The 57,429-nt window shown below is 67.5% G+C and carries 47 protein-coding genes and 2 pseudogenes (2 of these 49 only partly in view); 19 read left to right on the top strand and 30 right to left on the bottom strand.

The window, feature by feature from the left end; genetic code table 11:
- From I1E95_RS07445 to I1E95_RS07425, 5 genes and pseudogenes are all read left to right on the top strand, one after another.
- A protein-coding gene (locus tag I1E95_RS07445; protein WP_197166644.1) for a GspE/PulE family protein crosses the window boundary here: on the top strand, positions 1–302 show its 3' end. Its footprint begins 1,507 nt before the window's first position; 302 of the gene's 1,809 nt are visible here — the last part of the coding sequence; its start codon lies beyond the left edge, outside the window; its stop codon occupies positions 300–302.
- 56 nt (positions 303–358) lie between these two features.
- On the top strand, positions 359–1,438 hold the full coding sequence (locus I1E95_RS07440) for a type IV pilus twitching motility protein PilT (protein WP_197166643.1): 1,080 nt from the start codon (positions 359–361) through the stop codon (positions 1,436–1,438).
- A gap of 10 nt (positions 1,439–1,448) precedes the next feature.
- Positions 1,449–2,246: pseudogene (locus I1E95_RS07435) on the top strand (type II secretion system F family protein); the annotation flags it as partial.
- 83 nt (positions 2,247–2,329) lie between these two features.
- Entirely contained in the window at positions 2,330–3,823 is a 1,494-nt protein-coding gene (locus I1E95_RS07430) for an IS66 family transposase (protein WP_231594537.1), read from the top strand.
- A 103-nt stretch (positions 3,824–3,926) separates the two neighbouring features.
- Positions 3,927–4,553, top strand: a pseudogene (locus tag I1E95_RS07425) (type II secretion system F family protein); the annotation flags it as partial.
- Here I1E95_RS07425 and I1E95_RS07420 read toward each other — a convergent pair.
- Positions 4,518–5,843 (bottom strand): NAD(P)/FAD-dependent oxidoreductase, encoded by a 1,326-nt coding sequence (locus tag I1E95_RS07420; RefSeq protein WP_197166642.1) that lies wholly within the window; start codon positions 5,841–5,843, stop codon positions 4,518–4,520. The pseudogene I1E95_RS07425 and the gene I1E95_RS07420 sit on opposite strands and share 36 nt — an antisense overlap.
- 6 nt (positions 5,844–5,849) lie before the next feature.
- Between I1E95_RS07420 and dusA the strand changes: the two genes are divergently transcribed.
- A complete protein-coding gene (dusA, locus tag I1E95_RS07415) occupies positions 5,850–6,860 on the top strand; it encodes a tRNA dihydrouridine(20/20a) synthase DusA (protein WP_197166641.1) in 1,011 nt (336 codons plus the stop codon).
- Here the strand turns inward: dusA and argH are convergent.
- From argH to I1E95_RS07385, 6 genes are all read right to left on the bottom strand, one after another.
- Positions 6,857–8,269, bottom strand: coding sequence for an argininosuccinate lyase (gene argH, locus I1E95_RS07410; RefSeq protein WP_197166640.1), 1,413 nt, complete (start codon positions 8,267–8,269; stop codon positions 6,857–6,859). The genes dusA and argH overlap by 4 nt on opposite strands.
- A 55-nt stretch (positions 8,270–8,324) precedes the next feature.
- Positions 8,325–9,689: a PP2C family protein-serine/threonine phosphatase gene (locus I1E95_RS07405; RefSeq protein WP_197166639.1), complete on the bottom strand. Its 1,365-nt coding sequence runs from the start codon at positions 9,687–9,689 to the stop codon at positions 8,325–8,327.
- Positions 9,690–9,764: 75 nt separating this feature from the next.
- Entirely contained in the window at positions 9,765–11,381 is a 1,617-nt protein-coding gene (gene ftsY, locus I1E95_RS07400) for a signal recognition particle-docking protein FtsY (protein ID WP_197166638.1), read from the bottom strand.
- A gap of 6 nt (positions 11,382–11,387) precedes the next feature.
- Positions 11,388–12,002, bottom strand: coding sequence for a transcription antitermination factor NusB (nusB, locus tag I1E95_RS07395; protein ID WP_197166636.1), 615 nt, complete (start codon positions 12,000–12,002; stop codon positions 11,388–11,390).
- Between the two features lie 29 nt (positions 12,003–12,031).
- Positions 12,032–12,784, bottom strand: a complete 753-nt coding sequence (locus I1E95_RS07390) for a DUF502 domain-containing protein (RefSeq protein WP_197166634.1) — start codon at positions 12,782–12,784, stop codon at positions 12,032–12,034.
- Between the two features lie 93 nt (positions 12,785–12,877).
- Positions 12,878–13,525 (bottom strand): HpsJ family protein, encoded by a 648-nt coding sequence (locus tag I1E95_RS07385; RefSeq protein ID WP_197166633.1) that lies wholly within the window; start codon positions 13,523–13,525, stop codon positions 12,878–12,880.
- A gap of 31 nt (positions 13,526–13,556) precedes the next feature.
- On the opposite strand from I1E95_RS07385, the gene queG reads away from it, so the two are divergent.
- From queG to I1E95_RS07370, 3 genes are all read left to right on the top strand, one after another.
- Positions 13,557–14,555 (top strand): tRNA epoxyqueuosine(34) reductase QueG, encoded by a 999-nt coding sequence (gene queG / locus I1E95_RS07380; protein WP_231594928.1) that lies wholly within the window; start codon positions 13,557–13,559, stop codon positions 14,553–14,555.
- Between the two features lie 26 nt (positions 14,556–14,581).
- Positions 14,582–15,484 (top strand): tetratricopeptide repeat protein, encoded by a 903-nt coding sequence (locus I1E95_RS07375; RefSeq protein WP_197166631.1) that lies wholly within the window; start codon positions 14,582–14,584, stop codon positions 15,482–15,484.
- Between the two features lie 76 nt (positions 15,485–15,560).
- The gene (locus tag I1E95_RS07370) at positions 15,561–18,023 is read left to right on the top strand and encodes a DNA topoisomerase (ATP-hydrolyzing) subunit A (protein ID WP_197166622.1); all 2,463 of its coding nucleotides are present in this window, start codon (positions 15,561–15,563) and stop codon (positions 18,021–18,023) included.
- Between the two features lie 10 nt (positions 18,024–18,033).
- Here I1E95_RS07370 and purF read toward each other — a convergent pair whose 3' ends face one another.
- From purF to I1E95_RS07335, 7 genes are all read right to left on the bottom strand, one after another.
- Positions 18,034–19,464 (bottom strand): amidophosphoribosyltransferase, encoded by a 1,431-nt coding sequence (gene purF, locus I1E95_RS07365; protein WP_231594927.1) that lies wholly within the window; start codon positions 19,462–19,464, stop codon positions 18,034–18,036.
- A gap of 76 nt (positions 19,465–19,540) precedes the next feature.
- Positions 19,541–21,916, bottom strand: a complete 2,376-nt coding sequence (gene purL, locus I1E95_RS07360; protein WP_197166619.1) for a phosphoribosylformylglycinamidine synthase subunit PurL — start codon at positions 21,914–21,916, stop codon at positions 19,541–19,543.
- A 64-nt stretch (positions 21,917–21,980) separates the two neighbouring features.
- On the bottom strand, positions 21,981–22,793 hold the full coding sequence (locus I1E95_RS07355; protein WP_197166611.1) for an RNA methyltransferase: 813 nt from the start codon (positions 22,791–22,793) through the stop codon (positions 21,981–21,983).
- Between the two features lie 4 nt (positions 22,794–22,797).
- Entirely contained in the window at positions 22,798–23,940 is a 1,143-nt protein-coding gene (gene dnaN, locus I1E95_RS07350) for a DNA polymerase III subunit beta (protein WP_197166610.1), read from the bottom strand.
- 461 nt (positions 23,941–24,401) lie between these two features.
- Complete coding sequence (thrC, locus tag I1E95_RS07345; protein ID WP_197166608.1) at positions 24,402–25,460, bottom strand: threonine synthase; 1,059 nt, start codon at positions 25,458–25,460, stop codon at positions 24,402–24,404.
- 120 nt (positions 25,461–25,580) lie between these two features.
- On the bottom strand, positions 25,581–26,237 hold the full coding sequence (locus tag I1E95_RS07340; RefSeq protein WP_197166607.1) for an alpha/beta hydrolase: 657 nt from the start codon (positions 26,235–26,237) through the stop codon (positions 25,581–25,583).
- A gap of 28 nt (positions 26,238–26,265) precedes the next feature.
- A complete protein-coding gene (locus I1E95_RS07335) occupies positions 26,266–28,224 on the bottom strand; it encodes an AarF/ABC1/UbiB kinase family protein (protein WP_231594926.1) in 1,959 nt (652 codons plus the stop codon).
- A 76-nt stretch (positions 28,225–28,300) separates the two neighbouring features.
- Here I1E95_RS07335 and recN point away from each other — a divergent pair, with 76 nt between their 5' ends.
- The 3 genes from recN (at position 28,301) to I1E95_RS07320 (ending at position 34,664) form a co-directional block, all read left to right on the top strand.
- Positions 28,301–29,989: a DNA repair protein RecN gene (gene recN, locus I1E95_RS07330; RefSeq protein WP_197166606.1), complete on the top strand. Its 1,689-nt coding sequence runs from the start codon at positions 28,301–28,303 to the stop codon at positions 29,987–29,989.
- Between the two features lie 110 nt (positions 29,990–30,099).
- The gene (uvrA, locus tag I1E95_RS07325) at positions 30,100–33,054 is read left to right on the top strand and encodes an excinuclease ABC subunit UvrA (RefSeq protein ID WP_197167241.1); all 2,955 of its coding nucleotides are present in this window, start codon (positions 30,100–30,102) and stop codon (positions 33,052–33,054) included.
- 35 nt (positions 33,055–33,089) lie between these two features.
- Positions 33,090–34,664: a dienelactone hydrolase gene (locus tag I1E95_RS07320; RefSeq protein WP_231594925.1), complete on the top strand. Its 1,575-nt coding sequence runs from the start codon at positions 33,090–33,092 to the stop codon at positions 34,662–34,664.
- A 16-nt stretch (positions 34,665–34,680) separates the two neighbouring features.
- On the opposite strand, the gene I1E95_RS07315 is transcribed toward I1E95_RS07320, so the two are convergent.
- Positions 34,681–35,709 (bottom strand): LCP family protein, encoded by a 1,029-nt coding sequence (locus I1E95_RS07315; protein ID WP_197166605.1) that lies wholly within the window; start codon positions 35,707–35,709, stop codon positions 34,681–34,683.
- A 61-nt stretch (positions 35,710–35,770) separates the two neighbouring features.
- A complete protein-coding gene (gene purT, locus I1E95_RS07310) occupies positions 35,771–36,958 on the bottom strand; it encodes a formate-dependent phosphoribosylglycinamide formyltransferase (RefSeq protein ID WP_197166604.1) in 1,188 nt (395 codons plus the stop codon).
- A gap of 94 nt (positions 36,959–37,052) precedes the next feature.
- Between purT and I1E95_RS07305 the strand changes: the two genes are divergently transcribed.
- Complete coding sequence (locus I1E95_RS07305) at positions 37,053–37,214, top strand: cytochrome B6 (protein WP_370594583.1); 162 nt, start codon at positions 37,053–37,055, stop codon at positions 37,212–37,214.
- 15 nt (positions 37,215–37,229) lie between these two features.
- Here I1E95_RS07305 and I1E95_RS07300 read toward each other — a convergent pair whose 3' ends face one another.
- The 3 genes from I1E95_RS07300 to I1E95_RS07290 all read right to left on the bottom strand — a co-directional run bounded on the left by I1E95_RS07300 (position 37,230) and on the right by I1E95_RS07290 (position 38,933).
- Entirely contained in the window at positions 37,230–37,472 is a 243-nt protein-coding gene (locus I1E95_RS07300; RefSeq protein ID WP_197166603.1) for a hypothetical protein, read from the bottom strand.
- A 49-nt stretch (positions 37,473–37,521) separates the two neighbouring features.
- Positions 37,522–38,607, bottom strand: a complete 1,086-nt coding sequence (gene mraY, locus I1E95_RS07295; protein ID WP_197166602.1) for a phospho-N-acetylmuramoyl-pentapeptide-transferase — start codon at positions 38,605–38,607, stop codon at positions 37,522–37,524.
- A gap of 74 nt (positions 38,608–38,681) precedes the next feature.
- Positions 38,682–38,933, bottom strand: a complete 252-nt coding sequence (locus tag I1E95_RS07290) for a DUF3134 domain-containing protein (protein ID WP_006172708.1) — start codon at positions 38,931–38,933, stop codon at positions 38,682–38,684.
- Positions 38,934–39,004: 71 nt separating this feature from the next.
- On the opposite strand from I1E95_RS07290, the gene I1E95_RS07285 reads away from it, so the two are divergent.
- Together I1E95_RS07285 and I1E95_RS07280 are read left to right on the top strand one after the other, a co-directional pair.
- Positions 39,005–39,268, top strand: a complete 264-nt coding sequence (locus I1E95_RS07285) for a hypothetical protein (RefSeq protein WP_197166601.1) — start codon at positions 39,005–39,007, stop codon at positions 39,266–39,268.
- 4 nt (positions 39,269–39,272) lie between these two features.
- Entirely contained in the window at positions 39,273–40,496 is a 1,224-nt protein-coding gene (locus I1E95_RS07280; RefSeq protein ID WP_197166600.1) for an argininosuccinate synthase, read from the top strand.
- Between the two features lie 61 nt (positions 40,497–40,557).
- Here the strand turns inward: I1E95_RS07280 and I1E95_RS07275 are convergent, their stop codons facing one another.
- The 4 genes from I1E95_RS07275 to I1E95_RS07260 all read right to left on the bottom strand — a co-directional run bounded on the left by I1E95_RS07275 (position 40,558) and on the right by I1E95_RS07260 (position 43,014).
- Positions 40,558–41,019 (bottom strand): hypothetical protein, encoded by a 462-nt coding sequence (locus I1E95_RS07275; RefSeq protein ID WP_197166598.1) that lies wholly within the window; start codon positions 41,017–41,019, stop codon positions 40,558–40,560.
- A 70-nt stretch (positions 41,020–41,089) separates the two neighbouring features.
- Entirely contained in the window at positions 41,090–41,443 is a 354-nt protein-coding gene (gene rpsF / locus I1E95_RS07270; protein ID WP_197166597.1) for a 30S ribosomal protein S6, read from the bottom strand.
- Between the two features lie 115 nt (positions 41,444–41,558).
- Positions 41,559–42,026, bottom strand: a complete 468-nt coding sequence (locus I1E95_RS07265) for a Tic20 family protein (protein WP_197166596.1) — start codon at positions 42,024–42,026, stop codon at positions 41,559–41,561.
- A gap of 61 nt (positions 42,027–42,087) precedes the next feature.
- Positions 42,088–43,014 (bottom strand): shikimate dehydrogenase, encoded by a 927-nt coding sequence (locus tag I1E95_RS07260; RefSeq protein WP_197166595.1) that lies wholly within the window; start codon positions 43,012–43,014, stop codon positions 42,088–42,090.
- Positions 43,015–43,168: 154 nt separating this feature from the next.
- Here I1E95_RS07260 and dnaK point away from each other — a divergent pair, with 154 nt between their 5' ends.
- A complete protein-coding gene (gene dnaK, locus I1E95_RS07255) occupies positions 43,169–45,088 on the top strand; it encodes a molecular chaperone DnaK (RefSeq protein WP_197166594.1) in 1,920 nt (639 codons plus the stop codon).
- Positions 45,089–45,247: 159 nt separating this feature from the next.
- Here the strand turns inward: dnaK and pstS are convergent, their stop codons facing one another.
- The 3 genes from pstS to psbQ form a co-directional block, all read right to left on the bottom strand.
- Positions 45,248–46,255, bottom strand: coding sequence for a phosphate ABC transporter substrate-binding protein PstS (gene pstS, locus I1E95_RS07250; RefSeq protein ID WP_197166592.1), 1,008 nt, complete (start codon positions 46,253–46,255; stop codon positions 45,248–45,250).
- A gap of 67 nt (positions 46,256–46,322) precedes the next feature.
- Positions 46,323–47,387, bottom strand: a complete 1,065-nt coding sequence (locus tag I1E95_RS07245; protein WP_231594924.1) for an FAD-binding oxidoreductase — start codon at positions 47,385–47,387, stop codon at positions 46,323–46,325.
- A 47-nt stretch (positions 47,388–47,434) separates the two neighbouring features.
- Complete coding sequence (gene psbQ / locus I1E95_RS07240; protein WP_197166590.1) at positions 47,435–47,932, bottom strand: photosystem II protein PsbQ; 498 nt, start codon at positions 47,930–47,932, stop codon at positions 47,435–47,437.
- A 118-nt stretch (positions 47,933–48,050) separates the two neighbouring features.
- On the opposite strand from psbQ, the gene purU reads away from it, so the two are divergent.
- Entirely contained in the window at positions 48,051–48,905 is an 855-nt protein-coding gene (gene purU / locus I1E95_RS07235; protein WP_197167235.1) for a formyltetrahydrofolate deformylase, read from the top strand.
- Positions 48,902–50,182 (top strand): O-antigen ligase, encoded by a 1,281-nt coding sequence (locus I1E95_RS07230; RefSeq protein WP_197166589.1) that lies wholly within the window; start codon positions 48,902–48,904, stop codon positions 50,180–50,182. Before purU ends, I1E95_RS07230 begins: the two co-directional genes overlap by 4 nt.
- On the opposite strand, the gene I1E95_RS07225 is transcribed toward I1E95_RS07230, so the two are convergent.
- From I1E95_RS07225 to acnB, 4 genes are all read right to left on the bottom strand, one after another.
- Positions 50,154–51,737 (bottom strand): radical SAM protein, encoded by a 1,584-nt coding sequence (locus I1E95_RS07225; protein WP_197166587.1) that lies wholly within the window; start codon positions 51,735–51,737, stop codon positions 50,154–50,156. The two genes, I1E95_RS07230 and I1E95_RS07225, sit on opposite strands and share 29 nt — an antisense overlap.
- Before the next feature lie 117 nt (positions 51,738–51,854).
- A complete protein-coding gene (locus I1E95_RS07220) occupies positions 51,855–52,304 on the bottom strand; it encodes a hypothetical protein (RefSeq protein WP_197166585.1) in 450 nt (149 codons plus the stop codon).
- A 108-nt stretch (positions 52,305–52,412) separates the two neighbouring features.
- A complete protein-coding gene (locus I1E95_RS07215) occupies positions 52,413–53,768 on the bottom strand; it encodes a ClC family H(+)/Cl(-) exchange transporter (RefSeq protein WP_197166584.1) in 1,356 nt (451 codons plus the stop codon).
- Positions 53,769–53,845: 77 nt separating this feature from the next.
- Complete coding sequence (gene acnB / locus I1E95_RS07210) at positions 53,846–56,473, bottom strand: bifunctional aconitate hydratase 2/2-methylisocitrate dehydratase (RefSeq protein WP_197166582.1); 2,628 nt, start codon at positions 56,471–56,473, stop codon at positions 53,846–53,848.
- A gap of 130 nt (positions 56,474–56,603) precedes the next feature.
- On the opposite strand from acnB, the gene I1E95_RS07205 reads away from it, so the two are divergent.
- On the top strand, positions 56,604–57,429 hold the 5' portion of the coding sequence (locus I1E95_RS07205; RefSeq protein WP_197166580.1) for a 3-deoxy-7-phosphoheptulonate synthase. It continues 248 nt past the right edge of the window; the window shows 826 of its 1,074 coding nt (coding positions 1–826); the start codon lies at positions 56,604–56,606; its stop codon lies off the right edge, out of view.

Raw genomic sequence — 57,429 nt, 5'->3', positions numbered from 1 at the left:
TCTACGAAGTGCTGAGAATCAACGACAACCTCGCCAGTGCCATCGCCAAGGGCGCCAGCACCGACGTGATCCGCAATCTTTCGATCGAGACCGGCATGAAATCCCTGCTGGTCTATGGCCTGGAACTGGTGCGCCACGGCCAGACCACCCTCGAGGAGGTGGAGCGGATGCTGCTCACCGACACCGAACTGGAATCCCAGCGGCGCGCCCAGGCCCTCACCACCCTGACCTGCCAGGGCTGCGGGGCAGGACTCAGGGATGAATGGCTGGAGTGCCCTTACTGTCTGACCCCGCGCCGCTGAGTGTTGCGGGCGGTCTCAGCGGCACTCAGAATCCGGATCAACCCGGCATGGTCCCGATGGAGCTCCAGATCGAGGAGTTGATGGAAGAGCTGGTCGAGCAGAAGGGCAGCGACCTTCATCTCTCGGCCGGCCAGCAACCCTACGGACGCTTCAACGGGGAACTCAGGCCGATGCGGGAGCAGGCACTCAGCGAGGAATCCTGCAACCGCATGATCTTCTCGATCCTCACCAACTCCCAGCGGAAGCAGCTGGAGCAGACCTGGGAACTCGATTGCTCCTACGGCCTGCGCGGCCTGGCCCGCTTCCGCATCAATGTCTTCAGTCAGCGCGGCACCTACGCCGCGTCCATGCGGGCCCTGAACAGCAAGGTCCCCACTCCCCAGGAGCTCGGCCTGCCTCCGGTGGTGGTGGACATCACCAAGAGGCCTTCGGGACTTGTTCTGGTGACGGGTCCGACAGGATCGGGCAAGAGCACCACTCTGGCCTCCCTGCTCGATCACATCAACCACAGCCGTGCCGAGCACATCATCACGATCGAAGATCCAATCGAGTTTGCTTACATCAATGACAAGAGCCTGATCCATCAGCGCCAGCTCAATGAAGACACCAAAAGCTTCAGCAATGCTCTGAGAGCAGCGCTGCGTGAGGATCCCGATGTGATTCTGGTGGGGGAAATGCGCGATCTGGAAACGATCCAGCTGGCCATCACCGCAGCCGAAACCGGCCACCTGGTGTTTGCCACCCTGCACACCAGTTCGGCCGCCCAGACCGTGGATCGCATGGTGGATGTGTTCCCGGCGGGCCAGCAGGCCCAGATCCGCACCCAGCTCAGCAGCAGCCTGGCGGCGATCTTCGCCCAGACACTCTGCCGGAGAAGTTCACCCTCCAACCACAACTATGGCCGGGTGATGGCTCAGGAGATCATGATCAACACACCGGCCCTGGCCAATCTGATCCGCGAAGCGAAAACAGCCCAGATCTATTCCCAGATTCAGACCGGCGGACAGCTGGGCATGCAGACCCTGGAGAAAGCCCTGGCGGACATGGTCAGGCAGGGAGACATCACCCTGGAGGAAGCCCGCACCCACTCCACCAAGCCGGATGAGCTGAACCGTCTGCTCGGCAACTCCCTCTGATTCGATCACCATGCCCGCCTTTCTGGCCACGTACACCAGCACCCAGGGGGACCAGCGGGAGCTGCGGGTCGAGGCCTCGGATCTGCCCACGGCCCGCCGCAACCTGCGCCGGCGGGGCATCCTTGCCCAGTCCCTGGTCCCGGCAACCGATGCCCCAGCTTCGGTCTTCACCGCCACCTACACCAACCAGCGGGGCCAGCAGAAGGTGATCCAGCTCAAAGCTCCCGACCTGGCCAGCGCCAAGCGGGACCTGCGCCGAAGGGGCATCGCCGCGACCTCGGTGGTGCCGATCTCCTCCACACGCTCGGTGCTGGCGAGTGGCGAGAAGGGCGGCTCCGGTCTGTTGAGCCGGGATCTGGGGACGATGTTCCAGGCCAGGCCCAATGTCCGGGAGAAGGCGCTGTTTGCCAGCAAGCTCTCGGCACTGGTGGATTCCGGTGTGCCGATCGTGCGAGGCCTCACCCTGGTGGCCAAGCAGCAGAAGAAACCGATGTTCCGGCAGGCCCTCGAAGCCGTCGCCAGCGATGTGAGTCAGGGGGTGAGCCTGGGCGTGGCCATGCGCCGCTGGCCCAAGGTCTTCGATCGGATCACCATCGCCATGGTCGAAGCCGGCGAACTCGGAGGTGTGCTCGATGAAACCCTGAAACGGCTGGCCCTGTTGCTGGAGCAGAATGCCAAGCTCCAGAATCAGATCAAAGGTGCTCTGGCCTATCCGGTCATCGTGCTGATGATCGCCATTGCCGTCTTCCTCGGCATGACGATTTTCCTGATTCCCACCTTTGCCGATATCGTATCCGTTCAGGGGGCGTGACAGCTCGCGGCGAACATCGGCCCTGCTGAACCCTTGACGACAGCTTGATTTCCGGTTGCATCTCAGGTAGAGACCCGCCTATGATGACCGCACATCCGGCTGGAATTCCAGAAGCCGACTGGCTGGAAACTCCCGCCAGCGTCAGAGCGCTGATCAACGCCCAGCAGCAGGAGATCGAGCTGTTGCGCGGCCAACTCACCTCCTTGGCCACCGAGTTGGCAAACCTGCGTGAGCGGATCGGACGCAGCTCTCGCAACTCATCCAAACCTCCCTCCAGTGATGGTCTGGGTTTTAAGCCGCCAGAACGGCGCAAGGGCAGTGGCCGCAAGCGGGGCGGCCAGCAGGGCCATCCCGGATCCGGACCAGAGCTGCTGTCGATCGAGCGGGTGGATCAGGTGGTGGATCACCACCCTGATGCCTGCCGCCGCTGTGGCACCTTGCTCCAGGGAGAGGATCTCGATCCCCTGCGCCATCAGGTGATCGAGATCCCGCCGATTACCCCGCTGGTGATCGAGCACCGGCTGCATCGCCTGGTCTGCCCCTGCTGTTCCACCAGCACCTGCGCCTCGTTGCCGGCGGATGTGGAGGCCAGTCACTACGGCCCAAGGCTCAGTGCACTGGTGGGCCTGCTGGGCAGTGCCTTTCCGTTGAGTTTCAGCAAGACCCAGGCCCTGCTCCAGCAGCTGGTAGGAGTGGAGATGAGCCGCGGCGCGATTGGACGGGTCCGCCAGCGCTTGAGTGCAGCACTGGAGCAGCCCATGCAGGAGGCCCTTGCTTTTGCCCGCGTGCAGCCGGTGGCCTACGTAGATGAAACTGGCGCCCCCACCGGCAATGCCGACGGCAACAATCCCACTGGAAAGCGGGGCTGGCAGTGGGTCATGGTCACCGCCGTGGTGACGGTATTTGTGCAAGGGCTGAGTCGATCGACGACCGCTGCCATCGAGCTGCTGGGGAACGCCTTTGGCGGGATTGTGGTGAGCGATCGCTTCTCGGCCTACAACCACCTGCCCACCAAGCAGCGCCAGCTGTGCTGGGCGCACCTGATCCGCGACCTGACGGCCATCGCCGAACGCCCGGGCGCCAGCGCTGAATTCGGAGCCCAGCTGCTGGGCCTGCAGCAGCAGCTGTTTGGCCACTGGCACCGCTACAAGGAGGGAAAGATTGACTGGCCCGCCTTGCAGCAAAGCTGCCGGCCGATCCGCCAGACCTTTGAGACCACGCTGCAGCGGGTAGTAGAGCTCGGCTACCAGCGCGGCGAGCGAACGCCTTGGGCCAGCACAGTGCGCACGTGCCAGCAGCTCCAGAAGGTGACAGGTGGGTTGTGGACCTTCCTGGAGAACGAGGGAATAGAGCCCACCAACAACGCCGCAGAACGTGCCCTGCGCCAATCGGTGATTCAGCGCAAGATCAGTCAAGGAGTCCAATCCCGCCAAGGTGCGATCTGCCGGAGCCGCCTGCTCACGGTCACCACTACCCTCAGGCAACAGGGGCGGGATGTCTGGGAGTTCCTGGAGCAGGCCTGGATCGCCCATCACCGCGATGGGGTGATGCCGTCACTGCTGAGCGATCCCTGAAGGCAGAAGAAAGGACAAGGAAGAGTCTCTGATCGCTCAGCGGTGAGCGATCAGGCTTGCATTCGTGCGGTGGGGCGTCCCGACCCCTGAACGCATACCCGATATCTTCGAGCAGCTAGGTGCGGAGCTGCCTGTCTTCACCCAGATGATGGTGAATCTGAGTGCCCTGCTTCGTTCGACATTCTCCCTGTTCCTGATCGCCTTTCTGATCCTGGCCGCATGGCTGTTCGTCGGGTTCTACAACACTCCCCTAGGCAAGCGGAGAGTCGACGGCTTCGTCCTGAGGATTCCCCTGTTCGGTGACCTGATTCAGAAAACAGAAACAGCTCAGTTCTGCCGAACTTTCAGCTCACTGAGCAAAGCCGGTGTGCCGATTCTGATGAGCCTGGAGATCGTTCGCGACACCTCAAGAAATTCAATCTTTGCCGATACGATCGAGGACTGCAGAGTGGAGATACAGGATGGCATTCCGGTGAGCGTGGCCCTCTCCCGCAAGAACGTCTTTCCGGAAATGGCTCTCAGCATGCTGGCCATTGGCGAAGAGACCGGAGAGATGGATGCGATGCTCTCCAAGGTCGCCGATTTCTACGAAGACGAGGTGGAGGCGGCGGTCAAAGCACTGACCTCACTCCTGGAGCCCATCATGATCGTGATCGTCGGCATCATCGTGGGTGCGATTCTCGTGGCCATGTATCTACCGATGTTCTCGGTCTTCGACAAGATCCGCTGAGCCCATCGCCACCGGAAGTCCCTCGCGGGCCTCCCTGGCGATGGCACCTCCGGCCAGCCAGCCACTGGTCCAGCAGTGCTGGAAGTTGAAGCCGCCGGTGACTCCATCCACATCGAGCAGCTCGCCGGCGAAGTACAGGCCTGGATGCTTTCGGCTCTCCATCGTGGCCAGGTTCACCTCCCCCAGGGTGACGCCGCCGGCCGTGACGAATTCCTCACCGAAGGGGCCGCGGCCGCCCACCGCGTAGGTGCTGGAGCGCAGGGCGCCCAGCAGGCTGTCCTCATCGCGCCGGCGCAGATCAGCCCAACGCTGGTCGGGAGTCACCCCATGGCGCTCCAGCAGGTGGATCCAGAGGCGGCGGCTGAGCTCGGGCCAGGGGCGAGCATTGAGCAACTGGCGGCGGGCCTGCTCGGCGCGGGCGGTCTGGAAGCGCTGCGCCAACTCAGCGGCAGAGCAGCCGCCACTCCAGTCGATGCGCAGCTCGGCGCGGTAGCCGCTGTCCCTGAGCGCACGGGCCGCAAAGGCGGTGAGTCTCAAGGTGGCCGGACCGCTCACCCCCCAGCCGGTGATCAGCAGGGGTCCTCGCTCGCGAAAGCGACCGGAGGGCAGCCGCAGCTCCAGTCCCACCGGATCCATCACCACCCCGCGCAGGGCGGCCAGGGGGTTGGCCTCCAGGGCCAGGGTGAACAGGGAGGGTACCGGCGCCACCACGTCATGGCCCAACTGGCCCGCCAGCTGGCGGCCACTGGGATGGCCACCAGTGGCCAGCAGCAGGCGGGCGGCACCGAGGTCGCTGGCAGCCCCAGCAGGGGCCAGTCCCGGTGACAGGCGAAGCCGCAGCGTGAACCCACCACTCCCGCGTGGCTCCACCTGGCGCAGGGCGGCGCCCCTCCAGACAGTCACCCCGGCGGCGGCAGCCGCCGCTTCCAGGACGGCCACCACACTGCTGGAGCGGTTGCTGCGGGGAAAGAGGCGGCCGTCGGGCTCCTCCACCAGCTCCAGTCCCCGCTCGGCAAACCAGGCCAGGCAGTCGCCGGGTGCGAAGCGGCTGAACGGCCCGCGCAGGGCCCTCGACCCCCGGGGGTAATGGCCCACCAGGGCCAGGGGATCCCAGCAGGCATGGGTGACATTGCAGCGGCCACCGCCGCTGATCAGCACCTTGCCCAGCGGCTGGGGTGTGGCCTCCAGCAGCAGCACTCCCGCCAGCCCCTGCTCGGCGGCCGTGATGGCCGCCATGTAGCCCGCGGGCCCGCCTCCGGCGACCACCAGGGACCAGTCGACAGGCAGCATGGGCGAATGGGGCAGGGAGACAACGCGACGACACCCGTTGCCGGGGCCTACCGCTTCAGTGTGGCGCCGATGATGGACTGCACCGACCGGCACTTCCGGGTGCTGATGCGGCAGATCAGCCGCCGTGCCCTGCTCTACACCGAGATGGTGGTGGCCCAGGCCCTGCACCACGGCCGTCGTGACACGCTGCTGGACTTCGATCCCCAGGAACATCCCCTGGCCCTCCAGCTGGGGGGCGACGATCCGGCTCTCCTGTCGGAATCCGCACGACTGGCGGCGGCCTGGGGCTACGACGAGATCAACCTCAACGTGGGCTGCCCCAGCCCCAAGGTGCAGCAGGGTCGGTTCGGTGCCTGCCTGATGGCGGACCCCGACCGGGTGGCCCGCTGCGTGGAGGCGATGGCGACCGCGTCGTCCCTGCCGGTGACGGTCAAGCACCGCATCGGCATCGATGATCACGACAGCTATGACCTGCTGCTGGCCTTCGTGGACCGGGTGGCCGGCGCCGGCGCCAGCCGCTTCAGCGTGCATGCCCGCAAGGCCTGGCTCCATGGCCTGGATCCGAAGCAGAACCGCACGATTCCGCCCCTGCGCCACGACCTGGTGCATCAGCTCAAGCGGGACCGCCCCCTGCTCACGATCGAACTGAATGGCGGCCTGCTGAGCCTGGAGAACTGCCAGGAGCACCTGGATCAGGTGGACGGGGTGATGGTCGGGCGCGCCGCCTATGACCATCCGCTGCGCTGGGCCACGGTCGACCAGGACCTGTTCGGCTGCCGGGAGCGACCGCCGGTCTCGGCCTCAGCGGTGGTGCGGGGCCTGATTCCCCATGCCAGCCGCTGGTGCGGGGCGGGCCATCGGCTCTGGCCGATCGCCCGCCACCTCGTGCACCTGGTGGAGGGGATGCCCGGGGCCCGGCACTGGCGCCGCCGGCTGGGGGAGCGGGCGGGGGAGCGCAGCGCGGGCCCCGAGGTGCTGGAGGCCACCGCCCAGGAGCTGGAGCAGCAAGGCCTTTAGGCGGCTGGGACCGCGGGCCCCAGCCGCTCGCGGCAGTGCCTGAGCTGCTCGGCCACCCGCTCGAAACCCGTGCCCCCCTCACTGCGGCGGGCGGCCACCACCTGACGGGGCTCGATCGCGGCATGGATGTCCGCCTCGAAGGCGGGATGGAGCTGGCGCCAGCGCTCCAGGGACAGATCCCGCAGCAGCAGGCCCTCGGCCAGGCAGGTCTTCACCAGACCACCCACCAGCTGGTAGGCCTCGCGAAAGGGAACACCACGGGCCACCAGGTAGTCGGCCACATCGGTGGCATTGGAGAAATCAGCCCCCACGGCCTGCTCCAGCCGCTCGGGCCGGAAGCGGATGCCCTCCTCCATCAGGATCGCCATCGCCTCGAGGCAATCCGCGGTGGTGCGGACCACATCGAAGAGCGCCTCCTTGTCCTCCTGGAAGTCCTTGTTGTAGGCCAGGGGGAGCCCCTTGATCATCGTCAGCAACCCCATCAGGTGCCCGAACACCCGGCCGGCCTTGCCACGCACCAGCTCGGGCACGTCGGGGTTCTTCTTCTGGGGCATCAGGCTGCTGCCGGTGGCGCAGCGGTCAGTGAGGCGCACGAAGCCGAACTCCTCACTGGCCCAGAGAATCACCTCCTCCGAGAGGCGGCTGAGGTGGACCAGGATCAGACTGGCGGCAGCACTGAACTCCACGGCGAAATCGCGGTCGCTGACCGCATCGAGGCTGTTGGCATAGATCGCCTCGAAGCCCAGTTCCACGGCCGTGAGCCGCCGGTCGATCGGCACCGGTGTGCCGGCCAGGGCGGCCGCCCCCAGAGGTGAGATGTTCACCCGGCGGCGCACATCGGCAAGACGCTGCCGGTCGCGTTCGGCCATCTCCACATAGGCCAGCAGGTGGTGGGCCAGAGAGAGGGGCTGGGCCCTCTGCAGGTGCGTGTAGCCGGGTATGAGGGTGTGCAGGTGAGTCTCCGCCTGGTCGAGCAGGGCCTGCTGGAAGCGCCGCAGACCGGCATCGAGACCATCGATCGCCTGGCGCAGCCAGAGGCGCAGATCCGTGCCGACCTGGTCATTGCGGCTGCGGCCGGTGTGCAGCTTCTTGCCCAGGGGGCCGATCAGGGCGATCAGGCGGTGCTCCACCGCGAAGTGCACGTCCTCGGCCTCCACCCCGGGGCGGAACCGTCCCTCGGCCGCCTCCGTGCGCACCGTCTCGAGGGCCGCGATGAGTTGATCCGCCTCAGCGACGCTGATCACTCCGCAGCGGCCGAGCATGCGGGCATGGGCGACGGAGGCATCCAGGTCCTGCTGCAGCAGAGTGATGTCGAAGCCGATCGAGGCATTGAAGCGCTCGATGGCCGGGTGGAGCCCCTCCTCGAAACGGTCACTCCATCGCGCCGGTTGGGAAGCCTGTGCCGCCATCGAAGCCGAACCATGACGCGAAGCGTCAGCTTCGCATCCGAGCCTGGGACCCCACTCAACCCGGCAGGGTGGGGAGCATCACCTCCTCACGCACCTTCAGCACCACCATCGAGGCATCGTCGCTCAGCTGCCGGTCAGCACCCACGAAACGATCGAGCCGTTCGAACAGAGCATCGAGAACACCCTGGGCGCTCTTACCGGCCCGGCAGGCTTCTCCCAGGTGCCGCTGCAGGCGCTCCTCCTCGAAGCGCTCACCCGTGAGACCGAGGGCTTCACTGACCCCATCGGTGTAATAGAGCACCACATCCCCGGGCTCCAGCACCACCCGCTCGCAGCCGTACTGGGCCTCCGGTTGCAGGCCGATCAGCAGTCCCGGAGCATCGAGCCGCTCCACCCCGTGGCGCTGGTGCCGCCAGAGCAGGGGCGGATTGTGGGCGGCGTTGGCATAGCGGAGCACGCGGCTGCGGGGATCGAAGTCGGAGTAGAAGAGCGTGACGAAGCGATGCGAATGGGCCAGGTCCTCCTGGGCCAGTTCGTTGAGGTCGTGCAGGATCCGGTCGGGGGCATGGCCGCTCAGCACCTCGGCCCGCAGCATCCCCCGCAGCAGCGTCATCAGCAGGCCGGCGGGGACACCCTTGCCCATCACATCGCCCATCACCAGGGCCCAGCGAGAGGTTTCACGACGGCGTCCGCTGAGCCGGGGCCGGGTCGGGATGAAGTCGTAGTAGTCACCCCCCACCTCGAAGGCCGGCCGACAGCGGGCGGCCAGCTCCACTCCCTCAATCACCGGACAGTGGTCGGGAAGCAGCTGCGCCTGGATCTCGGCACCGGTGTTGAGCTGACGATCAAGGCGCTCATGACGGCGGCGGTCCTCCTGCAGCAGCTCGGTTTCGATCGCCACGCCCGTGAGATCGGCCACCAGCTGCACGTGGCGGCGGTGGACATCACTCCAGGTCAGACCTTCGGCGCTGCCGAAGACGTAGAGGCGTCCGCGGGTCCGGTTGCGGGCCACCACGGAGGTGCCGAACAGCTGCACCTCCCCCAGCAGCCGGCGCACCTGCAGATCGAGCTGGGAGACCTCCTCCTCCTCAGCCAGGCCAGCGGGCAGATCCAGCTCCCCCAGCAGCCGCACCAGTTCGCCGCTGCGGGAGGCGGGACTGGCCTGGGTGTGCTCCCGCCAGAGGCGCCCGTCGGGGTGGAAGACCACCAGCAGGCTGGCCTCAGCTCCCACCAGGCGGGACGACACCAGGGGAACCAGCTCGAGGAAGCGGTTCAGGTTGGTGAAGCTGCGCAGGGCGAAGCCGAGGGAGGCCAGCAGCTCCTGGTTGCGCCGTTGCTCCCGGCTGAGGCTGTCGAGCAGTTGCCGCAGGGAAGCCGATGCCGTGAGGGCCTGATGGGGCCGGGGCGGTGGCAGGGGCACGCGGGCTGGCGGCGTGCGGCTCGTAACAGGCGGCCGCAGGCGCCGAAGGTAGCAGGATTCCCCGGTTCAAGAGGCTCAGCTGGAGAGCAGGGCTTCGACGAACTCAAAGCTGTTGAAGGGCCTCAGATCGCGGATGCCCTCGCCGGCGCCGATGAAACGGATCGGCAGGCCGGCTTCGGAGGCCACCGCCAGGGCCACACCACCCCGGGCACTGCCATCCAGCTTGGTGAGCACCACCCCCGTGAGACCGGCGGCACTGGCGAAGGCCATCGCCTGGCGCAGACCGTTCTGCCCCTGGCTGGCATCAAGCACCAGCAGGGATTCCACCACCGCTTCCGGGGCCAGCTTGTCGACGATGCGCCGCACCTTGCTGAGTTCCTCCATCAGGTTGTTCTTGGTCTGCAGCCGGCCGGCCGTGTCCACCAGAACCAGTTCGATGCCCCTGGAGCGGGCCGCGCCGATGGCGTCGTAGACCACGGCGGCCGGATCGGCATTGGCACTGGGGTTGGCGATCACCGGCACTCCGCTGCGCTCGCCCCAGACGCTCACCTGCTGCACGGCGGCGGCGCGGAAGGTGTCGGCGGCGGCGATCAGGCAACTGTAGCCACTGCGCACCGCCAGATTGGCCAGCTTGCCCAGGGTGGTGGTTTTGCCGACACCGTTGACCCCCACCAGCAACCAGACATTGAGTCGGTCCCGCTGCGGGGCCAGCAGACGCTCGCCGCTGGCTTCGATCGGCGTCTCGAGCAGCCCGCGCAGCTGCTCCTTGAGAAAGCGGAGACCCTCCTCCGGCTCGACCACCTCTTCGTTCAGACGCCTGCGCAGGGCCTCGAGGACATGGTCGGTCGCCTGTACCCCCACGTCGGCGCGCAGCAGAGTGGTTTCCAGATCGTCGAGCACCTCCGGGGTGAGGGGATCGTCTCCGAGGTTGTCGAGCAGTTGGGTGACCAGGCCGCGGCGGGTCTTCTCCAGGCCGCGGCGCAGGCGGCTGAGCCAGTCGATCTCCTCAAGGGAAACCTGATCGGCGCGACGGCCCTGGGCCGCGAGCACCTCGGCGGACCAGGTGAACTCGGCATCGAAGGACCCCAGCTGTGGGCCGGCCTCCTCAGTCGTGGAGACCGGCGGCTCAGCCGTGGGTTCCGGCGTCGGCCGCGACTCGTCGGTGCCGGGAGCGAGCACGGTCCGCTGGCGCTCGGCCCGACTGGCCGCAGCCAGCTCCAGCAGGGAGGGGCCGGCGGCACCGGGAGGCTCCAGGGCTGGAGGTGGCTCAGGTGTGGTGGCTGACGCGGCTGGTGTGGTCGGATCCCCCGGAGTAGGGCTGGTCTCGGAGGAGTTCTCCGGCTCAGCGGCGGCGACGGGTTCAGGTTGAGGCGTTGCGGCCGGAACGGGTTCAGGCTCTGGTTCAGCGACCTGGTCTTCGGCGGCTGGCCGGCTGCGCTCCTGCTCGGCCTTGAGGCGGGCATAGGCCTGACGGGCCCAGTCCAGGGCATCCTGATCGACAGCGGCTGGCGTGGCTGGCGCCTGGACCACCGCCTCCGCTGCGGGTTGAGTGGCCGAGGCGGCTGGATCTGGCGCGTCTGACAGGCCGGAGGCACGGTCAGCGACCATGTCCTCGCCAGCCTGCTTGACCGGCGTGGGCTCAGCCTCAGGCTCGGTGGAAGTGGTGCGCCGCCGGAACCAGTCGAAGACCATGCTTGCTCAGGAGACGGAGGTGGTGAGGCGACGCAGGATCCCATTGATCATCCGGCGGCCCTGATCATCGCTGTAGCGGTTGGCCAGCTCCACGGCCTCGTTGCAGGCCACCGGGGCCGGCGTTCCGAAGGTGTGGAGATCCACGGCCGCCAGCCGCAGGATGTCGCGGTCGATGCGGGGAAGGCGGCCGAGGCGCCAGCCTTCCATCACGGCATCGAGACGGGAATCCAGGGCATCCCGGTCCTGAAGCACAGCGCGGGTGCGGGCGATCGCCCCCTCACGGATCTCGCTCTGGTCGGCGAGCATCAGCAGACGCGGCAGCTCCAGGCTGGCCGAGAGCCGATTGAGGGCCTGCTCGGCATGGGTCAGCCCCCGCTGCAGATGATCCCGAACCCGGGAAATCTGATCGGCACCATCGATCAGTTCGCTGTCGAGCAGCTGCTGCTGGGCCTGCTGCAGATCGAGCTCGGAGTTGTCCAGGGCGTCGCGCACATGCTGGGCCAGGCTGGCGAGAGCCTGCTGCAACAGGCTCTCGAGCGGCAGATCGGCCGGCGGAACGCGGTCATTGACCTGGCCCAGCATCAGCAGGGCCAGTTCTCTGGAGATGGATCGACTCGGCATCGGGTGGGGCGAGGGGGGCAGACCGCGGTTCAGGGCTTGTTGGGAGGGGCGGAGGAGAAAACGGGGGCGCGCAGCTGGGCGAGAAGACTGGAGAAGCTGCGGCTGGCCGGGGTTTCACGCTCATCATCGGGGCTGACGATCCCAGCGGAGATGATCGTGCGGAAGGCATCCTCCACCGAGAGGTCCAGATCGCGGACCGCGGTTTCAGGCACCACGGCGTACCAGCCGGTGGTGGGGTTGGGAGCCGTGGGAATGAACACACTCAGCATCGGTTGATCAAAGCCCCCCTGCATCGCAGTGCCGAGAACCCCGGTGACAAACCCGAGGGCAAACAGGCCCTTGCGTGGATATTCCACCAGGACCACCCGGCGGAAGCGGGTGGAATTGTCTCGGAAGACCGTTTCAAGCAATTGCTTGAGAGTCTTGTAGACCGAACCGGCGAGGGGAATTCGCTGGAGGGTTCCCTCACCGAAATCGAGCAGCCAGCGCCCGACGATGTTGCGGGCCATCAGACCGATCAGCAGGATCCCCAACAGAGGAACCAGCAACCCCACCCCCAGGTTGATCAACTCCTGGAGGAGGGGATTGAGGGTATTGAAAGGATTGAATTGCTTGGGAATCGAGGTGAGAAAGGCGAGCACGAAGCGGCTCACCGTGGTCGCCAGCCAGATGGTGGTGGCCAGGGGAATGACCACCAGCAGACCGGCGATCAGATCATTCTTGAGGTCCTGCTGCAACCGGGTCCCCAAGGGTTGATCAGGTCTGGGGCTCGTCTGCACCAAGGATGGTCCCGGTTGTCCGGTGTTCGGATTGCTGTGAGCAACCTAGCCAGCCGCCTGGGGGGGCAGCAGCGTCCGGGATGGTTCCGAGGGATTTCAGAGCAACGCGGCCAGAGCCAGCAGGGTGAAGGCCACGGCCAGCACGGCGGCCGAGCCGGTGCCGGCATAGCGGCGTTGATTCACCGCCAGACCCTGAGCCCGCTCGGCCTCCTTGAACTGCTGTTCCATCTGCTGCAGCTGGCGATCGATGAAACCACGGGCCGCCTGTTGCTTCTGTTCCTCGGTGGCCTGGGGCGGCACCTGCCCGGACTGCTCAGCCTGGCGCACCAGTTGTTCCAGCACCTGCGGATTCTGGCTCTGCTGCTTGGCCATCTCCAGCTGACTGCGCTGGGCGGTCAGGGTCTGCTCGGTCTTGGCGGTCAGCACACCATCGCCGCTGATCGCCACCGGCACCGACACCGCCAGGGCAATGGCAAGAACGGCCGCCAGAGCGGCCACCAGCCAACGCAGGGGGGAGCGGGGGTCGGTCTGGTCGAGGCGGGAGCCGAACAGAGCCAGCAGCAGGCCCACCAGCGCCATCGGCGACTGGGTGATCAGACGCTCGATCACCATCTGGCGGAACGCCTCCTCCTGCCAGCTCCAGGCGGAAAGCACCGCCGCCAGCTGCAGCCCCAGCAGCACGACGAGGGTGAGGCCGAGCCAGCGCAGGAGATAGCCAAGACGGCTGGTTGGGGCAGTGGTCACAGCAGGATGGCAATCAGGGGCAACTGTACGGGTGAGATCAGGCCATCCCCAGCAACCGGTCGCTCCGGCCGGCACGGAGCACCGCCTCCAGGACCTGGCGATCGCGCTCAAGGCCCAGGCCAGGGCGTTGGGCTTCGAACCGGTGGGCCTGGCCGCCTTGCCAGGCGATGGGCGGATCCCCCTGCGCACGGCGGCGCTCGAGCGCTGGCTGGAGGCCGGTCACCAGGCCGGTATGGCCTGGATGAACGATCCGCGCCGCCGCCAGGTCAGCAGCCTGCTGCCCGGTGTGCGCAGCCTGCTGGCGGTGGGACTGAACTATCACGTGGCCGCCAAGCGGGCCCCGGGCAGCCTGGCCGTCGCCCGCTACGGCTGGGGCAGGGACTATCACCGGGTGATCGATGGACGTCTGCGCCGCCTGGGGCGCTGGCTGGAGAAGCAGTGCCCTGGCTTGAGCTGGCGGGCCTGCGTCGACAGCGCTCCCCTGCTGGACAAGGCCTGGGCCGAGCAGGCGGGTCTGGGCTGGATCGGCAAGAACGGCAACCTGATCCACCCCCGCCGGGGGTCGTGGATGGTGATCGGCCACCTCCTCACCACCGCCGATCTCCCAGGAGATGCTCCCTCTGAACCTCTCTGCGGACGCTGCAGCCGCTGCATCGAGGCCTGCCCGACCGGCGCCATCAGCGAGCCCTTTGTGGTGGATGCCAACCGCTGCCTGGCCTATCACACGATCGAAAACCGCGACGACACCCTCCCGCCCGCCATGGCCGCGGCCATGGGTCCCTGGGTTGCTGGCTGCGACATCTGCCAGGACGTGTGCCCATGGAATCAGCAGCCGCTTCCCAGTTCGGAGGATCCTGACCTGCAGCCCAGGGACTGGTTGCTGACTCTGCACGCCGAGGAGGCCCTCGGCTGGAGTGATGCCGACTGGGATGAGCGGCTGCGTGGTTCCGCCCTGCGCCGGATCAAGCCCTGGATGTGGCGGCGCAATCTGCGGTCGGCCCAGCCTGGGACACCAGAAGCGGACCCCTAGGCTGATTCCCGGATCGAACGGCTGGCATGGCTCCGCGCTGGTTCAACTTTCTGGCGACGGCTCCGCTGGCCCTGACCCTGGCAATCGCGCCTGCCACCCCCGCACAGGCTCTCGTTCCCTACGTGTACGTCCCCAAGGGGGAGGAGCTGGAGGCGGCGGGGCTGGGCATCGCCCAGGCGGCCACGCGCCTGTTACGGCTGGGACAGGCCGAAGACGCGGCTCGCCTGGCGGGCCTCACGGTGCAGCTGCTGCCCAACGATCCCCGCGGCTGGGTGCTGCTGGCGGAAGCGCAGCTGCGCAGCAATCAGATCAAGGCCGCCGGCCAGTCCCTGGCGCGCGCCAAACAGCTCGATCCGCGCAACCCCGGCATCTGGTTCGCGGAAGGCTCCCTGGCCCTGCGGGACGGTCAGCCCGGCCAGGCCATCGGTCTGCTGCAAACCGGTCTGAAGCTCGACAGCAAGAATCCCGGCGCCCATTTCGACCTGGGCAATGCCCACCTGCTGCTCAACGATCCCCAGGCGGCCCTGGGGTCCTTTGAGCGGGCCTCGAACCTGCGCAAGGATTTCTGGGAGGCGATCAACAACCAGGGACTGGTGCTCTACGAGATCGGCCGCACGGACGACGCCATCCGGCGCTGGCGCCGGGCCCTGGAGATCAACCCCAAGGCCGCCGAACCCATGCTCGCCCTGGCCGCGGCGCTGAATGCCCGGCCGGGCGATCAGAAGGAAGCTCTGGACATGGCCAGCCAGGCGCTGGCGATCGAACCCAACTATGTGCTGGAGGCCTACCAGAAGGAACAGCTCTGGGGCCCGCGACTGCGCGACAGCACCCGGGTGCTGCTTGAGAACCCGGCGATCAAGGCCGCCACTGACCGGGCCAATGCCAACGCCACCGGCAGCAGCGACGGGGAGGACTCCGGGGAGGAGTGAGACAGGACGCAGGATGGAACCTCTCCGGGGAGGATCTGTAGGCTGAGCCCCTTCCGCCCTCAGACCCCAGAACCGGATGGCCGAGGAGCGCGTCCAGCCCATCTCCCTGCATCAGGAGATGCAGCGCTCGTACCTCGAGTACGCGATGAGCGTGATCGTGGGCCGCGCCCTTCCCGATGTGCGCGATGGTCTCAAACCCGTGCAGCGCCGCATCCTGTTCGCGATGCATGAACTGGGGCTGACCCCGGACCGTCCGTACCGCAAATGTGCCCGGGTGGTGGGTGATGTGCTCGGGAAGTACCACCCCCATGGCGACCAGGCGGTCTACGACGCTCTGGTGCGCCAGGTGCAGACCTTCGCCAGCCGCCATCCGCTGCTGGATGGCCACGGCAACTTCGGTTCGGTCGACGACGACCCGCCGGCGGCCATGCGCTACACCGAAACCCGGCTGGCTCCGATCGCACACCAGGCGCTCCTGGATGAGATCGGAAGCGACACGGTCGATTTCACCTCCAACTTCGATGGCTCCCAGCAGGAGCCCACGGTGCTGCCGGCCCAGCTGCCGTTTCTGCTGCTCAACGGCTGCTCGGGTATCGCTGTGGGCATGGCCACCAGCATCCCCCCCCACAACCTGGGCGAGGTGGTCGACGCCCTCATCGCTCTGATCCGCAAGCCTGAGCTGAGCGACGAGAAACTGCTCGAACTGGTGCCCGGGCCCGACTTCCCCACCGGAGGGGAGGTGCTGGTGGGCAGCGGCGTGCGCGACACCTACCTGCACGGGCGCGGCAGCATCCCGATGCGTGGCATCGCCCACATCGAGGAAGTCCAGCCCGGCAAGGGCCGGCACCGCCGCAGTGCCGTGGTGATCACCGAGTTGCCGTATCAGCTGAGCAAGGCCGGCTGGATCGAGAAGCTCGCCGAGCAGGTGAACGACGGCAAGATCGGCGGGATCGCCGACATCCGCGACGAGAGCGACCGCGAAGGGATGCGTGTCGTGATCGAGCTGCGCCGGGATGCCGAGGCCACCAAGGTGCTCACCGACCTGCAACGGCGCACCTCTCTGCAGAGCAATTTCGGCGCCATCCTGCTCGCCCTGGTGAACGGGCAGCCCCAGCAGCTAAGCCTGCGCCAGATGCTCAACCAGTTCCTGGAGTACCGGGAACACACCCTGATCCGCCGCACCAGCCATTCCCTACGACGCACCGAGGACCGGCTCGAAGTGGTGGAAGGGCTGATCCGTGCCCTCGAAGCCCTGCCGGAGGTGATCGAGAGGATCCAGGGGTCCACGGATGCCGCCAGTGCCAGAGCCAGCCTGCAGGTGCACTTCGACCTGAGTGAACGCCAGGCCGATGCCGTGCTGGCCATGCCGCTGCGCAGGCTCACGAGTCTGGAGCAGGACGGACTGCGCAAGGAGTCCGCGGAGCTGCTGGAGGAACGGGAACGGCTGCGTCACCTGCTCGACGATCGACCGGCCCTGCTCGATGCCATGGTGAGCGAACTCAAGGCCCTCAGGAAGCGCTACTCCACTCCCCGCCGCACCAGGCTGGTGGCCGGCGGTGACGATCTGGTGGCCCAACGGGCGGCCGCAGTGCGGCCCAACACCGAACTGCAACGCCAGCAGGCCCTCGAGTCCCTGCCCGGAGATGGGCGGCTGCTGATTCAGGCCGATGGGGTGGTGCGGATCGTGGCCCCCCAGGTGCTGGGGCGGCTGCACCTCGATGAAGCGGCACCGCTTGGGGACCATCCGGCCCCGGCCCGTCTGATCCTGCCGGTGGCCGACAAGCCCTCCCTGCTGGCCTTCAGCGCCAGTGGCCGGGTGGCCATGCTGCGCTGGGAATTCGCCGCCCAGCAGCCCGGTTCCCTGGAGAAGTTCCTGCCCGAGAGCCTGCTGGGCGATCCGATCGTGGAGGTGCTGCCCCTGCCGCAGAAGCCCACGGGAACCCTGGGTCTGCTCAGCAGCGATGGCCGCTTCAAACGGCTGCCGATCGAGGCGTTCAGCGAACTCTCCGGCCGGGCCGCCACCGTGCTGAAGCTCAGGGACGGCGTGCAGCTTCGCCGGGTCGTGCCCTGCACGGACGGTCAGGACCTGGTGGTGGCCAGCACCACTGGCCGCCTGCTCAGACTGGCGGTGAATGACGACACCCTCCCGCTGATGGGCAAGGCCGCGCAGGGTCCGATGCTGTTGCGCCTGCTGCCAGGCGAAAGCGTGGTGGGGGCGGCCTGCGTCGATCCGGGGACCGACGTGCTGCTGGTCAGCCGCCACAGCCAGCTGAAGCGGCTTCAGGTGGAGAGCCTGCGCCGCTGCGAGCGTGGCGACCTGGGTCAGATCGGCCTGCGCTTCCGCCAGCGGGAGGATGAACTGGCCGATCTTCAGGCAGGACGCTCATCCATCGTGGCCCTGAGGTTCTCCTCGGGTCGCAGCGCGCGTCTGGTGGTGTCCGACCTGCAGCGCAGCACGGCCGAGGAAGGCCCGGCCGAACCGCTCTGGCCCTGTTCAGCCGATGAAACCGTGCTGGAGCTGGTGCCCTTGCTCAGCTGAGAAGCTCGAGTCAGACACGGGCTGCCAGGCCCGTGGGCTCGAGCATCAACTTGCTGGACCGCACGGACTCGTCCATGTCGATCGGGTAGTTGCCATCGAAGCAGGCGGTGCAGAAGTGAGAGGCGTTGTCGTGGGCCGCTTCAAGCATGCCCTCCTGGCTGAGATAGGCCAGGGAATCAACCTGGAGGTGATCGGTGATCTCCTGGAGATTGAGGCGAGCAGCAATCAGCTGATCCTGGTTGTCGGTGTCGATGCCGTAGAAGCAGGGGTGGGTGACGGGCGGTGAACTGATCCGCATGTGCACCTCGGTGGCACCGGCCTCACGCAGAGCGAGCACCAGCTTGCGGCTGGTGGTGCCCCGCACGATCGAATCGTCGATCACCACCACACGTTTGCCGGAGAGCACATCCGGCAGGGGGTTGAGCTTGACGCGGATGCCCGCCTCCCGCATCGCCTGGGTGGGTTGAATGAAGGTGCGGCCCACGTACCGGTTCTTGATCAGGCCATCCGCGAAGGGAATGCCGCTGGCCTTGGAGAACCCGATGGCGGCGGGAATGCCGGAATCGGGAACGCCGATCACGATGTCGGCCTCCACCGCCGTTTCCCGAGCCAGCACCTCACCGATGCGGTGGCGGTAGCTGTAGAGGGATTCGCCGAAGAAGCGACTGTCGGGCCGGGCGAAGTAGATCATCTCGAACACGCAGAGCTTGGTGGGCTCATCGCACCAGCGCTGACGGGCCGGCAGCGGGTCCCCGGCACTGAAGCGGATCAGTTCACCGGGTCCCACGTCACCGTCGTAGGCGGCACCGATGATGTCGAGTCCGCAGGTCTCACTACTCACGACCCACTGGCCCTGGTGCTTGTCGCCGAGGTGGCCGAACACCAGGGGGCGCACCCCATGGCCGTCGCGCAGGGCGAACAGCCCATCGGGGGTACCGATCGCCAGGCTGAAGGCGCCGCGGCAGCGGCCCGCCGCATCACGGATCGCCTCCTCCCAGCCCAGTCCTCCATCGACGGCGTGCTGGAGAGCGAAGGCGATCAGCTCCGAGTCGGTGGTGGACGTGAACTGGATCTCACTGGCCTGCACCGACTGGCGCAGATCCTCGACATTGACCAGGTTGCCGTTGTGGGCCAGGGCGAACGGGCCGAGTCGGGTCATCAGCACCACGGGCTGCGCATTGCAGACCCGGCTGCTGCCGGTGGTGGAATAGCGGTTGTGGCCCACAGCCAGATCACCGGGCATGCGCTCGAGCACGTCCTGATCAAACACCTGGCTCACCAGGCCCATGTCCTTGTGCAGCCGCACCTTGTCGCCGTTGAATACAGCGATGCCAGCCGACTCCTGGCCCCGGTGCTGCAGGGCGTAGAGGCCGAAATAGGTGAGGTTGGCCACCTGCTGGCCAGGGGCATACACGGCAAAGACCCCACAGGCCTCTTCCATCCGGTCGGGCCGTTCCGGCGTGGGGTGCGCGCTTGCCACAGGCCCGTTCACCTTTCTTTTACCTTTGCATTGTGCCTCAGCCAGCCGCGGCCAGTCGGCGCGGCAGTGCGTTCTCATAGCTTGCGCTCAGCTCCTCCACCTGCAGAGACAGGAGGACGGTGCCGTTCTGCTCGATAATCAGGGCTGCGCCGGCTTCAGCCACCCGACCGACCTGCGTCGCCAGCACTGGCGGTCCATCAGCCTGCCGCGCCGCCAGCAGGTCCTGCCAGGCCTGCTCCTGAGAAGGTCGGAGCGACACCAGCACCCGGGCACCCCCTTCGGCGAAGAGCAGGCGATCCAGGCGGCCCGCATCGGCGGGAAGCTCCAGAACGGCACCGAACCCTGAGGCGATGCAGGCTTCGGCGGCCGCCACCGCGAGACCACCGTCGCTGAGATCGTGGGCGGAGGCCACCAGGCCCGCCGTGATCGCCTGGCGCAGCAGGCCCTGCACCGCCCGCTCCAGCGTCAGGTCGGTCAGCGGGGGCCGGCCCGTGGCCAGACCATGGACACTCTCCAGATAGCTGGAGGCGGCCAGAGCCAGCCGCCCATCGACGTCGCTGTCCGCCAGGGGAACCCCCAGCAGCCAGATCTGGGCACCCTCAGCCTGCCAGGCCAGGCCCGTGACGTGATCGAGGTCGTGCACGAGTCCCACCATCCCCACCACGGGGGTGGGATGGATCGGCTGCAGGCTGCCATCGGGCCGCCGGGTTTCGTTGTACAGCGAAACGTTGCCGCCGGTGACGGGAGTGTTCAGTGCCCGGCAGGCCTCCGACAGACCGCGGCAGGCCATGGCCAGCTGCCAGTAGCCGGTGGGGGTCTCCGGGGAAGGGAAGTTGAGGTTGTCGGTGACCGCCAGGGGTTCAGCCCCCACGCAGCTGAGGTTGCGGGCCGCTTCGGCCACCGCCGCCGCCGCCCCCCGCTCCGGATCCAGGGCCACCCAGCGGTTGGGACAGTCGACAGTGGCAGCGACGCCGCGCCTGGCGGCCTCCATGGCGCCCTCACCCCGCTGGGGCCGCAGGCGCACCACGGCCGCATCGGCGCCGCCCGGAGGCATCACCGTGTTGGCCTGCACCTGGTGGTCGTACTGGCGATAGACCCAGCGTTTGCTGGCGATGGTGGGGTCATCGAGCAGGCGGAGCAGCACGGCACCCCACCCCAGGGACTCACCCGCCAGAGGACCGCCGGCCGGTGTGATGCCCTCGGCGGTGGCGGCGGGAAGGTCGGTCTCGCTCCAGCGCCAGTGGGCCTGGATGGCAGCCGGAGGCTCACTGATCAGCTCGTGGTGGTTGATCGGGGTGTCATCGGCGAGGGCGCTGGCGGGAACCTCCGCCGCCACCAGGCCTCCCTGAAGCACCCGCACCACGTTGTCGGCCAGCACACGGCCCACCACAGCCGCCTGAAGGCCCCAGCGGGTGAAGCGCTCCATCAGCGCCTCCTCCCGGCCGGGTTTGACCACGAACAGCATCCGCTCCTGCGACTCGCTGAGCAGGAAGTCGTAGGCGCTCATGCCGCTCTCCCGTGCCGGCACCCGGTCGAGATCGAGCTCGATGCCCAGACCCCCTTTGGCGGCCATCTCCGAACAGCTGCAGGTGAGGCCAGCCGCCCCCATGTCCTGGGCGGCAAGCACATCGCCACTCTGGAACGCCTCCAGGCAGGCCTCGATCAGCCCCTTTTCCAGAAAGGGATCGCCCACCTGCACCGCCGGGCGGTCATCCAGTGATGCGGCACTCAGCTCGGCAGAAGCAAAGCTGGCGCCGCCCATGCCGTCGCGGCCGGTGGTGCTGCCCACGTACACCACAGGATGTCCCACCCCCACAGCCCCGGAGCAGACGATCTCCTCGGTTTCCATCAGCCCCAGGGCCATGGCGTTCACGAGGGGGTTGCCGGAATAGCTGGGGTCGAAAGCCACCTCACCCCCCACCGTGGGCACCCCCACACAGTTGCCGTAGTGGGCGATGCCGGCCACCACGCCCTCCATCAGGCCGACGTTGCGCTCGTCCTCGAGCGGCCCGAAGCGCAGGGCGTTGAGCAGGGCAATCGGCCGGGCCCCCATCGTGAAGATGTCGCGCAGGATGCCACCCACCCCGGTGGCCGCCCCCTGGAACGGCTCGACGGCGGAGGGATGGTTGTGGCTCTCGATCTTGAAGGCGAGCCGTTGGCCCTCACCCAGGTCCACCACACCGGCGTTCTCACCGGGACCCACCAGAATGCGCGGCCCACTGGTGGGGAAGCCCTGGAGCAATGGCCTGGAGTTGCGGTAACAGCAATGCTCCGACCACATCACCCCGAACATGCCCAGCTCGGCGCGGTTGGGAGCGCGGCCGAGGCGGCGGCAGATCTCGTCGTAGTCGGCCTGGCTGAGGCCCTCCTGGCGCAGGGCCTCGGCGACCGGGAAGGAGGGTATGGCAACCACAGCGGGGACTCATCAGGATTCCAGTGTGGCCGAACCCGTGGCCGCGACCGGCGGCAGATCGGGTTCAGATCCATGGATCGTCCGGATCGAGCGGATCGGCATCGTGGGACTGTGACCGGTGTCGCGCGGCCCGGCGCTGTCGCGGTGCCGAATCCTCACGCACGGGTTCCCCCCAGCCCTCCGGGTCATCCCAGTCCTCCCGCTCGTCAAGCCGACTGAGGGGCCGGTCCTCCAGGCGGACTTCGGGCTCGAGAGGATCAGGCTCCTGCCAGGGCGGCTCCTCCAGCCAACCCTCCAGCCGCTCCTCGAAGCGTCCCCCCACCTCCTCGAACTGCTCCCGCCAGCGGCGGGAGCGCCGCAGCAACTCCTGACGCACGCTGGCGCGGGCCAGGGGCAGATCGTCCAGGCCCTGCAGAGTGGTCATCACCTGCCCGGGCTGCTGATCGACGATGCGATCGGGCGACAGCAGCCAACGGCTGCTGCCGGGCAGACGCGGATCGCTGCGGGCCACCAGATAGTCGAGGATGCGACCGCTGCGCAACTCCACGTTGGCGTCGGCAATCACACCCAGCAGTTGGTTGCCGCCCCCGAGCAGGGCAGCTTCGAAGAGGGTGGGCAAGCGCTCGAGGGTGGCCGGGTCGGTGTCCGCGGGATCTCCCTGCACGAGAGCCTCCTGGTCGGTGAGCCCGCGCAGCTGATTGAGCCGCCACACCAGGCGGCGGGGACCGAAGGCCGAAGGCTTGCTCACCCAGCCCAGCAGGCGGTGCACGGGAGGGTGCATCCAGCCCTGCAGACCAGCACCATGGTCGATCCCCTGATTGCAGCGCACCCGGCGCCGGAGCAGGTCGCTGAGCAGCAGTTGCTCGGGGAGGGTCACGGCCTCAGCTGCGGATCTGAACGGGCATCACCAGGTAGGTGAAGGTGGGATCCTGCGCGGAGGTGAGCACCGCCGGAGTCGTGGGGGCATTGCAGCGCAGCTCCACCCGCTCGGGGGTCATCGCCTTGAGCCCATCGAGCAGGTAGCGGACGTTGAAGGCGATCTCGATCGGATCACCGCTGATCACCGCCGGCAGGTCTTCGGAGCCGCTGCCCACGTCCTGAGCATCGGCACTGATGTGCAACTGGCCGCTGCCAGGATCACTGCTGAGCTTCACGACATTGTTGTGCTGGTCGGCCAGCACCGCCACCCGCTCGAGGGCCTGGATCAAGCCGCGGCGATCCAGATCAAGGGTTCGGCTGAAGCGATCGGGGATCAGCTGCCGGTAATTGGGGTAAGTGCCATCGAGGCTCCGGCTGGTGAGCACCTGGTCGGCCCAGAGGAACACCACCTGCCCGCGATCGCAGTAGAGGCTCACCGGGTCGTCACTGCTGCAGGCAGAGAGCAACCGCTCCAGTTCACGCAGAGAGCGGGCCGGCACCGTGACCGCGAAAGGTTCGCTGCCGTCCTCGGCGCCGGAGAAGGCCTTCTCGAGGCGGAGCACCGAGAGACGATGCCCGTCCGTGGCCGCGCATTCCAGATCCTGGTCGGCCAGGCCCAGGTGAACGCCGGTGAGCAACTGCTTGGCCTCATCGCCGCTGCTGGCAAACAGGGTGGCCCGCAACCCCTTCACCAGGGCCTCCGGTTGCAGGCGCAGAGGAGTGCCGGTCTGAACGAGAGGAAGATCGGGAAAGTCCTCGGCGGAGAGACCGCGCATCTGGTAGCTGCCGGAGCGGCTGGTGAGCTCCACCTGCTCCTGCCCTTCCTCACAGCTCAGGCTGATCGGGCTGTCGCTGGACAGTCGCGACACGATTTCCCCGAAGAGGCGCGAGGGCAGGGTGATGGTGCCACTGCTCTCCACCGACGCCGGCAGGCTGGTCTGGATCCCGAGGCTGAGATCGAAGCCGGTGAGGCTGAGCCGACCGGTGCCGGCATCGGCGGTGAGCAGCACGTTGGCCAGCACCGGGTGGGTGGGACGTGAAGCCACGGCACGGCTGACCAGCTGAAGGCTGGCGCTCAGTTCCGCCTGAGAGCAGACCAGCTTCATCGCGACACAACTCCGGAAAGGACACACCCCTAAGGGCCCCACCACGCTTCCACACCGCTGTCAGAAGCGCAACGAGAACAAGCCGGCCCCGAGCCCGATTCCCCCGAGCTTTCCCCCACCTTTCACTGGTTTTGGATTGATTGAAAAAAAGAAGAAATTCAATCCGTAGTCGTAGGGGCTGGGGAAAAAGAGGAAAACGTCTCTATTCCAGCTCAGGACTGGATTTCTTTGAATCAGAGCTGAGGAATGCGTGCTCGAAAGACGACCGAATTCAAGGTTTTCCACTCTTTCCCGGATCTGGGGAAAACCCTGGCGTCTCAGGGGGTGTTCTCTCTGCCCCAGTTCTCCCCAGGCCGGGCCCCCTTTTCCCATGGACGCTTTGCCCACTGACACCCCAGCCAAAAGCCCCAGGCCGGAATTCCGGCCTGGGGCTTTTGGCTGCTGGGTTCAGCGTTCCGGGCTCAGAAGCCCATCACCTTGGCCACCACATCCACCTCAGGGGCCAGGCCGGCATGGAAGGCCCCATCGCAGTTGTCGATGGCGGTGTTGGGATCCTTCAGGCCATTGCCGGTCAGCACGCAGACCACCGTGGCTCCTGCGGGCACCTGCTCCGCCTGCTGCAGCAGACCGGCCACCGAGGCAGCGCTGGCCGGTTCGCAGAACACACCTTCCTCCCGGCCGAGCAATTGGTAGGCCTCGAGAATGTCCTGGTCGGTGACGGCGTGGAAGCTGCCTCCACTCTGCTCACGCACGGCGAGGGCCTTCTCACGGTTGGCGGGATTGCCGATCCGGATCGCGGTGGCGATCGTGTCGGGTTGATCCACCGTGTGACCCAGCACCAACGGCGCGGAGCCACTGGCCTGGAACCCCATCATCCGGGGAAGACGTCGGCTGAGGCCGGCCTGCCGGTACTCCTGGAAGCCCATCCAGTAGGCACTGATGTTGCCGGCGTTGCCCATGGGGATGCAGAGCCAGTCGGGGGCGTCACCGAGGGCATCCACCACTTCGAAGGCGGCGGTCTTCTGCCCCTGCAGGCGGTAAGGGTTGAGGGAATTGACCAGTGTGACCGGGTAGGCATCGGCCACCTCGCGCACGATGGCCAGGGCACGATCGAAGTTCCCCTTCACCGCCAGCACCTCAGCGCCGTACACCAGGGCCTGGGCCAGCTTGCCCTGGGCCACATAGCCATCAGGGATCAGGACGAAGGCACGCATGCCACCGCGGCGGGCATAAGCCGCGGCGGCGGCACTGGTGTTGCCGGTGCTGGCGCAGATCACCGCCTCGGCGCCGGCTTCCCGCGCCTTGCTCACCGCCATGGTCATCCCCCGGTCCTTGAAGCTGCCGGTGGGATTGAGGCCGTCGTATTTGAGAAACACCTTGATGCCGCGGCCCAGGCGTGCCGCCACGGCCGGCGCCGGGATCAGGGGAGTCGCGCCTTCCCGCAGGGTGATCACCGGTGTGGCCTCACTCACCGGCAGCCAGCGGCGGTACGCCTCGATCAGCCCCGGCCAGTCCTGCATCGTTGGCTGCTGGCCCAGTCGCCGAAGAGCTGAAAGCAGGGGCACGTCGGCAGGCGGTCAGGCTGAGACGAATCTACGCGCCAAGTCCCCACCAGCGGTTCAGGAGGTTTGCGTCGGGCCTCAGGGGGCCGGTACCGGTGCCGCGGGGGAGGACTCTGACGTGGAGTCCGTCTTGGAGCCGGTCTTGGACTGATCGCCGCTGCCTGGCTTCACGGCTCCATCGCCGCGCAGCCCGTCGAGGGGGGATTCGGAGAAGAAGCGCACAAGATCGGAAATCGAGCTCGCCTTGCCGATGACACCCAGCAGGGCCGGGATGTTCACCGCCAGCTCCTGGGCCGGATAGGCCTGCAGGAACCCGGTGGCCGTGAGGCTGCCGTTGCCGTTGGCCAGTCCGGTGATCAGGGCGCCACGGATGGCCTGGACACCCATCTGCGGCGCCCTCAGAGGAGCGAAGATCCCCGCCAGCCGCTGGAGCAGTGCCTCGCCGATCCGCGTCGAGAGCAGCCGGCTGGTGAGTACCAGCGGCAGAGAAAGTTGTTGATTGAGCAGCTTGGACACCGAGGCCGGATCCTGCCGGCTGAAGTGGAGCACATCCCTCAGCAGCCCGCGGGCCTCACCCGTCTGGGCCAGGTGTTCCAGGTCGGCCACCGGAATCGAGCGCCGGAAGGCTCCGCTCACGAACACCACCTGTTCGGCAGCATGAACAGGCAGTCCTGGCGCTGCCGCACTCAGCGAGAGCCCCAGCAGGACGGCCAGGAGTTTGGGCGGACGAGCCAAGAGCTGAAATCCTGGTGATCAATCAACTCTAAGAGCTGCCCGTGGCACTGAGAACAGCGCTCTGGCGCAGCTCGGGGGCCACCAGCACGTCGCGCAGAAGACGTACCACGCTTCGCTCCGCCAGACCCTGGGCCAGCTGCACGCCCATGCGGCGCAGATCGGGTTCCCCCAGGAGCCGGGGCAGCCGACGCAGCAGCAACCGAGGTTCGAAGCCGGGCAGCTCACGCAGGATCGTCAGCAGTTGCTGCACCGGCTCGAGGCTGAGCAGGGCGTCCTCCTCACTCTCGAGCAGGGGGCTGCGCAGTCCGGGCGGTTGCAGGCGGCGAGGCAGGCGCCGACCCAGCCGGCGGAAGGCCTGCCAGCTGATCGCGTCCACCCTGTCCACTAGGGCATCCACCAGCTGCTGGCGCAGCAGGCCGCCCTTGGGGGAGAAGAGGAAATCGATCACCTGATCGAGCAGTCCCTCCAGATCCAGCTGGTCCTGAAGCGAGGCGCTGCTGATCAGATTCTCGAGCCGCTGCCAACGGAAGTCATCGCCGTCGAAGAGCATCTCGCGCAGGCTGCTGCGCAGGGCCGGATCGGGATCCTCCATCAGCCGCCGGGCGAAGTAGGGGTAGGCGGCACCGAGGATCTTGAAGTCGGGGTCCACGCTCAGGGCGATGCCCTCCAGCGTCACCAGCGAGCGGATGATCAGGGCGTAGTAGGGCGGCACCTGGAACGGAAACCTGTACATCACTCCGGAGAGATCGTCCGTGACGGCTTTGAAATCCATGCGGCTGACACCCATCTCCAAGGCCTGGCCGAAGACATTCTCGAAGGCCGGAACGATCGGTTCGAGATTCACCTCTTCCCCGAGGAATCCGAGATTGACGAAATCACGCGAGAGCGAGCTGAAGTTGCGGTTCACCAGGTGAACGACAGCTTGGATCAGGCCTGTTCTCGATTCGCGGCTCACTTCGCTCATCATGCCGAAGTCGAGATAGGCCAAACGGCCGTCAGGGAGGGCCAGCAGGTTGCCCGGGTGGGGGTCGGCATGGAAAAAGCCATGCTCCAGCAACTGTTGCAGACTGCAGTTCACCCCCACCTGCACCATGTCGTCTGGATTGATGCCCAGGGCACGCACGGCCTCCAGGTTGGTGAGCTTCACCCCGTCGATCCACTCCATCGTGAGAACCCGGCGGCTGGTGACTTCGCGATAGATGCGCGGCACGGCAATCCGGGGATTGTGCTGATGGAGTCGTGCGAAATGTTCGGCATTGCTGGCTTCGTTGAGGTAATCCATCTCCTCGAAGACGCGCTTGCCGAGCTCATCGATCAGGGCCACCAGATCACTGCGGATCAGGCGCACGTTCCTGTTCAGCCAGGCGGCGATCTGGCGCACGATGTAAAGGTCGAGGGTGATCTGCTCGCGCAGCCCGGGACGTTGCACCTTCACCGCCACGGCCTCGCCGCTGAGCAGGACCCCCCGGTGCACCTGGCCCAGGGAGGCTGCCGAGATGGGCTCACGGTCCAGCTGGCGGAACAGGCTGTTCACCGGTGCGCCGAGGTCTTCCTCGATGCAGGCCATCGCCAGGGAGCTGTCGAAGCCCGGCAGCTGGTCCTGCAGCTGGGCCAGTTCCTCCAGCAGCACCGGCGGGATGATGTCCGGCCGGGTGGAGAGGGCCTGGCCGGCCTTGATGAAGGCGGGTCCAAGGGCCGCCAGAAGTTCGGCACATTCCCGTGCCCGCTCCCGTGCCCGTTTTTCGTTGCTGAGCGTCCCGAGCAACTTGTCGAAGCCCACGCCGATCAGAAACAGGCTGATGGGCACGAGGGTCTGCCAGAGACGGCGCAGCAGCCGACGGGGGTGGCCGGAGTAGATCCGCGAGATGGTCTGCGGGTCGTAGCTCAACAGACCGGCGGCTTCGATGAAGTCGCTGAGTTCCTCGGCGCTGCTGGTGCGTTCGGCGATCGTGTCCCCGGTGATCGTGGCCTGATCCGAGAGGACCATCAGGGAGGAGTTCGACTGTTTCTCTTCTAAACGAAAGCAACCGCCGCTACGGTCTGGGCACTCACCGGAGGCCGGCGTGCTCACGGGTCTGCGTCTGGAGAACATCGCCCTGATCGATGCTCTGGATCTCAGTTTCAGGCCCGGGTTCACCGTTCTCACCGGGGAGACCGGCGCGGGCAAATCTCTCCTCCTCGATGCCCTCGATGCCCTGCTCGGCGGAGCCCAGGGGGGTGAGGGCCTGCGGCTGCTGCGCCCGGGCTGTGAACGGGCGTGCATCGAAGCCGGTTTCTCCTTTTCGGAGCCGGTGCGGTCATGGCTGATCCAGCAGGACCTTGAGCCGCTGGACTCCGATCTGATCATCAGCCGGGAGTGGCGCCAGCAGGAGGACCGCATCAGCAGCCGTGGCCGCATCAATGGAGTGATCGTCAACCGCGCCCAGTTGCTGGAGCTGCGCCCTCTGCTGCTGGAGCTCACCGTTCAGGGGCAGACCCAGCAGCTGGGGCGTCCGGGGCAGCAGCGGCGCTGGCTGGATCGCTTCGGTGGGGAACCGATCGCCGAGGCTCTGCTGGCGGCCCGCACGGCCGTGCGGGCCTGGAAGGATGCGGCTGCGGCCCTGGACACCGCCAGAGCCGAGCAGGAGCGTCAGCAGTTCGATCGGCAACGACGACTGCAGCTGCTGGAGGATCTGGAGGCGGCGCAGCTCGACGACCCCCAGGAGCGCCAGCGCCTGCAGGGGGAGCAGGACCGGCTGGCCCACGCAGTCCGCTTGCAGGAGGGGGTGACGACGGTGAGCGGGCGGCTGGTGGAGGGTCTGGAGGGTGCCCCGTCGGTGCTCGATCACCTCGCCGCCATCGAGCAGGAGCTGCAGCATCTGCAGGGGTACGATGCGGGCCTGCGGCCCTGGCTGGAGCGCTGTACCGAGGCGGTCCTGCTGCTGCAGGAGCTGGCCTCGGGGCTGGATCGTTATGGCGCTGGCCTGGAGAGTGATCCTGAAACCCTTTCGGGACTGCAGGAGCGGATGGCCCAGCTCAGGGCCCTGGAGCGGCGCCACGGCCAGGACCTCGGGGCCCTGATCGCTCTACGGGATGATCTCCGCCGCCAGTTCGATGCCACCGGGGTCGAGGCCTCGCTGCGTCAGTTGGAGCAGCAGGAGGAGAGCAGTCGCTTCCGGCGTGATCAGGCCTGCGCACGGCTCAGCCAGCGACGCCGTGTCGCCGCCACCGCCCTGGAGCGGCAGTTGATGGACACCCTGAGGCCACTGGGGCTGGCCCACGTGCGCTTCTCGGTCTCGATCGAACCGGCCCCGCCCGGTGACGATGGGGCCGATGCGATTGGATTCCTGTTCTCGGCCAACCCCGGTCAGCCACTGGCCCCCCTGCAGGAGGTGGCCTCCGGCGGGGAGATGAGCCGCTTCCTGCTGGCTCTGAAAACCTGCCTGGCGGCGGCCGATCCCCATGTCACCCTGCTGTTCGATGAAATCGACAGCGGCGTCAGCGGCAGGGTCAGCGGGGCCATCGCCGCCCTGCTGCGTCGCCTTGCCGAGCAGCGCCAGGTGTTCTGTGTCACCCACCAGCCCCTGGTGGCCGCCATGGCCCAGCACCACTTCCGCGTGAGCAAGCAGGTCGACGCGGGCCGCACCCGGACAGGGGTGACTGCTCTGCAGGACAGCGGAGAGAGGGAGCGGGAACTGGCCGAGCTCGCCGGAGGCGATTCCGGTGAAACCCGCAGTTACGTGGCCAGCCTGCTGCAGCAGGGAGCCTCATGAGCCGCAGGAGCAGCCCGTAGACTCCAGGCTGTCAGGGTCGCTGAATGCCCCGCGCCAGATCCGTCTCCGGATCCAAGAGCTCCGCCACGAATGGAGGAGGCCCCGAGGCCATGCCCGGGCTGGCCGCCTCCCCTGGGCTTGATCCCAGCACCGTGCTCAACGGCGGCAGCCTCGAGGACGTCATCCGGGTGCGCGGAGCACGGCAGCACAATCTCCGCAACATCGATCTCACCCTGCCGCGCAACAGGCTGGTGGTGTTCACCGGCGTGAGCGGCAGCGGCAAGAGTTCCCTGGCCTTCGACACGATCTTCGCCGAGGGTCAGCGCCGCTACGTGGAGAGCCTCTCTGCCTATGCACGCCAGTTTCTCGGCCAGGTGGACAAGCCCGACGTCGACGCGATCGAAGGGCTGTCGCCGGCCATCTCGATCGACCAGAAGTCCACCAGTCACAACCCCCGCTCCACCGTCGGCACGGTCACCGAGATCCAGGACTATCTGCGGCTGCTGTTCGGCCGGGCCGGCGAGCCCCACTGCCCCCAGTGCAGCCGCTCGATCCGGCCGGAGAGCATCGACGAGATGGTCGACCGGATCGCCACCCTGCCGGAGGGCACCCGTTACCAGTTGCTGGCACCGGTGGTGCGCGGCAAGAAGGGCACCCACACCAAGCTCCTCTCCGGCCTGGTGGCCGAGGGATTCGCCCGGGTGCGCATCAACGGCGAGGTGAGGGAACTCTCCGACAACATCGAGCTTGACAAGAACCACGCCCACAACATCGAAGTGGTGGTGGACCGTCTGGTGGCCCGGGAGGGGATCAACGAGCGGCTCACCGATTCCCTGCGCACCTGCCTCAAGCGCGGCGATGGCCTGGCCCTGGTTGAAGTGGTGCCCAAGGCCGGCGAGGAGCTGCCGGAGGGGGTGGAGCGGGAGCGCCTCTATTCCGAAAATTTCGCCTGCCCGGTGCATGGCGCCGTGATGGAGGAGCTCTCCCCGAGGCTGTTCTCCTTCAACAGCCCTTATGGCGCCTGCCCCGACTGCCACGGCATCGGCCATCTGCGCCAGTTCACCCTGGAGCGGGTGGTGCCCGATCCTTCCCTGCCGGTGTACGCGGCGATCGCTCCCTGGAGCGAGAAGGACAACAGCTACTACTTCTCCCTGCTCTACAGCGTGGGCGAGGCCTTCGGCTTCGAGATCAAGACGCCCTGGAATCAGCTCACCGATGAGCAGCGTCAGGTGGTGCTCCATGGCAGCGAGGAGCCGATCCCGATCCAGGCCGACAGCCGCTACAGCAAGAGCCAGGCGTACCTGCGGCCGTTCGAGGGGATCCTGCCGATCCTGGAGCGCCAGCTGCGCGACGCCAGCGGTGAATCGGTGCGCCAGAAGCTGGAGCAGTACCTCGAAATGGTGCCCTGTGGCACCTGCCATGGGCTCCGTCTGAGGCCCGAGGCTCTGGCGGTGCGGGTCGGTCCCTACGCCATCCATGAACTCACAGGCGTGAGTGTGGCCGACACCCTCGAGCGGATCGAGGCTCTGATGGGTGTGGCCGAGGGGGCCAAGCCTCTGCTCACGCCGCGCCAGATCCAGATCGGCGACCTGGTGCTGCGGGAGATCCGCATGCGCCTCAAGTTCCTGCTGGATGTGGGCCTTGACTACCTCAGCCTCGATCGGCCGGCCATGACCCTCTCCGGAGGTGAGGCCCAGCGCATCCGCCTGGCCACCCAGATCGGGGCGGGTCTCACCGGCGTGCTCTACGTGCTTGATGAGCCCAGCATCGGTCTGCACCAGCGCGACAACGACCGCCTGCTCAACACCCTCTTCAAGCTGCGGGATCTGGGCAACACCCTGATCGTGGTTGAACACGACGAGGACACGATCCGCGCCGCGGATCATCTCGTCGACATCGGACCCGGTGCCGGTGTGCACGGCGGGCACATCGTGGCCGAGGGGTCTCTGCAGAACCTGCTCGAGGCCGAGGAGTCGCTCACCGGCGCCTATCTCAGCGGCCGTCTCTCCATTCCCACTCCGGCTGAGCGGCGCTCGGCCGGCAGCCGCAAACTCACCCTGGTCAACTGTCGCCGCAACAACCTTCAGGGTCTCGATGTCGATCTTCCCCTGGGTCGGCTCGTGGCCGTCACCGGGGTGAGCGGCAGTGGCAAGAGCACCCTGATCAACGAGCTGTTGCATCCCGCTCTCGAGCACAAACTCGGCCTTCGGGTCCCCTTCCCCTCCGGCCTCGACGAGTTGCGCGGCATCCAGTCGGTCGACAAGGTGATCGTGATCGACCAGAGCCCGATCGGCCGGACCCCCCGCTCCAACCCGGCCACCTACACCGGCGCCTTCGATCCGATCCGCCAGGTGTTCGCCGCCACCGTGGAGGCCAAGGCCCGCGGCTATCAGGTGGGTCAGTTCAGCTTCAACGTCAAGGGCGGGCGCTGCGAGGCCTGCAGCGGCCAGGGGGTGAACGTGATCGAGATGAACTTCCTCCCCGACGTCTACGTGCAGTGCGATGTCTGCAAGGGAGCCCGCTACAACCGCGAAACCCTGCAGGTGGCGTACAAGGGCTTCACCATCGCCGACGTTCTGCAGATGACGGTGGAACAGGCCGCCGAGGTGTTCTCGGCCATCCCCCAGGCCGCGGACCGTCTGCGCACCCTGGTGGATGTGGGCCTGGGCTACATCAAGCTCGGCCAGCCGGCCCCCACCCTCTCCGGGGGTGAGGCCCAGCGGGTGAAGCTGGCCACCGAGCTCTCCAAGCGCGCCACCGGCAAGACCCTCTACCTGATCGATGAGCCCACCACGGGCCTGAGCTTCTACGACGTTCACAAACTCATGGACGTGATGCAGCGCCTGGTGGACAAGGGCAATTCGATCGTGGTGATCGAGCACAACCTCGATGTGATCCGCTGTGCCGACTGGTTGATCGACCTGGGGCCCGAAGGAGGCAACAAGGGAGGTGAAATCGTGGTGGCCGGCACTCCGGAGCAGGTGGCTGAGCACCCCACCAGTCACACGGGCCGGTATCTCAAACAGGTGCTCGCCCAGCATCCGCCTGTGGCCATCGAGTCCTGACGGACCGCAGCACAGACAGGCGCTGAGGAGAGATCATGGAGATCCTCGGGTGCCATCACTTGCGCGCGCTTCGTTTCGCTCCGGCAGCTCCTCTGTTGCTCACCCTCGCCGGGCTGTTGGGTTCGGTCCCGTTCCTGCAAAGTCCTGCCAGCGCGCTGGAGCGGGTGGAGCTGCTCTTGCCCTTACTCAAGACCAGCTTCAGCGTGAATCTCGAGGAGCTCAGCAACACCGATCGACTGCTCACCGGCAACAGCGATCTGGCTGAACTGGATCAGGCCACCAACGGGCTCATCGGTCGCAGGCTGGTGGGCCTGTTCAATGCCCCGCTGCCGCTGCAGGTGCCTGCGGTGGTGAACGAGGCCGAAGGTTCGCCCATGCTCAACCAGGCGCTGCTCCTGGTCTCCGCCCTGGGGGGCATCGATGGCCTGCCGGCCCAGCTTGAGAGCAGGGATCTCTCCAGGGCGCTGGACAAGGCAGCCGCCCAGGGCCCCCTGACCATGCTGAGCGTGATGAAGGCCCTGCCGGGCACCACCGCCTCGGTGGACCTGGGCCGGGCCCTGTTCGTGGTCCGGCGGCTTGCCAATCAGCAGGAACCGGCCGATCGACTGATCGCTGGGCGAACTCCGGCGAGTGTTGATCCGGCCCTCAGTCAGCCCGGACCTCTGACGGTGGAACGAAAGCTGATCACCCTGCCGGCCCCCCATCGGCCCAAGCCGCTGCAGGTGGTGCAGATCAGCCCCGCCAGAGGGGCGAGCGGCCGGCTGGTGGTGATCTCCCATGGGCTCTGGGATGCACCGGAGAGCTTCGAGGGCTGGGCCAGCCACCTGGCCAGCCACGGCTACACGGTGCTGTTGCCCTACCACCCGGGCAGTGATCAGGGTCAGCAGCAGGCCATGCTCTCCGGCAAGGTGCCTCCGCCGGGGGCGGATGAGCTGCGTCTGCGGCCCCTGGATGTCTCAGCCGTGATTGACGGGGCCGCGGCGGGTCTCGCCGGCCTGCCCACAACGTTGAACACCACGTTCGTGGCGGTGCTCGGCCAGTCGTGGGGGGCCACCACCGTGCTGCAGCTGGCGGGAGCCAGGCCCAGCGACAGCCAGCTCAAGACGCGCTGCGACGAGGTGCTGGACCCGGAGCGCAACCTCAGCTGGGTGCTGCAGTGCAGCTTCCTCGGTGCCGCCGATCAGGCGGCCCTGGCCGATCCCCGCGTCAAGGTGGGTGTGGCCGTCAGTCCGCCGATGTCGCTGCTCTTCGACACAGGTGCGGGACAGGGCATGAACGCCCGCGTGCTGCTGGTGAGTGGCACCCGCGACTGGGTGGTGCCACCGGATCCGGAAGCGATCCGGCCGATGCGCCGCGAGGCCAGCCGTGGCGGGGGCGGCCATCGTCTCGTGCTGGTGCGCGGTGGCGATCACTTCAACCTGGGGTCCCCCCTGGCCGAAGGTGGAGGTGCCCTTCGTGGGTTGCTGCTGGCCTGGACCAACGGAGGCTTCGCCGCCGGCGCCGCGGTACAACCCGGCCCGGGCGCACCCGAGCTGCTGCCTGCCAACGGTTGGGGTGACGCCGGCATGCCCTTGGTGGGGATCACCTCGGCTCAGCTGGGGTCTCCCTGAAACGGACACCGAAGCCTCAGGGGCTGGATTCCGGTTCGCCGGGCTCAGCCTCCACGGAGGCGGCATGCTTCGTGTTCAGATCCGGCATCCAGTAGCTCAGGTCGTCGTGCCAGTACAGGCGACCTGCCAGCCGATCGGTGCTGAGGTTGGTGCCACCCAGCTTGCTGATCAGATTCCCCAGCTCCAGGGGTGAGAGATCGGTGCTGATGTCGTTGCCGGCGATCCGGAGCAGCTCCGGCAGACGGGTCACGGTGCTGGGCTGGGCCAGTTTGCGGAACACTTCGCGGAAGACCAGCTTCTGGCGTTCCATCCGGCCAATGTCTCCCAGTTCGTCGTTGCGGAAGCGCAGGAAGCCCTCCAGGTCCTTGCCCTTGAGTAGCTGTATGCCGGGGTAGAGATCGATGTAGAGCCCCTGGCGGCTGTCGGTGTAGTACATGCGCTTGGGCACATCCACCTCGACACCCCCAAGGGCCTCGGCAAGGTTCTGAACCGCATCCAGATTCACCAGCAGATAACGGTCCACCGGGGTGGCCAGCAGAGCCGTGAGCTCCTCCTTGACCGCCTCCACCCCTCCGGAGGCGTAGAGGGCGTTGGCCTTGAGCACACCGAAGCGACTCGATTCGATGAACGTGTCCCGAGGCACCTGGGTGAGCTTGGTGGTGCCGTCGTGGATGTCGACGACCACCATCACGTCGGTGCTGCCGCTGATCTGGTCGGAGCCCAGGATCAAGATGCGGTGCTGCGCGATGGGGAGCGCGGGCACCAGCTTGCCCAGTGTCGGAGCCGTATGGGTCAGGGCCGCCAGGGCGGGACCGATCAGCCGTGGCAGTGGGCCTGACAGGCCATAGCCCAGGCCGATGCCGCTCGCGAAGGCCACCAGAACGGCTGGACGCAGGGCACGACCCAGCAGACCGAGGGGCCTGGGTTCGCTGCGCCCCTGGCGGCGGCTGAGGGCAACGACCGTCGCTGCCGCGCGCTCAGCCTGATTGGCAGCGTCGACCTTGCCGGTGGCTGGTCGGTTGTGGTGACGCTGGGACTGAGCCATGGGGAGTCCTGACCGGCGCACCATATAACCGAACACGGCTGAAGGCCAGGGGCCGCGCTGCTCAGCCTGGCGCCACCACTGTGATCTGACCGGCGGCACGATCAGCCCGTGCCCGTGCCTCAGCCACGTCCACCCCGCTGGCCAGGGCCACCCCCATGCGGCGATTGGGGCGGGCACTGGGTTTGCCGAACAGCAGCACCTGGGTGTCAGGTTCTGTCAGGGCCTCGGCCACTCCGGTGTAAGCAACGGCGTCGAGGGTCTGATCCGCCAGAATCACCCGGCTGGCGGCGGCAGAGCTGGAGCGGATGGCGGGGATCGGCAGGCCCAGCACCGCCCGCAGATGCAGCTCGAATTCGCTCAGGTTCTGCCCCATCAGGGTGACGAGGCCAGTGTCGTGGGGACGGGGGGAGAGCTCGGAGAAGACCACCTCCTCCCGGCCCGGCTCGCCGCACAGGAAGAACTCCACCCCGAACAGCCCGGCGCCCCCCAGCTCGTCGGTGACGGCCAGGGCCATGGCCTGGGCGGACGCCAGCTGTGCTTCGCCGAGGGCGGCCGGCTGCCAGCTGCACTGGTAGTCGCCGCGCTCCTGCACATGGCCGATCGGCGGGCAGAAGAGGGTGGGGCCGGACCAGGGCCGGACCGTGAGCAGGGTGATCTCCAGCTCGAAGGACAGGAACTCCTCCACGATCACCCGGGCGCCGGCGCCCCGGGCCCCGTCCAGAGCCGCCTGCCAGGCGGCGGCCAGGCCGTCCTCCGAGCGCACCACGCTCTGGCCCTTGCCGGAGGAGCTCATCACCGGCTTGACCACCACGGGCCAGCCCAGGGGAGCCGCCACCGCGGCCAGCTCCTCGGCACTCCCGGCGTAGGCGAAGCGGGCCGTGCGCAGGCCGAGCGTGCCGGCGGCCAGGTCCCGGATCCTGTCGCGGTTCATGGTCACGGCTGTGGCCCGGGCCGTGGGAATCACCGTGATCCCTTCCGCTTCGATCTCCGCCAGGGCATCCACGGCCAGGGCCTCGATTTCCGGGATGACCAGATCGGGGCGGTGGCGCCTCACGACTGTCTTGAGAGCCTCCGGGTCGGACATGGTGATCACCTCAGCCAGATCGGCCACCTGCATCGCCGGAGCACCGGCATAGCGGTCGACGGCGATGACCCGGCAGCCCAGCCGCTGGGCGGCGATGGCCACCTCCTTGCCCAGTTCACCGCTGCCCAGCAGCATCAGGGTTCGCGGGAACGGGGCGGCGGCCATGGGACTCGTGGCAATCGTCCCCGATCCTCGCCCCCGGCCAAGCCGGCTGGAGCCTGGCCATGCCTGCTAGAGAAGGCGTCCGCGCCCGACCACCGTGCTGAGCCTCCTGTTCGCCTTCTCCACCGCCGGTGATGCCCAGTCCGGCCTGGTGTTCGGCCAGGACATCGCCACGTTCCAGAAGTGGGCCCTGATCTATCTGGTGCTCTCCTCGCTGGGGTTCGTGGCCGTCTGGGTGGTGGGTTACCTGCGCCGCTGACGGCAGGGGAACCGCTCAGGTTCCCGGGATCAGATCGAGCTGGCGCACCGGCGGCTCCTCGCTGATGAACCCGTAGGCCTCGAACACACCCGCATCGGGATGGGTGATGTGCTGCCCGTCGCTGTGCCGCTCCAGGCTGAAGCCCTCAGCGGCCATGCGCCGCATCAGCGCCGCCGCCTCCTCGAAGCGGGCCGCCATGGCCTCGAGGCTGGCGCAATCGGCGGTCAGACCCTGTTCCTTCCAGGTGAAGTAGGCCATTTCAGACTCCCGTTTCTTCTTTCACCTCTCAAGTCTGCTGCCGATCCGCTCAGGGCAACAACAGCAATCCCAGGAGCACCAGCAGCGCGCTTGCCCCCCAGAAGCGCACAACCACCTTGAGCTCGGGCAGGCCCCCCAGTTCGAAATGGTGATGCAGAGGTGCCATGCGGAAGAGGCGGCGGCCCTGGCCATCGGGCCCCTTGGTGGCCTTGAACACCCACACCTGCAGGATCACCGAGAGCGATTCCGCCAGAAACACGCCTCCCATCAGCAGCAGCGGCCAGAGACTGTCGCTGAGCAGGGCCACCGCGCTCAGGGCCGCCCCCATGGCCAGCGAGCCTGTATCGCCCATGAACACCCGGGCCGGGTGGCGGTTGTGGGCAAGGAACCCCAGCCAGGCCCCGGCCATGGCGGCGCAGAAGCCAGCCATGGCCGGATCCCCCAGGGACCCCCGCAGCATCAGCTGAGCGCCGAAGCCGGTGAAGACGATGGCGCCGCAACCGGCGGCCAGGCCATCGAGGCCGTCGGTGAGGTTGGTGGCGTTGCTCTCCGCCAGGAACACGAACAACCCCACGGGCAGGATCAGCAGACCGAGGGGCAGCACCCAGCCCAGGGCCAGGGAGACATCGGTGTGGATCCAGAGGTTCCACTGAGCCCAGGCCAGGAACAGGGCCGCCGCCAGAGCCTGCAGCAGCAGCTTGCCGCGGGGTGTCAGGCCGGTGTTGGTCTGGCGGGTGAGGCTGCGCCAGTCGTCGACACCGCCAATGGCCAGGTAGGCCAGGGTGACTGCCGCCACTGCCAGCAGCCGGTCGTCGCCGGGGGAGACCAGTCCGCCCACGATCACCCCTGCCGGCACCGCCAGCAGGCCGCCCATGGTGGGCGTTCCGGCCTTGCCGTGGTGAGCCTGGGGGCCCTCCTCCCGGATCACCTGGCCGAGTTTCAGGGCCCGCAGCCGGGGCACCCCCCAGTGGCAGAGCGCCCAGCTCACCAGGGCGGCCACCAGCAGGGGCGGCGTGAGCTGGGGAGCGCCGCTGAGGCCGTCGCAGAGCATGCAGACCATCAGCAGGCCCAGGGTCAGTCCCAGGGCACTGAGCCGACCATCGGCTGGAGCGGCGGTGGCCCCTGGGGCCGGCATTGGGGTTGTTCGGGCCAAGAGTCCGGGCGCCGCCGTGGCGCTGTGGCGATGCGGCCGGACCTTAGGTCAGGATCTCAATCTTCCCAGTTTTCATCCGACTGCTCATCGGCCTGGTTGTACTCCTCCTTCTCGCCCATCAGAGCCGAGAGCTCCTCTTCTTCCACCGTGCTCACATCCGGAGCGGCGGTTTCCTCATCGGCCACCAGCCGGCCGCTGCTCTCCAGCCAGCTGAGCAGATCGGGCTCATCCCGCAAGGGCAGCACCGGCGCCGGCTCATCCCGCCGGTAGCGGGTGAGGGAGGGGTTGATGCTGTCGAGGGTGCTCATGGAAAGCCTGTGAAGCGTGCAACCGTTGGACGCCGATCGACCACCATAGGCCAGCACCCCGAACCATCTCCTTGGCCGACGGTAAACTCCCTTCGCTGATCCTGGGCTGGAGCCTGGCTCTGCTGATCAGTGCCCTGCTGGTGTCGGCCGGCCAGCGCTGGCCCGAACCCCTGGCCGTTGTTCCCTGGCAGGTGTGGGGGCTGGTGCTGATTCCACCGCTGCTGATGGGGGTCTGGATCGCCAGCCGCTGGGACCGGGTGACCACCGCCGCCGCGGGACGCTCCGGTGACGGTGACGAGGGACAATCCTGCAACAGCTCGAACGCACAGGACTGAGGGGATGGCACAGGAGCAGGGCGCCAGGGCAAAGCGGGTGGTGCTCGCCTACTCCGGCGGGGTCGACACCAGTGTCTGCATTCCCTACCTCAAACAGGAATGGGGAGTCGAGGAGGTGATCACCTTCGCCGCCGACCTCGGCCAGGGCGATGAGTTGGAGCCGATCCGCCAGAAGGCGCTCGACTCCGGTGCCAGCCAGTCGATCGTGGGGGATCTGATCGATCCCTTCATCCGCGAGTTCGCCTTCCCCGCCATCCGTGCCAATGCCCTCTACGAGGGTCGCTATCCCCTCTCCACAGCCCTGGCCCGCCCCCTGATCGCCCGCCGGCTGGTGGAGGTGGCGCGGGAGCAGGGCGCCGATGCCGTGGCCCATGGCTGCACGGGCAAAGGCAATGATCAGGTGCGTTTCGATGTGGCGATCGGTGCCCTGGCTCCCGATCTGAAGGTGCTCACTCCGGCGAGGGAATGGGCCATGAGCCGTGAGGAAACGATTGCCTATGGCGAGCGTTGCGGCATCCCGGCGCCGGTGAGCAAGAAGAACCCCTATTCGATCGATCTCAACCTGCTGGGCCGCAGCATCGAGGCGGGTCCGCTGGAGGATCCGATGGTCGAGCCTCCCGAAGAGGTGTTCGCGATGACCCGCTCGATCCGCGACACCCCGGATGAGCCCCAGGTGGTGGAGATCGCCTTCGAGCAGGGCAACCCGGTGGCGATCGATGGAGAGAGTCTCGATCCGGTCGCTGTGATCCGCCGCGCCAATGAGCTGGCCGGCCTCCATGGTTTCGGCCGCCTCGACATCATCGAGAACAGAGTGGTGGGGATCAAGTCAAGGGAGATCTATGAAACGCCTGGCCTGCTGCTGCTGATTCGAGCTCACCAGGAGCTGGAGAGCCTCACCCTGGCCGCCGATGTGATGCGCTACAAGCGCCAGATCGAATCCAGCTGGGCTGACCTGGTCTATCAGGGACTCTGGTTCGGCCCTCTCAAGCAGGCCCTCGATGGCTTCCTGGACTGCACCCAGGCCACGGTCAATGGCGTGGTCCGCCTGCGTCTGCACAAGGGCAATGCCGTGGTGATCGGTCGTGCCAGCAGCAGCGACAGCCTTTACGTGCCCGCCATGGCCACCTATGGCAGCGACGATCGCTTCGATCACCGGGCCGCCGAGGGATTCATCTACGTGTGGGGGATGCCCACTCGCCTCTGGGCGGCCAGCCGGCGCCGGGCCTGAAGCCCCACCAGCCTCTCGCGGCCGGCAGTTGCGGCGGGGGTCCCGGGTCAACGCCTCAACCTCAACGTCTGAGCCAGCGCTGCCGCAGGGCCCTCAAAGGCGCCAGCACATCCTGCTGGCTTGAGTCGGGCGCTGGCGTGGGCTCGATCTCAGGGGCTGGTGGGGGAGGTGGCGGTGCTGGAGGCAGCAGGCGTCTTGCCTGCTCCCGGAGGGCATGATTGTCCTGGGCCAGCAGCTGTTGCTGATCGAGCAGGGGCTGCAGGCGCTGATGAAATTTGCGCTCGAAAATCTGCGGCAGATCCCTGATCAGTTCCTCGAGATCGGCCAGATGGCGTCGCGCCCGCTCCAGGTCCTGCTGGCAGGTCGACAGCTGGGCCTTTGTGACCTCCAGCTCGAGGGTCGTCTCCCGCAGCTCACGTCTCAGCCGGTCGTCCAGCGGCTCTGACTCTGGCTCGGGGCTGCGCAGTTCGGCCGGAATCGGCACCGGTGGTGTCACTCCTGGCCTGGGGAGGTCTGTAGCCATGAAGCTGGCCAGGGATGAGAGGCAGACCCATCATCCCCAGGTTGAGCGGGATTCGTCGATCCGTGCTGGCTCAGGCTTCGGCTGCAACCGGTTCAGTGGCCGCAGGAGCGCTGCGGGGGGTGGGCAGCGGACCGTCCTGCTTGACCGTGAGGTAGCGGATCACGTCCTCGCTGAGCCGCATGGCGCGCTCCAGAAGGGCCACCTGCTGGCCGTCACCATCGTGGTTGAGCTGGACGTAGATGCCTTCGCGGTGCTTGGCGATCGTGTAGGCCAGGCGGCGCTTGCCGCGCATCTGGCAATCGAGCACTTCAGCGCCTGCTTCGGTGAGCAGGTCGCGGTACTTGGCCACATGGGTTTCCACCTCTTCCTCCGGGATGTCCGGACGAAGGATGTACATGGTTTCGTAGTAAGGCTTCTGCGACATGGGGGCTGAGGCTCCGTGATGGGCTCGTGGGAGGCCGGCGGCAGAACGCTGCCAGCAACGGATCGATCAGCCTACCTGCCGGTCTCCTCCCTCCCAGGCTCTCCCTCCGGCGGGATCAGTAGAGCTGCATGCGCACCGCTTCCGAGACCGTGGGGATGTCGGGTTCACGGCCACGGATGCTCTGCACCACCGAGAACACCACCAGCAGCAGCGTGCCCAGAAACACGGTGTTGCTGAGGGTGCGCAAGGCGAAGCCGGCCCCCAGCGGGCGCAGCAGAACGCTGAAGGCCAGCGAGAGCAGGATCAGCACGATGTCGATCAGGATCGCCTGCAGCACGTTGAAGCGGATGAAGTAGGGCACCCGGGCATTGCGCACCACCGCCAGGAACAGCACCAGGAAGAGCAGAAACCCCCCGAAGGGGATCTGCTGCTGCAGGGCCATCAGCGGCAGGGCCGGCAGCACCAGCCACTGCAGCGCCGGCACCAGGCCGAACAGGGCCTCGCCGAACGGCACCCCGTCACTCCAGGGCAGCAGATAGGCCAGCACGGCCAGGAGCCGTTGCCAGAGCGGGGGGCCTTCCATGGATGCGGGATGTGTCGGCTTCAGTCCACCCAGGCTAGGGGGGGATCTCCGGGGGCCGGTGTCAGGGGCTGCCCAGCTGATCGAGCGCGGCCTGGCGCATCGCGGCCAGTGGCAGCGGTCTGGACACGGCGCCTTCTCCGATCCAGAGCCGCAGGGCAGCGGCCCCCTGCTGCACCAGCATCTCCAGGCCATCGAGCACACCGCAGCCCCGCTGACGGGCCTCCAGCAGCAGGCGGCTTGGCCGGGGGGTGTAAATCAGGTCGTAGACCAGGCTGCCCGCGCGCAGGGCGTCGAGCTCAGCCGCATCCAGGGGGCAGGCACTGGAGCTGGTTCCCATGCCCACCGGCGTGGTGTTGACCACCAGATCGGCCTCGGCCAGCGCCCTGAGCAGATCACCGCGCTCAATGGCCGCCGCCGGCCAGGCCACTCCACTCAGCTGCGGGGTCCAAGACCCGCACTCCTCCAGGAACGCCGCCAGGGCTTCGGGCCGCCGACCGGCCAGCTGAATCCGCTTCAGCCCCAGCTCCGCCAGGGCCGCCACCACAGCCCGGGCGCTGCCGCCGCAGCCCAGCACCACAGCCCGCCCGCCCGCCAGGTCCGGTGCCGAACCCGCTGCCGCGCCGGTGCCGGCCCGCAGCGGCGCGAGGAATCCCTCCACATCGGTGTTGGTGCCCAGCCAGCCGCCGCCCTCGCGTCGCACCAGGGTGTTCACGGCCCCGACCCGCCGGGCCAGGGGAGTCAGCTCCGCCGCCAGTTCCGCCACCGCCCGCTTGTGGGGCAGCGTCACGTTCAGTCCGCGGCAGTCGACGGCCTCCAGACCTCTCAGCACCACCGCCAGATCCGTGGCCTGCACCGGCAGAGCCAGATAGACCCAGTCGAGACCGAGCTCCCGCAGAGCGGCGTTGTGCATGGCCGGCGACAGGGAGTGGCGAACCGGATCGCCGAGAACGGCCACGAGCGCGGTGTGGGCGGAGATCTCAGAGGACATGGCGGCTGGGGTCCGGGGCGATGCCGGCAGCGAAATGTACGGGTCTGGACGCCGCCCGCCCGCCCACTGTTCGGAAACCACACCTCGCCTGCGGTGGCCCCCACTGATGAAGATGCATGGGACAGAACATTCAATTCAGAGGAGGTGAGAACCCATGGGCAAGGTTGTCGGCATTGACCTGGGCACGACGAACAGCTGCGTGGCGGTGATGGAGGGCGGCAAGCCCACCGTGATCGCCAACGCGGAAGGGTTCCGGACCACACCATCGGTGGTGGCCTACACCAAGAACCAGGATCAGCTGGTGGGTCAGATCGCCAAGCGCCAGGCGGTGATGAACCCGGAGAACACGTTCTACTCAGTGAAGCGGTTCATCGGCCGTCGCGTCGATGAGGTGAACGAGGAATCGAAGGAAGTGAGCTATGGGGTCGAAAAGTCGGGCGCCAATGTCAAGGTGAAGTGCCCGGTGCTGAACAAGCAGTTCGCCCCCGAGGAAGTGTCGGCCCAGGTGCTGCGCAAACTGGCCGACGACGCCGGCAAGTACCTGGGTGAAACCGTCACCCAGGCGGTGATCACCGTTCCGGCGTACTTCAACGATTCCCAGCGCCAGGCCACCAAGGATGCCGGCAAGATCGCGGGCCTCGAGGTGCTGCGCATCATCAACGAGCCCACGGCGGCGGCGCTGGCCTATGGCCTCGATCGCAAGAGCAACGAGCGCATCCTGGTCTTCGACCTGGGCGGCGGCACCTTCGACGTTTCGGTTCTCGAGGTGGGCGACGGCGTCTTCGAGGTGCTCTCCACCAGTGGTGACACCCACCTGGGCGGCGACGACTTCGACAAGGTGATCGTCGATCATCTGGCCGATACGTTCAAGGCCAACGAAGGCATCGATCTGCGCCAGGACAAGCAGGCCCTGCAGCGCCTCACCGAGGCCGCCGAGAAGGCCAAGATCGAGCTCTCCAGCGCCACCCAGAGCGAGATCAACCTGCCGTTCATCACCGCCACTCCGGAGGGTCCCAAGCACCTCGATCTCACCCTCACCCGGGCGAAGTTCGAGGAGTTGGCCTCCAAGCTCATCGACCGCTGCCGCGTACCGGTGGAGCAGGCCCTCAAGGACGCCAAGCTCTCCAGCAGCGAGCTCGATGAGGTGGTGATGGTGGGCGGTTCCACCCGCATCCCCGCGGTGCTTGAACTGGTCAAGCGCGTCACCGGCAAGGAGCCCAACCAGACGGTGAACCCTGACGAGGTGGTGGCCGTGGGGGCCGCCATTCAGGGCGGTGTGCTGGCCGGCGAAGTCAAGGACATCCTGCTGCTGGATGTCACCCCGCTGTCGCTGGGTGTGGAAACCCTTGGCGGCGTGATGACCAAGATGATCACCCGCAACACCACCATCCCCACCAAGAAGGCCGAGGTCTACTCCACCGCGGTGGATGGCCAGACCAACGTGGAGATCCACGTGCTCCAGGGTGAGCGCGAACTCGCCTCCGACAACAAGAGCCTGGGCACCTTCCGGCTCGACGGCATCCCGCCGGCCCCCCGCGGCGTCCCTCAGATCGAAGTCACCTTCGACATCGACGCCAACGGCATCCTCAGCGTCACCGCCAAGGACAAGGGCAGCGGCAAGGAGCAGAGCATCTCGATCACCGGGGCGTCCACCCTCAGTGAGACCGAGGTGGAGAAGATGGTCAAGGATGCCGAGGCCAATTCCGCGGCCGACAAGGAGAAGCGCGAACGCATCGACCTGAAGAACCAGGCCGAAACCCTCATCTATCAGTCCGAGAAACAGCTCACCGACCTCGGCGACAAGGTCAGTGCGGAGGTCAAGGCGAAGATGGAGGAGAAGCGCAAGCAGCTCCAGGACGCCGTCGACAAGGAGGACTACGACGCGATGAAGACCCGCTTCGAGGATCTTCAGAAGGAGCTCTACGAGGTGGGAGCCTCGGTGTATCAGCAGGCCGGAGCTGAGGCCGGCGCCTCCGGTGCTGAACCTGGTGGCAATGGTGCCGCCGGTGCCACGTCATCCGGTGCCCCCGGTGCCGATGATGTGATCGACGCCGAATTCACCGAGAGCAAGTGAACGGGTCGTGATCGTGGCCGGGTGGCTCCTCCAGTCGCCCGCCTCGATCGTCGACCAAGGCCTCAACCAGGACCCCCTCCTTGCACTGCAAGGAGGGGGTTGTTCTGCTCCTGGATCCAGAACCTGTCCTGGGTCCAGGAGCAGAACGACTGGCGGGGATTACTTGCCGATGCTGGCCACGGCTTCCTTGGCCCGGGCCACCACTTCGGGGGGCAGGCTCACATAGCCCAGTTCGGGGGCCAGTGATTGGGCCTTGGGCGAGAGGGTGTGCTCGAACACCTTCTGGAGCAGCGCGGTCTTGTCACCGTTGCCGGTCTTGTAAAGCAGGATCCAGGTGAAGGTCACGATTGGATAGCCGGAGGCAGGATTGGGATCGCTGCCCACCAGGTCCGCTCCGATGTCGATCGATCCCAGAGCAGCACTGGCCGTTTCGTTCGTGGGTTTGAGCATGTCGCCGCTCTTGTTCTGCACGGCCGCTGCCTGCAGTTCACCCTGCACATAGGCGGTTTCCACGTAGCCGATGCCGCCGGGTGTCTGTTTCAAGGTGGCGGCGATGCCTTCATTGCCCTTGGCACCCACACCCGTGGGCCAGGCCACCGACTTGGCCGCCCCGGGTCCGTTCTTCCACTCGTCGCTGAAAGCCGCCAGGCTGTTGGTGAAGTTGTAGGTGGTGCCGGAGCCGTCCGAGCGGTGCACCACGGTGATCGGCTTGTCGGCGCAGCCCAGATCCTTGTAGTTCTTGATCTTGCCGAGAAACACTCCCACCACCTGCTCCTGGCTGAGCTTGAGATCACAGCCCGGCAGGTTGTAGGCCACGGCGATGGCACCCGCCGTCATCGGCACCTGAACCACGCCTCGCTCGACCTTGGCGATGTCCTTGTCCTTCATCGGCGCGTCGGAGGCTCCGAAATCGATGGTGCCGGCCACGAACTGACGCACGCCAGCTCCTGAACCCACCGACTGGTAGTTGACGTTGATGCCCTCGCTGGCCAGATCCTGGAACCAGCGCTGATAGATCGAAGCCGGGAAGGAGGCACCGGCTCCATTGAGGCTGCCGGTGACACCGCCACCGCCGCCGCCACTTCCGCAGGCGGAGAGGGCCAGGCTGAGGCTGAGACCCAGGGCCGTACCGACCTTGGCGAGGGAATTGGGCTGACGTCGTTTCATGGTGGGGAGAAAACTCTTCGGGCCTGCAGTCACCCGGTGACGCTATCCAGCCATCTCCCCCAGTTCGTTAACGACAGGTAAGGGAACCTTCGATCTGATCCACGGCCCACTGGGCTGAGGCGGGCGCCAGCAGGACACCATTGCGGTGGTGACCGCACAGCAGCAGCAGTCCTGGCTCCAGTTGCTCCAGCAGCGGGGCCGGTCGGCCGATGGGTCTGGCCCGCAGTCCCTGCCAGCGGCGGATCACCACCGCCTCCCTCAGCCCGCCGCCCAGGGCCTCATCGGCCAGCTGCCGCATCGGCTCGAGGAGCCCCGGGTCGGCAAGATCTCCAGGCTCCAGGGTCGCCCCCAGCCAGAGCTTTCCGCTGGGCTGGGGCACCAGGTTGAGGCCCTGCCACACCACAGGGCAGGGCCAGCGGGCCGGTGGGGTGACGGCCAGCTCCAGGCACTGGCCCAGGACAGGCTGGAGTGGTCGCTGATGCCCCAGGGGGGCCAGCAGTCCTTCGCTGGCCAGGCCTGCAGCGACCACCACCCACTCGGTCTCCATGGCCTGCGCGGCTGAGTGGCCATGCACCCTCCAGCCTGCCGGCCGCCGCTCCAGCTCCACCACCCGGTCGCTGAACAGCTCCAGCCCCCGCCGCAGGCCATCACGGCGAAAGGCATCCATGGCGACCAGGGGATTCAGCTGTCCGTCCTCGGCGGAATGGAGGCCGCCCGTGCGTCTCCCGTTGTCGCCCAGACCCAGCTCCTGCAACCGGGATGGCTCCCACCAGCTCAGGGGCAGGCCGAGAGCCTGGCGTTCCATCAGCAGCAGCCGCAGCCGCTCGGCCTCGCCCTCGTCCCGCGGCACCAGCAGCAGGCCCGCCTGGAAGGGGACGGGGCAGCCACGCCCGTTCAGCTCCTGGCACCACTGAGTCCAGAGGCTCAGGGAGGTCTGACGCAGGCGCCAGGCGCGGCCCCTGCTGCGCCGGAACACCTGGGCCATCAGCACGCCCAGAGCCGCGGCACTGCCGCTGCGGCATTCCTGGAGATCCGGCCCGTCGGCGTCCGGGGCGATCAGCCGCACCCGATGGCCGCGGCACTGGAGGAGCCAGGCCGTGGCCAGGGCCACGATGCCTGCCCCGATCACCACAATGGAGTGGGGATCGGCGGGGTTCTCCGCTGCCGAGGTGGTGGGGCTCAGGCCTCGGAGCCGCTGGGCAGGGCGGCAGCGGGGAGGACCTCGGCGTAGGCGCCGAAGCCGCTGGCCACCTTGATGTAGCTCTTGCGCAGCCGTTCACCGTCCTGGAGACGGGCGGCCTCATCGAGCTCGGCGAGGGCGCTCTTGAGCTGGTTGGCCAGGGCCGTGGCCCCGGCGCGGTCGGCGGGAAGAAGGCGCTGGTTGATGTAGAGCATTTCGCGGCCCACTTCCTGCATCGGGCCGTGAATCAGGTTGCGCGTGAACACCCAGTTCTTCTCGTTCACCAGTGACGCCAGCTCGGGAAGACGGTCCTTGGCGGCGAGGAATCCCTCGGCCTGCCTCTGGATGATCGCCATGTCGGCGGGGCTGATGCTCGGGGGCTTCTTGGCCTGGCCGCCATCGCAGGCCACCAATCCGAAGCTGAGAACGACGGCGAGGGCCACAAGGGCCAGCCGCCTCAGCGAATGACGAAGGGTGGAAACCAGCTGAGCGGCCATGGCGAGCACCAAAGTCAGGCGCGACTGTACGTTGCTCCAGTGTGGCCGTCTGCCCTTCTGGCGACTGGTCTGGGGAGCGACGGGCACAATGCCCCTCGAGACAGGCCCCGCGGTGCCGATGAGCGTGCCCACAGCGATTCTGCAGCTGATCTGCCCCGACCGTCCCGGTCTGGTCAGTGAGCTCTCGGGCTGGGTGGCGGCCAACGGCGGCAACATCCGCCATGCCGATCACCACACCGATGCCGGCGCGGGGCTGTTCCTCAGCCGGATCGAATGGCAACTGGAAGGTTTCGGACTGCCACGGGAGGCGATGGCGCCGGCGGTGACGGCTCTGGCGGAGCGGCTCGGTGGTGTGGGCCAGCTCCATTTCTCCGACACCGCTGCGCGGGTGGCGATCTTCGTGAGCAAGCAGGATCACTGCCTGGTGGATCTGCTCTGGCGAACGCGCGCCGGGGAGTTGCCGATGCAGGTGCCGCTGGTGATCTCCAATCACCCTGATCTCCAGGCCCTGGCCGAGGATTTCGGCGCACGTTTCGTTCATCTGCCGGTGCAGCCCGCCTCAAAGCAGGAGGCTGAGCGGGTGCAGCTGCAGCTCCTCGACGAGCACGGCATCGAGCTGGTGGTGCTCGCCAAGTACATGCAGGTGCTCAGCCCCGAATTTCTGTCCCGTTTCCCCATGGTGATCAACATCCACCATTCCTTCCTGCCGGCCTTCAAGGGCGCTCAGCCCTATCACCGGGCCTGGGAGCGGGGCGTGAAGCTGATCGGGGCCACGGCGCACTACGTGACCGAGGATCTCGACGGCGGACCGATCATCGAGCAGGCCACCGTGCCGGTCAGCCACCGGGATGACGTCGAGGACCTGATCCGCAAGGGTCGGGACATGGAGCGGCTGGCCCTGGCCAGGGCTCTGCGTCTGCATCTGCGCCGTCAGGTGATGGTCTACCGGGGTCGTACCGCCGTGTTCTCGTGAGGCAGGAGTGGCTGCAGCGCCTTGATGCGACGAGGCCCGAGGGCGCCTCGCCCCTGGGTTGGCGGTGTTTTCAGCTGGGCCTGCTGCTGCTTGCCAGTTCGGCCCTGCTGGCCGGGATCCTCCTGCTGGTGGCCCTGATCCTGGGCTGCCGCCAGCGACTGCCCTGGTGGCGTGATCGGGTCAACCAGATGCTGCTGCTGGTGTCGGCCCTGATGGTGCTGGGCTGTTTCACCGCCTCCAGCGGCTGGCTGGCCTGGGTGGGTCTGGCCAACTGGCTGCCGTTCTTCTGGGCCTTCTGGGGGTTCCAGCCCTACCTGGCCTCAGCCCCGGCCCGCCGCCGGGTGGCTCTCTGGCTGGTGGTCGGCACCGTACCGGTGATCGTCACCGGCCTGGGGCAGCTCTTCTGGGGCTGGAGCGGGCCATTTCAGATCCTGGGGGGTGCGATCATCTGGCACCTCAAGGCCGGCGGCAACCCGCCCGGGCGCCTGGCCGGCCTGTTCGACTACGCCAACATCGCCGGAGCCTGGCTGGCCCTGGTCTGGCCCTTTGCCCTGGCCGCCCTGCTGCAGGGCCGCCAGTCGTGGCGGAAGGGCCTGCCGGCGCTGCTGATCACCGTGGGCCTGGTGGCCGCCATGGCCCTCACCGACTCCCGCAATGCCTGGGGGGCCCTGGTGCTGGCGCTTCCCCTGGTGGCGGGTCCGGCCCGCTGGATCTGGCTCCTGCCCCTGCTGCTGCTGGTGCTGCTGCCCGTGGGGCTGGCCAGCCTGCCTGGGGTGCCCCCGGTGCTGCAGCAGCCCGCCCGTGCCCTGGTTCCCGGAGTGATCTGGGAGCGGCTGAGTGATCTGGAGTTCGCCGGCCGCCGGCCTCTGGCCATCACCCGGGTCAACCAGTGGGGGGTGGCCCTGCAGCTGGTGGCGGAACGACCCTGGCTGGGCTGGGGCGCCGCCGCCTTCAGTGTGATCTACCCGCTGCGCACCGCCGGCATCTGGCATGGGCATCCCCATAATCTGCCGATCGACCTGGCGGTCAGCCATGGGGCTCTTGTGGCGGTGCTGCTCGTGGGCCTGGTTCTGGCCCTGCAGATTCAGGCGGCCCGCCGCGGGATGGCCAGCGGCGCGTTGTTCGAGCGCGCCTGGTGGGCGGCCTTCCTGGTGCTGATGGCGCTCCACGCCACCGATATTCCCCTCTACGACAGCCGTATCAACATCGCCGGCTGGGTGCTGCTCTGCGGTCTGCGCGCCTCTTCCCTCAGCCTGGAGCCTCGGCGGCGGGCCTGACCCCGTCGATCGCCAGGGCCTCCTGCCGGTGACGCGCCAGGGTGGCCTTGGGCAGGGGCCCCTCCAGGTGCTCCCAGGGAAGCACCCGCTCCGGCTCCCACAGGTCATGGATCGCGTCCTGCCAGGGCGGGGGTGGCGGCAGGTTTCCCTGAGGCTGCTCGCAGACGCTGCGGTAGGCGGTCTTCCACCCCCCCTGGCTGCCGTGGCGGCCGCGCACAGCCGCGATCACCGGTGCCAGGCGCCTGTCACTGCGCGAGAGCAGGGCCTGGATCACGCTCCAGCCGTAGCTCTCGGGTCGCAGTTCAATGCCCTTGGGCTGCAGGCGGCGTGCCAGCCGTTTCAGGCGCTTCTCCGCCTCCGGTCGCACCGGCTCCCACTGGAAGGGCGTGTGGGCCTTCGGCACGAAGCTGCTCACCCCCAGGCTCAGGCGCAGTCCTGGGGTGGCCTTCTTCAGCGCCAGCAGCAGATCGGCTGTGGCTTCGATGTCCTCGTCGTCCTCCGTGGGGAGGCCGGCCATGCCATAGAGCTTCAGGCCGCTGAGCCCGCCCTCCTTCGCGTAGCGGGCGGCGGCGAAAATCTCCTCGCGGCTGAGTTTTTTGTTCACCACCCGGCGCAGCCGCTCGCTGCCACTTTCGATGGCGATCGTCAGCGATTTGCTTCCCCGCCGGGCCAGGATCCGCCCCAGCTGCGGGGTGACCGTGGCGGCCCGCACCGAACTGACACTCACCCGGGTGTCCTCGAAGCGGTCCTGGTCGAGCCAGCTCAGCAGGTCGTCGAACTGGGGGTGCTGGGTCACCGAGGCCCCCAGCAATCCCAGCCGGCGGGTGGCGCCCAGACCCGCTTCCACAGCGGGGATCAGACCATCGTCCAGTGATGGTGTGCGGAACGGCAGGGTGAGGTAGCTGGCCAGGCAGAAGCGGCAGAGTTCGGGGCAGCTGCGTACCACCTCGACCATGTGGATCGAGGGCCAGGCCGCTTCGGGGGTGATCACCGTGGAGTGGCTGAGGGTATTGCTCCGCCAGGTCTGCTTGGCCACGATCGCCGGGATGCCGGTCTCCGTGGGCTCGATTGCCAGCAGGCGGCCCTCGGAGTCGTAGCGCGGGGAGTAGAGCGCCGGCACGTACACACCCGGGACCCGGGCCAGGGCGCGCAGACGCTCGGCTCTGGGGGCCTGCCGGTGGGCGATCACCGCCTCCACGAAGTCAGGCAGCAACTGTTCGCCGTCACCCAGCAGGACGGCATCGAAGAAGGGGGCCAGGGGCTCGGGGTTGGCGGTGAGCACCGGCCCGCCCCCGAAAACGATCGGATCGTCTTCTCCCCGGTCCCGGCTCCAGAGCGGAATGCGCTGCTGCTCCAGCAGGTCCAGCAGCACCGGCCCATCCAGTTCCCAGCTGAGGGAAAGCCCGAACAGGTCGCAGTGGCGGTGGGGGGGGTCGCCACGGTCGGTGAACAGTCGCCGCACATCCAGGTCGGATCGCCGCGCCAGGGTCGCCCAGACCACCTGAAAGCCGAGGCTGGTGATACCCACCGAGTAGGTGCTGGGGAAAGCCAGCACGGTGCGCAGCGCATGGGCCGCCGGCTGGGCCGGTTCGAACAGCAGGGTTTCCTGGTCCAGAGAAGGGTCATCGGCGCAGTGACCTCCAGGCTGTCACCCCCGGGGACTGGTCGTCGCTCAGGTGGTCTTGAGCCCCTTCAGCAGGCCCATCAGCGTGGTGATGGCCCCACTGCCGCTCTCGGCGGTGGGAGGTGTGGCGCCGCCGAAGGTGCTGATCACCTGTTGGGCGGCGGCCTCGATGGCGGGCCACTTGTCGCCCGCCAGGGGCTGGATCAGAGGCCCCACTTTCCTGAAGACCCCTTCGAATCCACCCATCGTGGCCACGGCGGCCTGCATGTCGCCGGCCTTGATCTGGCTCTCGCCCTTGCTGAGGATGTCCATCAGGGGAGCCACTGCGGGGGACACGGCTGTTCTGGCGGCATCACCGGCTGCCTGCCTGGCCGCATCCCCCATGCCGTCACCGGCCTGCTTCATGCCCTCCTTGGCGCCCTGGCAGCTGCTGAGCAGGAGCGAGGCCAGGATCACTCCACCCCAGGCGGAGCGGCTCCAGAGACGTGTGGCGTTCATGGTTGAGGAGCAGACGGCCCTCAAGGTATGCAGCGGATACGGCAGCGTCCGACGGCGCGGCATTTTGTAACCTCAGCTACAAAAGGGCCGGTTCCGACTTCCCCCGCCTCAGAGCTGCCGCGGCCTCAGCGGCACCGACAGCACCGGCAGCCCGCCGACCCCCTGGCCGCTGGCACTGCGGGGGGGGTCGGGTGGGATCAGCCGCTGGAAGATCGACTGGCGATGCAGCAGCCGGGCCACCACGAGGCTGCCCAGGCTGGCCACCAGTACCGGTTTGAGCAGCAGCAGCTCCTTGGTGAGGGCGAAGGTCAGGAAGGTGGCCGTCATCGGCGTGCGCGTGCAGGCGGTCATGAAGGCCGCCATGCCGGCGAAGATCGTGGTGTTCGGGGCACTGATCCCCATCTGCTCCATCATCCCGGCCGCCGCCAGGCCCAGGGCCCCTCCGAGGGTGAGCATCGGCGCGAACAGCCCGCCGGGAGTGCCTGCGGCCGCGGCCAGACCAGTGCTCAGAAAGAGCACCAGGACGATGGCCAGGGCTTTGCTGATGTCGATGTCACCCTCCGCCACGGCCTGGCGGATGCCCGCACGGTTGATGAAATCGGCGGGCAGCAGGGCGTCGACGACACCGAGCACCACCCCGGCCGCGGCCATGGCCCCGGCCAGGGGGATGCCCAGCTGGCGTCGCCAGTTGTGCAGCCTGACCACGAAGCGGCAGTAGGTCTCGGCCCCCGCCGCCACCAGGGCCCCGACCACGAACAGCACCAGCAGGTCCAGTGGCAACACCTCCACATAGGTGGTGACCTGCCGCTCCAGGACGAACCCCCGGCCCAGATTCCAGCCGGCGCTGTGCATCCCCAGCCCGGCAAGGCCGAGCAGATCGGCCCAGGTGTCGGCCCAGAAGGTGGTGACCAGCACCAGCAGCATCACCACGGGTCGTGCCCCCTGCAGCAGCTCCTCGAGGGTGTAAAGGAAGCCGCCGATCGGCGCGTTGAACACCGCCGCGATCCCCGCGCCGCCGCCGGCGGCCACGATCATGCGCCGAAAGGCGTTGGGTGCCTTGAGCAGGCGGGCCATCATCCAGCCCACGGAACTGCCCATCTGGATCGAGGGGCCGGAGGGGCCGAGCGGAAAGCCGCTGCCGATGGCCACGATCCCCGCCACCAGCTTCACCGCGGCCACCTCGAAGCCCATCGGGATCGGCCGCCCGCGCAGGAACTGCATCACCTGGGGGACCCCCGACCCCTGGGCCGCAGGTGCCCCGATCTGCACCAGAAGACCGGCGATCAGGCCGCCGCCGCCACTGATGGCCGGCAGCAGCAGCCAGTCGGGGCCGAGCGCGAGCATGCGCAGACGCAGGCGCCCCAGCCCATCGAGCCCCAGCTTGAACAGCAGAGCCGCTGTGGCGGCCCCCAGCCCGGTGACCACCAGCGCCAGGATCACCTTGAGCCAGTGCTCCTCCAGCATCCGCCGGATGCTGGAGGTGGTCAGTCGCGCCTTCTGGGGTTGGACCCGGGTGGGGGCGTGGCGCTCCGTGCTCAGGGTCAGACCTCCGCCAGCACCCGGGCCTCCTCTTCGCTGCTCACCACCCGGCCCTGGTCTTCGAATCCCTCGATCTGATCGAAGTTGAGGTAGCGGTAGAGCTGATCGGAGAGGGGATCGATCCTGGCCGCGGCGATCTCCAGATACTCGGCCGGGGTGGGGATGTGACCCAGCAGAGCGCAGACCGCCGCCAGCTCGGCGCTGCCCAGGTACACCTGGGCACCATTGCCCAGGCGGTTGTTGAAGTTGCGGGTGCTGGTGGAGAACACCGTGGTGTTGTCATCGACGCGGGCCTGGTTGCCCATGCAGAGTGAGCAGCCGGGAAGTTCCATGCGGGCCCCGGCGGCTTCGAACTTGGCGGTGTAGCCCTCGGCGCGCAGCACCTCATCGTCCATGCGGGTGGGAGGGCAGACCCAGAGCCTGGCCTGGCTGGTGCCCGCCCCATCCAGCACGGTGGCGGCGGCGCGGTAGTGGCCGATGTTGGTCATGCAGGAGCCGATGAACACCTCATCGATCCGGTCCCCGGCCACCTCCGAGAGCAGCTTGACGTTGTCGGGATCGTTGGGGCAGGCCAGCACCGGTTCCGTCAGTTCGTCGAGGTTGATCTCGAGGATTTCGGCGTACTCGGCGTCGGCATCCGCGCTCATCAGCTGGGGATCGGCCAGCCAGGCCTCCATCGCCTGGATGCGCCGGGCCATCGTGCGCTCATCGTGATAGCCGCGGGCGATCATGTTCCTGAGCAGCGCCACGTTGCTGCGCAGGTATTCGGCCACGGTGGCTTCCGAGAGCTTGATCGTGCAGCCGGCACAGGAGCGCTCGGCGGTTGCGTCCGTCAGCTCGAATGCCTGCTCCAGCTTGAGATCGGGGAGCCCCTCGATCTCCATGATCCGGCCCGAGAACACGTTGATCTTGCCCGCCTTCGCCACGGTGAGAAGGCCCTTCTGGATCGCCACCCAGGGGATGGCGTTGACCACGTCGCGCAGGGTGACGCCGGGCTGGAGCGAACCGGAGAAGCGCACCAGCACCGATTCCGGCATGTCGAGCGGCATGGCGCCGATGGCGGCGGCGAAGGCCACCAGGCCCGAGCCAGCTGGGAAGGAGATGCCGAGAGGGAAGCGGGTGTGGCTGTCACCGCCGGTGCCCACGGTGTCGGGCAGGAGCATGCGGTTCAGCCAGCTGTGGATGATGCCGTCGCCGGGGCGCAGGGCCACACCGCCCCTCGAGCTGAAGAAATCGGGCAGCTCGGCATGGGTTTTCAGATCCACCGGCTTGGGGTAGGCGGCTGTGTGACAGAAGCTCTGCAGCACCAGATCGGCGGAGAAGCCGAGGCAGGCCAGCTCCTTCATCTCATCGCGGGTCATCGGCCCGGTGGTGTCCTGGGAGCCCACGGTGGTCATCAGCGGCTCGCAGCTGGTGCCGGGCCGCACGCCCGGCAGGCCGCAGGCCTTGCCCACCATCTTCTGGGCCAGGGTGAAGCCCTTGCCGGTGTCGGCCGGGGCCGCGGGACGGATGAACAGCTCCGAGGGAGCCAGACCCAGCTGGGCCCGCACCTTGTCGGTCAGCGAGCGGCCGATCAGCAGGGGGATGCGGCCTCCGGCGCGCACTTCATCGGCGATGGTGCTGGGCTTGAGCTCGAACCGGGCCACCACCTCACCCGCGCCGGCTTCGCCGGCGGCCCGCTCGATGGTGCCTGCGTAGGGGCGGATCGTGATCACATCACCCGAGTTCAGCGCCGAGACATCGCACTCGATCGGCAGGGCGCCGGAATCTTCGGCGGTGTTGAAGAAGATCGGCGCGATCTTGCCCCCCAGGATCACGCCGCCGCCGCGTTTGTTCGGGACATGGGGGATGTCGGTGCCTGTGTGCCAGAGCACGGAGTTGATCGCCGACTTGCGTGAGCTGCCGGTGCCCACCACATCGCCCACGTAGGCGACGGGGTGACCCTTGGCCTGAAGCTGCTTGATCAGCTCCAGGCCGCCAGGCATGCGTGTCTCCAGCATCGCCATGGCGTGCAGAGGGATGTCGGGGCGGGTGGTGGCGTGAGTGGCGGGGGAGAGGTCGTCGGTGTTGGTTTCACCCTCCACCTTGAACACCGTGACGGTGATGTCGGCGGGCAGCGTGGGTTTGGCGGTGAACCATTCGGCGGCGGCCCAGGACTCCACCACCTGCTTGGCCCAGGGGTTGCTGGACGCCAGGTCCAGCACGTCGTGGAAGGAGTCGTAGACGAGCAGGGTGCGGCTGAGGCCGCTGGCCGCCTCGGCGGCGATGGTGGCATCGTCGTGGCCCAGAAGGCTGATCAGGGCGCCGACGTTGTAGCCGCCGATCATGGTGGCCAGCAGCCGGGTGGCCTCGATCGCGCTCACCAGCGGGCTCGCGCTCAGCCCCTGGGCGATGGCACTCAACCAGCTGGCCTTGACGTAGGCGGCTTCATCCACTCCCGGTGGGATGCGTTCACTGAGCAGATGGAGGAGGAAGGCCTCCTCACCGGCGGGAGGCTGCTCCAGCAGCTGGGTGAGGGCCTGAACCTCCTGGGCGGTCAGGGGGAGGGGCGGCACACCCAGGGCCGCCCTCTCGGTCTCCGCCTGGCGGTAGCTGACCAGCAGGTCGGTGACACTCTCTGAAGAGGGCATGGCGAAACGAGGGAGGTAATCCCATTGTTTCCGGCCGAGGGCCCCTCCTCAGTCACCGTCGCTGCCAAAGATGCCGCGAAGGGAGTCTCTAGGGTGGGAGATTCGCCCACGGTTCACGACCGCTCCTGGCATGCTGACCACCTCCGACCTCCACATCGTGGAGACACGGCCGCTGGTGGCACCGGCCGTTCTCCATCGCGAACTGCCCCTGAGCCAGAGGGCGGCCCGCACAGTGCTCGATGCCCGCGAGAGGATCAAGGAGATCCTGCACGGGCAGGATTCCCGCCTCCTGGTGATCGTCGGTCCCTGTTCGGTGCATGACGTGAAGGCCGCCCGGGCCTACGCCGACGCCATCGCCGAGGTGCGTGAACGCCACCGCGACCAGCTGGAGGTGGTGATGCGGGTGTATTTCGAAAAGCCCCGCACCACCGTGGGCTGGAAGGGCCTGATCAACGATCCCCACCTCGACGGCAGCTACGACATCAACACCGGTCTGCGCCTGGCGCGGGGCCTGCTGGTGCACCTGGCCGAGATGGGGCTGCCTGCGGCCACCGAGCTGCTCGATCCGGTGGTGCCCCAGTACATCGCCGATCTGATCGGCTGGACAGCGATCGGGGCACGCACCACCGAAAGCCAGACCCACCGGGAGATGGCCTCGGGCCTGTCGATGCCGATCGGCTTCAAGAACGGCACCGATGGCAGTGCCGTCACGGCCATTCATGCCATGCAGGCCGCCTCCAAGCCCCACCATTTCCTCGGCATCAGCCAGCTGGGCCATGCCGCGATCGTCTCCACCACCGGCAACCCCGATGGCCATCTGGTGCTGCGCGGCGGCAAGGGAGGCACCAACTACCACCCGGAGGCCATTGAGCAGGCAGCCCTTGCCTTGCGGAAGGAGGGTCTCCCGGCCAGGCTGATGGTCGACTGCAGTCACGGCAATTCCAACAAGGACTACC

The organism is Synechococcus sp. CBW1107, assembly GCF_015841355.1.
Taxonomy (GTDB): domain Bacteria; phylum Cyanobacteriota; class Cyanobacteriia; order PCC-6307; family Cyanobiaceae; genus Regnicoccus_A.
This window is presented reverse-complemented; position numbering and strand designations above follow the sequence as displayed.

What these genes read in the sequence shown, in the direction of transcription:
- I1E95_RS07440 (WP_197166643.1), top strand. Translation starts at nt 359, where the DNA reads ATGGAGCTCCAGATCGAGGAGTTGATGGAAGAGCTGGTCGAGCAGAAG.
- I1E95_RS07430 (WP_231594537.1), top strand. Translation starts at nt 2,330, where the DNA reads ATGATGACCGCACATCCGGCTGGAATTCCAGAAGCCGACTGGCTGGAA.
- I1E95_RS07420 (WP_197166642.1), bottom strand. Translation starts at nt 5,843, where the DNA reads ATGCTGCCTGTCGACTGGTCCCTGGTGGTCGCCGGAGGCGGGCCCGCG.
- dusA (WP_197166641.1), top strand. Translation starts at nt 5,850, where the DNA reads ATGGGGCAGGGAGACAACGCGACGACACCCGTTGCCGGGGCCTACCGC.
- argH (WP_197166640.1), bottom strand. Translation starts at nt 8,269, where the DNA reads ATGGCGGCACAGGCTTCCCAACCGGCGCGATGGAGTGACCGTTTCGAG.
- ftsY (WP_197166638.1), bottom strand. Translation starts at nt 11,381, where the DNA reads ATGGTCTTCGACTGGTTCCGGCGGCGCACCACTTCCACCGAGCCTGAG.
- nusB (WP_197166636.1), bottom strand. Translation starts at nt 12,002, where the DNA reads ATGCCGAGTCGATCCATCTCCAGAGAACTGGCCCTGCTGATGCTGGGC.
- I1E95_RS07375 (WP_197166631.1), top strand. Translation starts at nt 14,582, where the DNA reads ATGGCTCCGCGCTGGTTCAACTTTCTGGCGACGGCTCCGCTGGCCCTG.
- I1E95_RS07370 (WP_197166622.1), top strand. Translation starts at nt 15,561, where the DNA reads ATGGCCGAGGAGCGCGTCCAGCCCATCTCCCTGCATCAGGAGATGCAG.
- purF (WP_231594927.1), bottom strand. Translation starts at nt 19,464, where the DNA reads ATGGAAGAGGCCTGTGGGGTCTTTGCCGTGTATGCCCCTGGCCAGCAG.
- dnaN (WP_197166610.1), bottom strand. Translation starts at nt 23,940, where the DNA reads ATGAAGCTGGTCTGCTCTCAGGCGGAACTGAGCGCCAGCCTTCAGCTG.
- thrC (WP_197166608.1), bottom strand. Translation starts at nt 25,460, where the DNA reads ATGCAGGACTGGCCGGGGCTGATCGAGGCGTACCGCCGCTGGCTGCCG.
- I1E95_RS07335 (WP_231594926.1), bottom strand. Translation starts at nt 28,224, where the DNA reads ATGGTCCTCTCGGATCAGGCCACGATCACCGGGGACACGATCGCCGAA.
- uvrA (WP_197167241.1), top strand. Translation starts at nt 30,100, where the DNA reads ATGCCCGGGCTGGCCGCCTCCCCTGGGCTTGATCCCAGCACCGTGCTC.
- I1E95_RS07320 (WP_231594925.1), top strand. Translation starts at nt 33,090, where the DNA reads ATGGAGATCCTCGGGTGCCATCACTTGCGCGCGCTTCGTTTCGCTCCG.
- I1E95_RS07315 (WP_197166605.1), bottom strand. Translation starts at nt 35,709, where the DNA reads ATGGCTCAGTCCCAGCGTCACCACAACCGACCAGCCACCGGCAAGGTC.
- purT (WP_197166604.1), bottom strand. Translation starts at nt 36,958, where the DNA reads ATGGCCGCCGCCCCGTTCCCGCGAACCCTGATGCTGCTGGGCAGCGGT.
- I1E95_RS07300 (WP_197166603.1), bottom strand. Translation starts at nt 37,472, where the DNA reads ATGGCCTACTTCACCTGGAAGGAACAGGGTCTGACCGCCGATTGCGCC.
- mraY (WP_197166602.1), bottom strand. Translation starts at nt 38,607, where the DNA reads ATGCCGGCCCCAGGGGCCACCGCCGCTCCAGCCGATGGTCGGCTCAGT.
- I1E95_RS07290 (WP_006172708.1), bottom strand. Translation starts at nt 38,933, where the DNA reads ATGAGCACCCTCGACAGCATCAACCCCTCCCTCACCCGCTACCGGCGG.
- I1E95_RS07280 (WP_197166600.1), top strand. Translation starts at nt 39,273, where the DNA reads ATGGCACAGGAGCAGGGCGCCAGGGCAAAGCGGGTGGTGCTCGCCTAC.
- I1E95_RS07275 (WP_197166598.1), bottom strand. Translation starts at nt 41,019, where the DNA reads ATGGCTACAGACCTCCCCAGGCCAGGAGTGACACCACCGGTGCCGATT.
- rpsF (WP_197166597.1), bottom strand. Translation starts at nt 41,443, where the DNA reads ATGTCGCAGAAGCCTTACTACGAAACCATGTACATCCTTCGTCCGGAC.
- I1E95_RS07265 (WP_197166596.1), bottom strand. Translation starts at nt 42,026, where the DNA reads ATGGAAGGCCCCCCGCTCTGGCAACGGCTCCTGGCCGTGCTGGCCTAT.
- I1E95_RS07260 (WP_197166595.1), bottom strand. Translation starts at nt 43,014, where the DNA reads ATGTCCTCTGAGATCTCCGCCCACACCGCGCTCGTGGCCGTTCTCGGC.
- dnaK (WP_197166594.1), top strand. Translation starts at nt 43,169, where the DNA reads ATGGGCAAGGTTGTCGGCATTGACCTGGGCACGACGAACAGCTGCGTG.
- pstS (WP_197166592.1), bottom strand. Translation starts at nt 46,255, where the DNA reads ATGAAACGACGTCAGCCCAATTCCCTCGCCAAGGTCGGTACGGCCCTG.
- psbQ (WP_197166590.1), bottom strand. Translation starts at nt 47,932, where the DNA reads ATGGCCGCTCAGCTGGTTTCCACCCTTCGTCATTCGCTGAGGCGGCTG.
- purU (WP_197167235.1), top strand. Translation starts at nt 48,051, where the DNA reads ATGAGCGTGCCCACAGCGATTCTGCAGCTGATCTGCCCCGACCGTCCC.
- I1E95_RS07220 (WP_197166585.1), bottom strand. Translation starts at nt 52,304, where the DNA reads ATGAACGCCACACGTCTCTGGAGCCGCTCCGCCTGGGGTGGAGTGATC.
- I1E95_RS07215 (WP_197166584.1), bottom strand. Translation starts at nt 53,768, where the DNA reads ATGCTGGAGGAGCACTGGCTCAAGGTGATCCTGGCGCTGGTGGTCACC.
- acnB (WP_197166582.1), bottom strand. Translation starts at nt 56,473, where the DNA reads ATGCCCTCTTCAGAGAGTGTCACCGACCTGCTGGTCAGCTACCGCCAG.